Here is a 56,826-nt window from a genome sequence, read left to right on the forward strand (position 1 = left end):
TCCTGCTAACGATCCCGTGACGGTTTGCCGCGACAGAGTTCCACCGCTGCGTGTGGGCGGATTGGCTCCGATTCCAAGGTCCTTCCAAGGGCCCTTGCGGTGGGGAACAGTTGGCGCAATCATGCAACCGTCATGATCCGCGGTCGAGGGACGGTCTTCGCGGACGCGGTCATGCTGATGCGACAGGAGGCGGCCTATGAGTCTGTCGGAGGATACCGATCCGAGCGAACAGCGTGCGGCGGCGCGCCCCGCCGCTTCGAATGCGCAACTGAGCCGCGTGACGTTCAACCGGCTCGAGCTGCACCGTATTCTCAATCTCTACGGCCGGATGGTTGCCGAAGGCGAGTGGCGCGACTATGCCATCGACTTCCTCAGGGATCGCGCTGTGTTCTCGGTCTTTCGCCGCGCCTCGGAAGTGCCGATCTATCGTATCGAGAAGGATCCGCGCCTCGCGCGCAAGCAGGGCATGTACAGCGTGATCTCGGCGACGGGCTTGATCCTGCGCCGCGGCCACGAACTGGAGCGCGTGCTCCTGGTGATCGATCGCAAATTGGCGGTGGTGTAGCAGGGATCCAGTAGCCCGGATGAGCGTAGCGACATCCGGGTCTTTGCTTGCAGCGTTCCCGGGTATCGCTTCGCTCACCCGGGCTACGGGCCTTACTTCCCCGGCACGCTCTTGGCGCCCTCGCCGAGGCTCCGCTGCATCATTACCGTGTCCAGCCAGCGGCCGAATTTCAGCCCGACGCTGGGATGCGTGCCGATCATTTTGAAGCCGGCCCTGGTGTGCACGCCGATCGAGCCGGCATTGGTGGAATCCCCAATTACCGCGATCATCTGACGGAAGCCGCGTGCCTCGCATTCGACGATCAGCCGCTCCAGCAGGAGCGCCCCGATGCCGCGGCGGTGGAAGGATGGATCGAGATAGATCGAGTTCTCGACCGTGAAGCGGTAGGCCGGGCGGGGCCGGTAGGCACCGGCATAGGCGTAGCCGGCGACGCGCCCGTCGAGGATGGCGACGAAATAGGGGTAGCCGCCGTCGATCAGCGTGCGGTAGCGGCGCGTCATCTCGGCAAGGTCGGGCGGCTCCAGCTCGAACGTCGCGGTGCCCTCGCGGACAGCCTGCCGATAGATGGCCGTGATGGCGGGGAGGTCGGCCTCGGTGGTGGGCCTGATATCGGGTGCGGACATGCCGCAAGATTAGAGCCTTCCCGGGGCGGCTGGAAGAGGCAACCGTGCTTCCTCATACTCCGTCCTTGCGAGGAGCCCTTGCGACGAAGCAATCCAGAAATGCACCAGCGGAGGGACTCTGGATTGCTTCGCTGCGCTCGCAATGACGGTGGGTGTTGAGAGGCTCGCCCCAAACAAAAACCCCGGCCTCTCGGCCGGGGGTTGCTGTCGTCCACTCTGGGCTGGCGCTTAGTCGCGCTGGCCGAGGAGCTGCAGGAGCAGCGTGAACAAGTTGATGAAGTTCAGGTACAGCGACAGCGCGCCGGTGATGGCCGCACGCTCTGCGATGTCATCGCCGGCCGAAGCGTAACCGTAGATGTAGTCGTTCTTCAGCCGCTGGGTATCCCAGGCGGTGAGGCCCGCGAACACCAGCACGCCGACCACCGACACGACGAACTGCAGCACCGAGCTCGCCAGGAACAGGTTCACCAGGCTCGCGATGACGATGCCGATCAGGCCCATGAACAGGAACGAACCCATTCCGCTCATGTCACGCTTGGTGGTGTAACCGTAGAGGCTGAGCGCGCCGAAAGTCGCCGCGGTGATGAAGAACACCCGGACGATCGAGGTGTGCGTGAACACCAGGAAGATCGAGGACAGCGAGACGCCCATCAGTGCCGCGAACACCCAGAACAGGATCTGGGCGGTCGAAGGAGCGAGCCGGTTGATGCCTGCCGAGATCACGAACACCATGGCGAGCGGCGCGAGCATGAACAGCCACTTCAGGGGGCTGACGAACATCGCGTAGCCGAACGGCGTCAGGAACAGCTTGCCGACCCGCACGGCTTCCGGGGTCGGAACGTCCGTCACGGCGGCCATGTAGACGCCGAGGGCGGCAAGGCCGGTGATGGCCAGGCCGATGCTCATGTAGTTGTAGATGCGCAGCATGTAGGCGCGCAGGCCGGCATCGACCGTCGCGGCGTCAACACGCCCGGCGGCCCTGCCGAAAGGAGAAGCGTAATTGCGGTCTAGGTCCGACATGGTCGAATTCCCGTTGGTTGGTCCGGTCCGGCATGAGGGTCGCCATGCCGCCGGTTCGTCAAATTCTATCTCGGATACCGATGTCTGCCGACTAAATTTTGGCTAACAATCGGGGCTCCGAACCCATTCGATATGTGGGAAACTAACACATTCGCTGCAACCGTCCACGCGCGGCTGAATGTCGCCCTTACCTGCAATCCAGACGAGCGGACGTGGTTAATCGCTGGAATCGTGCGATTTCGCTCCCGTGCCGCCGCCCGCTACCATTTGTCACAAATTCCGCAACACCGTGGCGGGCTTTTTGTTCAACGCCAGCAGGGTGCCGGCGAGCCCGAGGCCGACCGTGACGACCAAGGCAGCCGCGACCACGCCGGCTGCGCTGCCGCCCTGCCAGACGAAAGTGAGGGTCATCAGCCGGGTCACGATCATCCAGGCCGCGACGCTGCCGGCGAAAACGCCGAAGACCGCGGTGGCAAGCCCGATCAGGAGGTATTCGAGCGCATAGGCGCCGAGCAGCCGCAGCCGGGTCGCGCCCAGGGTCTTGAGGATCACCGCATCGTAGACCCGGTGGCGATGGCCGGCGGCGAGCGCGCCGCCGAGCACCAGAATCGCCGAGATCAGGGTCACCGCGCTGGCGCCGCGGATCGCCAGCGCCAGGTTGGTCACGACCGAGCCGACCGTCTCCATCACCTCGCGCACGCGCACGCTCGTCACCATCGGATAGGCGTCAGCGACCTCCTTGATGATCTTGCCGTCGCCGGCCGCATCGCCGCCGGCTTCCGTCAGCGTCGCGATGTGGGTGTGCGGCGCGCCCTTGAATGCGTTCGGCGAGAACACGAGGACGAAATTGATGCCGAGGCCCTGCCAGTCGATGCTGCGCAGATTGCTGATCTTCGCGGGGATGTCGCGGCCGAGGATATTGACCACGACCTCGTCGCCGACCTTGAGGCCGAGTCCGTCCGCGATCTTCTTCTCCATCGAAACCAGCGGCGGGCCGGAATAATCGGCGCTCCACCACTCGCCCTCGACCACCTTGGAGCCCTTCGGCAGCTCGGCGGTATAGGTCAGGCCGCGGTCGCTCTGCAGCACCCACTCGGAATCGGTGCTGGGCTTGAGCTCCTCGGCGCGGACACCACGGGCTCCGACGATCCGTCCGCGCAGCATCGGCACGTCGTCGACTTTCGCGCCGGGGGCGATCTGGCGCAGGTATGTGTCGAACTGCTCGGCCTGCGTGCTCGGAATGTCGATGAAGAAGAACGATGGCGCGTGCTCGGGCAGCGCCGCCAGGAACTGCCGGCGCAGATTGCCGTCGATCTGGGTGATGGTGACGAGCACGGCGAGCCCGAGCCCGAGCGACAGCACGACCGAGGGCGTCAGCGCGCCCGGCCGGTGGATGTTGGCAATCGCAAGTCGCAGCATCGGCCATCGCGTGCGCGGCAGCCGCCGTGCGATCGTCATCAGCAGGGCGGCAATGCCGCGGAGCAGCGCGAACACGACCACGGAGGAGGCCACGAACACCGCGGCGATGCGCTTGTCGAAGGACAGCCCGATCACGACCGCGATGAGCAGCGCGATCACGACGGCCATGAAGACGAGATAGCTCCAGCGTGGCCGATGCCATTCGGAGCTGATGGTGTCGCGGAACAGCGCCGCCACCGGCACGTCGTGCACTCGCCCGAGCGGCCACAGGCCGAAGGCAAGCGCCGTGAGCAGCCCGTAGACGAACGACAGCGCGAGCTCGTCGGCATGCACCGCCGGCACCACCGGCAGGGGCAGCAGCTTGCCGAATAGGCCGACGATCGCGAACGGCATGGCGGCGCCTAGTGCGAGGCCGATCACTGAGCCGATCGCGGCGAGCAGGAGAACCTGGGCGAGATAGATGCCGAACACGTCGCGCCCGGTGGCGCCGACGGCCTTGAAGGCCGCGATCACCTCGAGCTTGTGGTCGATATGGGCCTTGACGGCATTGGCAACGCCGACGCCGCCGACCAGCAGCGCGGCGAGGCCGACCAGCGTCAGGAACTGCGTGAAGCGGTTGATGTTGCGCTCGAGCTGCGGCGAGGCATTGGAGCGGCTGCGGACCTCCCAGCCGGCCTGCGGCGCGGCGTTGCGGGCGTCCGCGATGAAGGCGTCGGTGGCGCGCTCGTTGTTGGCGATCTCCGGCAGCTTCACACGATAGACCCAGCGCACCAGGCTGCCGGGTTGGACGAGCCCTGTCGCGCGCAGGCCCGCTTCGCTGATCAGGAAGCGCGGGCCGAAGCCGATGCCGCCTGCGAGCTTGTCGGGCTCGGCTTCGACGGCGCTGCGGATCTGGAACGTCGCAGCCCCGACGGTGACGCGATCGCCGGTCTTGAGCGACAGCCGCGCCAGCAGTGTCGGATCGGCGGCCGCGCCGAACGCGCCGTCGCGCTCCGCGAGCAACTCGGACATCGGCAGCGGCGGCGCCAGCGTCAGCTGGCCCAGCATCGGATAGGTGTCGTCGACCGCCTTCATCTCGACCAAGGCCAGCTTGCCCTCGGCCGAGCGCGCCATGCCGCGCAGTGTGGCGGCGCTCGAGACGGTGCCGCGCGAACGCAGGAAGGCGACTTCCTCCGGCTTCGCCTCGCGCTGAAACAGGACGAACGACACGTCGCCGCCGAGCAGCGTACGGCCTTCGCGGGCGAGGCCGTCGCTCAGGCTCGCCGAGACCGAGCCGACGCCAGCGATGGCCATCACGCCGAGCGCGATGCAGGCAATGAAGACGTAGAAGCCGCGCAGGCCGCCGCGCAATTCGCGCAGCGCGTAACGCAGCGACAGCGCGACGCCGTTGGGCTTCGCAAACGGTGCGGCAGCAGCACTCATGCCGGCGCCGACTGCGTGTCGATGCGCCCCGAACGGAGGCGGATCACGCGATCGCAGCGCTGCGCGAGCGAAGAATCGTGCGTGACCAGCACCAGCGTCATGCCGCGCTCGGCATGCTTGCTGAACAGGAGGTCGACGATCTGTTGTCCCGTGGCTTCGTCGAGATTGCCGGTCGGCTCGTCGGCGACGAGGATCGCTGGATCGGGTGCCAGTGCGCGGGCCAGCGCCACGCGCTGCTGCTCGCCGCCGGAGAGTTGGGTCGGATAATGATGCAGACGGTCGCCGAGCCCGACCGATTGCAGCTCCTGCGCCGCGCGCTTTGCGGCGTCGGGATTGCCCGCAAGCTCGAGCGGCACCGCGACATTCTCCAGCGCGGTCATGGTCGGGATCAAATGGAAGGACTGGAAGACGATGCCGACCTGGCGGCCGCGGAAGCGGGCCAGTGCGTCCTCGTCGAGGGCATTGAAAGGCGTGCCGTTGACCACCACCTCTCCGCTATCAGGACGCTCCAGCCCCGCCATCACCATCAGCAGCGTGGATTTGCCCGAACCTGACGGGCCGATCAGGCCGATCGTCTCGCTCCGGCCCACGCGCAAGCTGATATCCTTGAGGATGTGAACGCGTGCCGCGCCCGTACCCAATGACAGATTGACGTTGGAGATGGCGATGGTGTCGGCCGAACTGTCGGCGAGCGAAGAGGAAGAGATGCGAGTGTCCATGGTCCGGTCATATGGCAACTCCGCCCGCGCGGTCGAGAGGCGTTACGGATTGTTCATGCACATAGCCGTGTTGATGTTCGCTTTGATGACCGTCGCAAATCCGGCATGGGCTGAGGCGGCGAAACCGATCAAGCTGGTGGTTCTCGGCGATTCCCTGAGCGCGGGTCTTGGCCTCCCGGCCCAGGAAGCGTTCCCCACAAAGCTTCAAAAAGCTTTACAAGACAAAGGCATAGAGGTCGGCATGACCAATGCCGGGGTATCCGGCGACACCTCCTCGGGGGGCCGTGACCGGCTCGACTGGTCGGTCCCTGACGGAACCGACGGTGTGATCATCGAGCTCGGCGCCAATGATGCGTTGCGCGGCATCGATCCCGATTTGACCCGCACCGCGCTGACCGAGATCGTCCAGCGCCTCAAGGCGCGCAAGATCGCGGTGATGCTGTGCGGCATGCTGGCGCCGCCGAATTACGGCGCGGATTATGCTGCGCGCTTCAATTCGATTTATCCGGATCTGGCGAAAAAATTCGGCGTGCCGCTCTATCCGTTTTTTCTCGATGGTGTCGCGGCCGATGCCAAGCTCAACCAGGCCGACGGCATTCATCCGACCGCGGCCGGCGTCGATATCATCGTCAAGAATATCTTGCCTACGGTTGAGGCATTCCTTGGCACCATCGCTGAGCAACGGCGTTGAAAACCAGGCAGCGCTAACCGTAATTCCCAGGGTTTTACCGGAGTAAGGCGCGCGATGCTTCGCAGGGTCACACAACTGCGATAGGAATTAGGGTACCGGTGATTCGTCGCCGGCTCTAAAATTTGGATATGATCTTGCCCTGGGATCATGCCCAAGCATCGGGAGTGCGAAACGATGCCGCGTTTGTTCACTGGTCTGGAAATTCCGGCCGAGATTGGCCAGTCGCTTTCCAATTTGCGGGGCGGCCTTCCCGGCGCCCGCTGGATCGATCCCGAAAATTACCATGTCACCCTGCGCTTCATCGGCAATATCGATGGCATGTCCGCCAACGAAATCGCCTCGATGCTGTTTCGCGTCGACCGTAAGCCGTTCGAGGTGAAGGTGCAGGGTTTGCAGAGTTTCGGCGGACGCAAGCCGCGCGCGGTGGTCGCCACCATCGTGCCGAGCAAGCCGCTGATGGAATTGCAGGCCGAGCTCGAGCGCCTGATGCAGCGGATCGGCCTCGACCCGGAAGGCCGCAAGTTCATCCCGCATGTCACGCTGGCCCGGCTGCACGACGCCACCGACCGTGACGTCGCCGATTATCTCTCGCTGCGTGGCTATTTTCCCAGCAAGGCATTCACGGCCGAACGTTTTGTTTTGTTCTCGTCCCGCGCCTCAACCGGCGGCGGCCCGTATGTGGTCGAGGACGCCTACGAGCTGTGTGAGTAGCGAAGCTCTCGTGCCCCGGACGCTGCGCAGCGCGAAGCGGTGCGCTGCAGAGCCGGGGCCCATTACGCGGCGATAGACGAACGGTCCTGTACGAAACAGTCGGTCCCGGCTCTGCGCAGCGTCACTGCGTGCCGCAGCGCGTCCGGGACACGGAATGCATGGCGCCCCGCCCCAATTCACGGCTTGCAATTTCCGCTCATCTCTGGCGGTAAAGAGCATGCTCTCGACCCCCAGTTCCTCATTCCGCGAGGCCTATCAGGCCCAGATCGCGTCCGGCGCGATCGAGCCCGACGCTGCGCAGGCTGAAATCGCCGACGCCTATGCCGCGCTCGACCAGCGGCTCGCCGATTACAAGCCGCCGCGCAAGCAGGGCCTGCTCAGCCGCCTGTTCAGCAGCGACAAGGACGAGGCGCCGCACGGGCTCTACGTCCATGGCGAGGTCGGCCGCGGCAAGACCATGCTGATGGATCTGTTCTTCCAGCACTCGACAGTCGAGCACAAGAGGCGCGCCCATTTCCACGAATTCATGGCCGAGGTGCACGAGCGCATCTACGATTATCGCCAGGGCATCGCGCGCGGCGAGATTGGCGACGGCGACGTCATCGCGCTGACCGCGCATGCGATTTTCGAGGAGAGCTGGCTGCTCTGTTTCGACGAATTCCACGTCACCGACATCGCGGACGCGATGATCTTGGGCCGCCTGTTCGCAAAGCTGCTGGAGCTCGGCACCGTGGTGGTCGCGACCTCCAACGTCGCGCCTGACGACCTCTACAAGGGCGGCCTGAACCGTTCGCTGTTTCTGCCCTTCATCAGGCAGATCACCGACCACATGGACGTGCTGCGGCTCGACGCGCGCACCGACTTCCGGCTGGAAAAACTTCAGGGCGTACCGATGTGGCTGACGCCGGCAGACACCGAGGCGGACGCCGCGCTCGACCGCGCCTGGTCGAAGATGTCAGGCGGCGCCAAATGCAAGTCGCGCGATATTTCGATCAAGGGCCGCATCCTGCACGTGCCGTGCTCGGCCCACGGCGTGGCGCGCTTCACGTTCGCCGATCTCTGCGACAAGCCGCTCGGGGCATCCGACTATCTCAGGCTGGCGCACGACTATCACACCATCCTGGTCGACCATATTCCAGTGATGGATTTCTCCCAGCGCAACGCCGCCAAGCGTTTCATTACGTTGATCGACACGCTGTATGACAATGCCGTGAAGCTGATGGCCTCCGCCGATGCCAACCCGATCTCGCTCTATCTTGCCAATGAGGGCAACGAGGCCAACGAGTTCAAGCGCACCGCGTCGCGCCTGATCGAAATGAGCTCGGAATCCTATCTGGCGCTGCCTCACGGCCGCAAGGATTCCACCGCCAGCGGCTCGACCAAGGGCTTGGTCGAGACTTAAGTCCTATTTGCCAGCGCTGTCATTCCGGACTCGGCGCTTCCCCAAGCCCCGGAATGACAAGGTTGCGCTTGAATACGCGGCAAGCCCGACAATTGGGCAACCCGTGACTTGAACGGGGGAGGCGAAAGGGATAACCACCCGTCTCAGTTTTCCCCTCCTTACGTGTCTAAAGGACAGGCTCACATGGCGCGCGACAAGATTGCTTTGATTGGCTCCGGTCAGATCGGCGGAACGCTGGCTCATCTCATCGGCCTGAAAGAGCTGGGCGACGTGGTGATGTTCGACATCGCCGAGGGCGTGCCGCAGGGCAAGGCGCTCGACATCGCGCAGTCCTCGCCGGTCGACGGCTTTGACGCGCACTACACCGGCGCGAACTCCTACGAGGCGCTCGACAACGCAAAGGTCTGCATCGTCACCGCCGGCGTGCCGCGCAAGCCCGGCATGAGCCGCGACGACCTCCTCTCCATCAACCTCAAGGTCATGGAACAGGTCGGCGCCGGCATCAAGAAGTACGCTCCCGACGCCTTCGTCATCTGCATCACCAACCCGCTCGACGCGATGGTCTGGGCCCTGCAGAAGGCCAGCGGCCTGCCGCACAAGAAGGTCGTCGGCATGGCCGGCGTGCTGGATTCGTCGCGCTTCCGCTACTTCCTGGCCGACGAGTTCAACGTTTCGGTCGAAGACGTCACCGCCTTCGTGCTGGGCGGCCATGGCGACACCATGGTGCCGCTGGTAAAATACTCCACCGTCGCCGGCATCCCGTTGCCCGATCTCGTCAAGATGGGCTGGACCTCGCAGGCGCGCCTCGACGAGATCGTCGACCGCACCCGCAACGGCGGCGCCGAGATCGTCAATCTGCTCAAGACCGGCTCGGCCTTCTATGCTCCGGCGGCTTCCGCGATCGCGATGGCCGAGAGCTATCTGCGTGACAAGAAGCGCGTGCTGGCCTCGGCCGCCTACCTGAACGGCGAATACGGCGTGAAGGACATGTATGTCGGCGTGCCCGTCGTGATCGGCTCCAAGGGCGTCGAGCGCGTCGTCGAGATCGAGCTCGTCGGCAAGGACCGCGAAGCCTTCGACAAGTCGGTCGGCGCAGTGCAGGGTCTGGTTGACGCCTGCAAGAAGATCGCGCCCGATCTTCTGGGCCGCTAAACCCAACATTCCCCGCCGAAGATCGAAAAACCGGTCTTCGGCGGTTTCACTTCCGGGCCCCCGCTGCAACTCTTGTAGAGGACGGGGCGGGCTCCGGATCGGCAGTCCAGAGATCGATGTCAGAGAATCCGGGTTGCAGTTCCTGTGGTATATGGTATGCCAGCCACAAGACTGAGGTGGGCCTACGAGGTCACCGCCCGCGGGTTCAGGGAGCGACTAAATGAATATCCATGAATATCAGGCCAAAGCGCTGCTGAACGAGTTCGGTGTCGCGATCTCGAAGGGCGTTCCGGTCCTGAAGGCAACCGATGCGGACGCGGCGGCAAAGGCACTCCCGGGCCCGGTCTGGGTCGTGAAGAGCCAGATCCACGCCGGCGGCCGCGGCAAGGGCAAGTTCAAGGAAGCGTCGGCCGGCGACAAGGGCGGCGTCCGCATCGCCAAGTCGGCCGCGGAAGTTTCCGAATTCGCCAAGCAGATGCTCGGCGCAACGCTCGTCACCATCCAGACCGGACCCGCCGGCAAGCAGGTCAACCGCCTCTACATCGAGGACGGCTCAGACATCGACAAGGAATTCTACCTCTCGATCCTGGTCGACCGCGAGACCTCCCGCGTCTCCTTCGTGGTGTCGACTGAGGGCGGCGTCAACATCGAGGACGTCGCGCACAACACGCCTGAGAAGATCGTGACCTTCTCGATCGATCCCGCGACCGGCATCATGGGCCATCACGGCCGCACCGTCGCGAACGCGCTGAAACTCTCCGGCGATCTCGCCAAGCAGGCCGAGAAGCTCACCGCGCAGCTCTACGCGGCCTTCGTCGCGAAGGACATGTCGATGCTGGAGATCAACCCGCTCGTCGTGACCAAGCAGGGCCAGCTCCGCGTGCTCGACGCCAAGGTGTCGTTCGACGACAACGCCCTGTTTCGTCACCCCGAGGTGCTCGCGCTGCGCGACGAGACCGAGGAAGACGCCAAGGAAATCGAGGCGTCCAAATACGACCTCAACTACGTCACCCTCGACGGCAATATCGGCTGCATGGTCAACGGCGCCGGTCTCGCGATGGCGACGATGGACATCATCAAGCTCTACGGCATGGCGCCGGCGAACTTCCTCGACGTCGGCGGCAGCGCCAGCAAGGAAAAGGTCGCGGCCGCCTTCAAGATCATCACCGCGGATCCCAACGTGAAGGGCATCCTGGTCAACATCTTCGGTGGCATCATGAAGTGCGACGTGATCGCCGAGGGCGTCACGGCCGCCGTGCGTGAAGTCGGCCTCAGCGTGCCGCTGGTGGTTCGCCTCGAAGGCACCAATGTCGAGCTGGGCAAAAAGATCATTCGTGAATCCGGCCTGAACGTGGTGCCGGCCGACAATCTCGACGACGCCGCGCAGAAGATCGTGAAGGCCGTCAAGGGAGGCTGAGGCCATGACTCAGGACCATCTCGCTGCATCATCCCCGCTGCCGGAGCACGCGCGTCTTGCCGCGTTCGCCGGTGAATGGAATGGCGAAGAGGTGGTCTTTCCGTCGCGCTGGACGGAGGGTGGAACGGCGACTTCTCGCGTCGTGGCCCACATGGATCTCAATGGCTTCTATCTGATCCAGGACTCGGTCCAGACCCGCGACGGCAAGCAGAGCTTCGCCACCCACGGCATCTTCACCTTCGACCGCGAAGACCGGACCTACAAATTGTTCTGGTACGACTCGCTCGGCTACACGCCGCCTTCGCCCGCCTCCGGCGGGTGGGTCGGCAAGACCCTGACGCTGGTGCGCGGCTCGCTCCGCGGCAATGCGCGCCACGTCTATGAAATCATCGACGACGATTCCTATTCGTTGAAGATCCAGTTCTCGCCGGACGCAGAAGGCTGGGCCGACGTGCTCACCGGCGTCTACCGCCGCATCCACTGACCTCTCACTCGTTAGTTTCGCGAAAGCAGACCTCATGTCCATCCTGATCGACAAGAACACCAAGGTCATCTGCCAGGGCTTTACCGGCAAGAACGGCACCTTCCATTCGGAGGCCGCGATTGCCTATGGCACCAAGATGGTCGGCGGCACCTCGCCCGGCAAAGGCGGCGCGACGCATCTGGGGCTGCCGGTGTTCGACACCGTGCGCGAGGCGCGTGAGAAGACCGGTGCCGATGCATCGGTGATCTATGTGCCGCCGCCGGGCGCGGCCGATGCGATCTGCGAAGCCATCGACGCCGAGATCCCGCTGATCGTCTGCATCACGGAAGGTATCCCGGTCATCGACATGGTCAGGGTGAAGCGTTCGCTGGCCGGCTCCAAGTCGCGCCTGATCGGGCCGAACTGCCCGGGCGTCATGACCGCCGGCGAGTGCAAGATCGGCATCATGCCAGCCAACATCTTCAAGACCGGCAGCGTCGGCATCGTCTCCCGCTCCGGCACGCTGACCTACGAAGCCGTGTTCCAGACCACCCAGGAAGGCCTCGGCCAGACCACCGCGGTCGGCATCGGCGGCGACCCGGTCAAGGGAACCGAGTTTATCGACGTGCTGGAAATGCTGCTCGGCGACCCCAAGACCGAGTCGATCATCATGATCGGCGAGATCGGCGGTTCCGCCGAGGAGGACGCCGCCCAGTTCCTCAAGGACGAGGCCAAGCGCGGCCGCAAGAAGCCGATGGTCGGTTTCATCGCCGGTGTCACGGCCCCTCCCGGCCGTCGCATGGGCCACGCCGGTGCGATCATTTCGGGCGGCAAGGGCGACGCCGGTTCCAAGACCGACGCGATGAAATCGGCTGGAATTACAGTGTCGCCATCTCCCGCGCGCCTCGGCCACACGCTTGCCGAAAAATTGAAATCTTGATTCACACCTTCGTAATTTTCCGGGCGAAGTTTCGCAGCAAATAGGGTAAATGGTGCCTGTCGCGCTGGTCCTCTGCCGGGGAGCCCAGCGCCAGCGCCGTTTGTTATGCGCGAACCGAAATCGCCAGGAACTCAAGTATGTCTCGCCAAGACGCGAACGCAGCCTTTGCCCTCTCCTCCTTTTTGCAGGGCACCAACGCCACCTACATCGACGAAATCTACGCCCGCTACGAGAAGGACCCGTCCTCGGTGGATGCCGAGTGGCAGGACTTCTTCAAGAGCCTCAACGACCAGCCGGGTGACATCAGCAAGAACGCCCAAGGCCCGTCCTGGGAGCGCGCCAACTGGCCGCTGACCCCGCAGGATGATCTGACCTCCGCGCTCGACGGCAATTGGGCGGAAGTCGAGAAGACGGTCGGAGCCAAGATCGCTGCCAAGGCGCAGGCCAAGGGTGGCGATAAGAGCGGCGGCCTCTCCTCCGCCGACCTTCTCCAGGCCACCCGCGACTCGGTCCGGGCCCTGATGCTGATCCGGTCCTACCGCATGCGCGGTCACTTCCACGCCAAGCTCGATCCGCTCGGCATCGAAGCCCAGCGCAATCGCGAAGAGCTCGACCCGCGGACCTACGGCTTCAGCGAAGCCGATTTCGACCGCAAGATCTTCCTCGACCATGTGCTCGGTCTCGAATACGCCAGCTTGCGCGAAATCACCGCGATCTGCGAGCGCACCTACTGCCAGACGCTCGGCGTCGAGTTCATGCACATCACCAACGCGGCGCAGAAGGCGTGGATCCAGGAGCGGATCGAGGGGCCGGACAAGGAAATCTCGTTCACCCGCGAAGGTCGCCGTGCCATCCTGATGAAGTTGGTCGAAGCCGAAGGTTTCGAGAAATTCTGCGACACCAAGTTCACCGGCACCAAGCGCTTCGGCCTGGACGGTGCTGAATCGCTGATCCCCGCGCTCGAGCAGATCATCAAGCGCGGCGGCAATCTCGGCGTGAAGGAGGTCGTGCTGGGCATGCCGCACCGCGGCCGCCTCAACGTCCTGACCCAGGTGATGGGCAAGCCGCATCGCGCGCTGTTCCACGAGTTCAAGGGCGGTTCGGCCAATCCTGATGCGGTCGAAGGCTCGGGCGACGTCAAATATCACCTCGGCGCGTCTTCGGATCGCGAGTTCGACGGCAACCGCATCCATCTGTCGCTGACCGCCAACCCCTCGCATCTGGAGATCGTCGATCCCGTGGTGCTCGGAAAAGTCCGCGCCAAGCAGGATCAGCACGGCGATCCGCCGGATATGCGCATCTCGGTGATGCCGCTGCTGATGCACGGTGACGCCGCGTTCGCCGGCCAGGGCGTGGTCGCGGAATGTTTCGGCCTGTCGGACCTGAAGGGCTACCGCACCGGCGGCTCCGTGCACTTCATCGTCAACAACCAGATCGGCTTCACCACCTATCCGCGTTATTCCCGTTCGTCGCCTTACCCGTCCGACGTGGCGAAGATGATCGACGCGCCGATCTTCCACGTCAACGGCGACGATCCGGAAGCCGTCGTGTTCGCGGCCAAGGTTGCGACCGAGTTCCGGCAGAAATTCCACAAGCCCGTCGTCATCGACATGTTCTGCTACCGCAGGCATGGCCATAACGAGGGCGACGAGCCGGCTTTCACCCAGCCGGTGATGTACAAGAAGATCGCGGCCCATCCGTCGACGCTCGAACTCTACGCCCGCCGCCTCATCAGCGAAGGCGTGTTGACCGAGGGCGAGGTCGAGAAGGCCAAGGCCGACTGGCGCGCGCGGCTCGATGCCGAACTCGAAGCCGGCTCCGGCTACAAGCCCAACAAGGCCGATTGGCTCGACGGCAAATGGGCCGGCTTCAAGATCGCCGATCAGGAAGAAGATGCGCGGCGTGGCGTCACCGGCGTCGACATCGCCGCCCTGAAGGACATCGGTCGCAAGATCACCAAGGTGCCGGACGGTTTCCGCGTCCACCGCACGATCCAGCGCTTCCTAGAAAACCGCGCCAAGGCGATCGACGGCGGCACGGGCATCGACTGGGCGACCGGCGAAGCGCTGGCGTTCTGCACGCTGCTCAACGAGAACCACCATGTCCGCCTGTCCGGACAGGATTCGGAGCGCGGCACTTTCTCGCAGCGCCACTCGGTCCTGATCGACCAGGAAGACGAGAGCCGCTACACGCCGTTCAACCATCTCGGTCACGAGCAGGGCCATTACGAGGTCATCAACTCGCTGCTGTCGGAAGAAGCCGTGCTCGGCTTCGAATACGGCTATTCGCTCGCCGAGCCGAACACGCTCACCCTGTGGGAAGCGCAGTTCGGCGACTTCGCCAACGGCGCGCAGGTCGTGTTCGACCAGTTCATCTCCTCGGGTGAGCGCAAATGGCTGCGCATGTCCGGCCTCGTCTGCCTCCTGCCGCACGGCTATGAAGGCCAGGGACCGGAGCACTCCTCGGCGCGTCTGGAGCGCTATCTGCAGATGTGCGCGGAAGACAACATGCAGGTGGTCTATCCGACCACGCCGGCGAACTACTTCCACGTGCTGCGCCGGCAGCTTCATCGCGAGATCCGCAAGCCGCTGATCGTGATGACGCCGAAGTCCCTGCTGCGTCACAAGCGGGCGGTGTCGCGTCTCGAGGAGCTCGCGAAGGGAACGACCTTCCACCGCATCCTCTATGACGACGCCCAGATGCTGCCGAGCGAAGCGATCAAGCTCGTTCCCGACGAGAAGATCCGCCGCATCGTGCTCTGCTCGGGCAAGGTCTATTACGACCTCTACGAGGAGCGCGAGAAGCGCGGCATGGACGACATCTATCTGATGCGCGTCGAGCAGCTCTATCCGGTGCCGCTCAAGGCGCTGGTGGCCGAACTGTCGCGCTTCAAGAAGGCCGAAGTGGTGTGGTGCCAGGAAGAGCCGCGCAACATGGGTGCCTGGCACTTCATCGAGCCCTATCTGGAGTGGGTGCTGAACCAGGTGAACGGTGCGAGCCGGCGTCCGCGTTATGTCGGCCGCGCCGCCTCCGCTGCGACCGCCACGGGTCTGATGTCGAAGCATCAGGCGCAGCTGAAGGCGTTCCTGGACGAAGCATTGAGCTGAGAAGTTTTTACACCTCGTCATGCCCCGCCTTGTGCGCAATTGCGCACCGGGGCGGGGGATCCAGTATTCCGCGCCGCCCGTCTCTATCACGACTGTCACGGCGTACTGGATCGCCCGCATCCGCGGGCGCTGACATCTGCACCTATGTCCGCATTGGCGATCTCCTTAAGGAAAAGACCATGACTGAAATTCGTGTGCCGACCCTCGGCGAATCCGTCACCGAGGCCACCATCGGCCGCTGGTTCAAGAAGGCCGGCGATCCCGTCGCCGTCGACGAGCCCTTGGTGGAGCTCGAGACCGACAAGGTCACCATCGAAGTCCCGGCGCCCTCAGCCGGCACGCTGAGCGAGATCATCGCCGCCGATGGTGCCACCGTCGCCGTCGGCGCGCTGCTCGGCCAGATTACCGAAGGCGCCGCCGGCGCTGCCAAGCCGGCAGCTGCGCCCGCGAAGCCCGCGGCTGCCGCTCCTGCGGCCGCTGCTGCTCCCGCCGCGGCGAAGGCGCCACCGGCCGATGCGCCGCTCGCTCCCTCCGTGCGAAAGCTCTCGGCCGAGACCGGCGTCGATGCCTCGACCGTTCCCGGCTCCGGCAAGGACGGGCGCGTCACCAAGGGCGACATGCTCGCCGCGATCGAGCGTGCGGCCTCGGCGCCGACCCCCGTCAACCAGCCGGCCGCAGCGGTTCAGGTCCGCGCACCGTCGCCGGCCGATGACGCCGCCCGCGAAGAGCGCGTCAAGATGACCCGGCTGCGCCAGACCATCGCGCGCCGCCTCAAGGACGTGCAGAACACCGCCGCGATGCTCACGACCTTCAACGAGGTCGACATGACCAACGTCATGGCGCTGCGTGCCCACTACAAGGATGCGTTCGAGAAGAAGCATGGCTCGAAGCTCGGCTTCATGGGCTTCTTCACCAAGGCCGTCGTCCAGGGGCTGAAGGACATCCCGGCCGTCAACGCCGAGATCGACGGCACCGATCTGATCTACAAGAACTACTATCACATCGGCGTCGCCGTCGGCACCGACAAGGGCCTCGTCGTGCCCGTGGTGCGCGACTGCGACAACAAGTCGATCGCCGACATCGAGAAGGGCATCGCCGATTTCGGCCGCCGCGCCCGCGACGGCCAGCTCAAGATCGACGAGATGCAGGGCGGCACCTTCACCATCACCAATGGCGGCATCTACGGCTCGCTGATGTCGACCCCGATCCTGAACGCGCCGCAGTCCGGCATCCTCGGCATGCACAAGATCCAGGAGCGGCCGATGGTCGTCGGCGGCAAGATCGAGGTCCGCCCGATGATGTATCTGGCGCTGTCCTACGATCACCGCGTCATCGACGGCAAGGAAGCCGTGACCTTCCTTGTCCGCGTCAAGGAGAGCCTGGAAGATCCGGCGCGCCTGGTGCTCGATCTCTGATCGCTGATGCTCTGCGAGCGCCGTCGCCTTTCGCGACGGCGCGTGTCGAACTATGGAGGCGCGCGTGACGGATAAAGTCGTTGTCATCACCGGCGGCAGCCGCGGCATCGGCCGTGCGACCGCAATTGCCGCCGCGGCACGCGGCTTCCGGATCGTTGTCGGCTATGCCAGCAACAAGACGGCCGCCGATGAGGTGGTCGCCGAGATCGCGGCCAGCAACGGCAAGGCCATCGCGGTGAAATGCGACGTCGCCGAGGAAAGCGACATCCTGGCGCTGTTCAAGGCCGCGGACGCGTTCGGCACGCTCGGCGCGCTCGTCAACAATGGCGGTATTGTCGGGACCAGCGGCGTGCGCGTCGACGAGATGTCGGCCGAGCGCATCCAGCGTGTGATGGCGGTCAACGTCACCGGCTCCATCCTCTGCGCGCGCGAAGCCGTGAAGCGGATGTCGACCAGGCATGGCGGCCAGGGCGGCGTCATCGTCAATCTGTCGTCGGTTGCGGCCAAGCTCGGCGCGCCGAACACCTATGTCGACTATGCCGCGTCCAAGGGCGCGATCGATTCCTTCACCATCGGCCTCGGCTATGAGGTTGCCGGCGAGGGCATTCGCGTCGCGGGCATCCGCCCCGGCCTGATCGACACCGAAATCCACGCTGCCGGCGGTGAGCCCGACCGCGCCCATCGCTTGGCCCATATGGTGCCGATGAAGCGCGTCGGTACGGCCGATGAAGTCGCCAATGCCATCGTCTGGCTGATGTCGGACGATGCCTCCTACGTTACCTCAGCCATTCTCGATGTGTCCGGCGGACGCTGACGCGCCGCGCGGACGCTGACACATCCTTCAACGCTAAACTTACGGGACTTTCTCTCATGGCTACCTACGATCTCGTCGTCATCGGCACCGGACCGGGCGGTTATGTCTGCGCGGTGCGTGCAGCGCAGCTCGGCATGAAAGTCGCCGTGGTGGAAAAGAACGCGACGCTCGGCGGCACCTGCCTCAATGTCGGCTGCATGCCGTCGAAGGCGCTGCTGCATGCCTCCGAAATGTTCGAGGAGGCCGGGCATTCCTTCGCCAAGATGGGCGTCAGCGTCTCCGCGCCGAAGCTCGATTTGCCTGCGATGATGAACTTCAAGCAGCAGGGCATCGACGGCAACGTCAAGGGCGTCGAGTTCCTGATGAAGAAGAACAAGATCGACGTGCTCAAGGGCGCCGGCAAGATTCTCGGCACCGGCAAGGTCGAGATCTCCGCCGACGGCAAGTCGCAGGTCGTCGAAACCAAGAGCATCGTGATCGCCACCGGCTCGGACATCGCGCGGCTCAAGGGCATCGAGATCGACGAGACCCGCATCGTGTCGTCGACCGGTGCGCTGTCGCTGGACAAGGTCCCCGGCAAGTTGCTGATCGTCGGCGCCGGCGTGATCGGCCTCGAGCTCGGCTCGGTCTGGCACCGTCTCGGCGCCGAAGTGGTCGTCGTCGAATTCCTCGACCGCATCCTGCCCGGCATGGACGGCGAGATCGCCAAGCAATTCCAGCGCATCCTGGAGAAGCAGGGCTTTGCCTTCAAGCTCAGTGCCAAGGTCACGGGCGTGGACACCTCCGGCAAGACGCTGAAGGCGACGATCGAGCCCGCCGCGGGGGGCGCTGCCGAGACGCTGGAGGCCGACGTCGTTCTCGTCTGTATCGGCCGTGTGCCGTACACGGAGGGGCTCGGCCTGAAGGAAGCCGGTGTTGCACTCGACAATCGCGGCCGCGTGCAGATCGACCCGCATTTCGCCACCAGCGTGAAGGGCGTCTATGCCATCGGCGACGTCGTCGCGGGCCCGATGCTCGCGCACAAGGCCGAGGATGAAGGCGTCGCGGTTGCCGAGATCATCGCCGGGCGGGCCGGCCACGTGAACTACGATGTTATCCCAGGCGTCGTGTATACCACGCCGGAAGTATCCTCCGTCGGCAAGACCGAGGAGGAGCTGAAGCAGGCGGGCGTGGCTTATACGGTCGGAAAGTTTCCCTTTACCGCCAACGGGCGCTCCAAGGTCAACCAGACCACCGACGGCTTTGTGAAGATTCTCGCAGATGCGAAGACCGATCGCGTCCTCGGCGTGCACATTATCGGCCGCGAAGCCGGCGAAATGATCCATGAGGCAGCCGTTCTCATGGAGTTTGGCGGCAGCGCGGAGGATCTCGCGCGCACGTGCCACGCGCACCCGACGCGCTCCGAGGCCATCAAGGAAGCCGCGCTTGCAGTCGGCAAGCGGGCCATCCATATGTAGGTCGCGCCCAGCGCCGAATCGGGCGGGAAACACATGCTACGCCGCCTGCTTCAACCGGTCTGGGTCCTGCTTGCGATCATCTTCCTGATCGAAGCCTGGCTGTGGGACCATCTCGAACCGATCGTCGCGCGGGTTGTCGCAATCGTCCCGCTTGCGCGGTTCAAGCAATGGCTGTCGGACCGCGTCGATGCGCTGTCGCCAGCGATGACGCTGATCGTGTTCGCTGTACCGATCGTCCCGCTGTTTCCGCTCAAGCTGGTTGGCCTGTGGCTGCTCACGCACGAATACTGGACCAGCGCGGTCTTCACCATCGTGTTCGCAAAGCTGCTCGGGGTCGGCGTCACCGCCTTCGTGTTCGACGTGACGCGCGACAAGCTGATGGAGATGGCGTGGTTCGAGCGGCTCTATGATCTGGTGCTGAAGCTGCGTGCCAAGGCCGCCGAGCTGGTCGATCCGGTCAAGCGACGCATCAAGGAGCTGATCGCCGGCAACGGCGAAGGCTGGTCCTCCCGCACGCTCCGCCTGATCCAGCGCTTTCGCAAGAGCGTGCACGAAGCGCGGTGAAGCCTCACCGCAGACTCGCTGTCATCGCCCGGCTTGACCGGGCGATCCAGTATTCCAGAGACGGCAATGGCTACGGAGAAGCCGCGGCGTACTGGATGCCCCGGTCAAGCCGGGGCATGACAGCGCGCATGTCGCTGCGCTCATGCGGGCTACGAGCCTCAATGCAGATGCAGCAGATGCGGCGACCATGCGCCGAGCATGGTCATCCCAAGTCCGGCAAGCGACAGCAGGCCCGCGATCCAGGCGAGCGGCAGCATGCCGGTGATGATGGTGGCTGAGGCCAGCACGATGCCGATCTGGAAGGCGGCGGACGCCAGCTCGAAGTGATGATATTTCGCAGTCGCCTCGTCGCGCTCATGCTCGGCGTGCTTGGCCTTTTCGGCCAGCTGCTCGGTGCCTTCGCCGGTCTCCGGCTCGGAGCGGTAGCGCTGCGCGGTCTTCTGCCAGTCCTCGATCTGCTTCTGCACGGCCACCTTGTTGGCCTCGTCGCTCGCCGCGCCGAGGATGAGCTTGCCCTGGTCGGCCATGGTCTGCACCACGGTGCGGCGGATGCTCTTGGCCTGGAAGAACGCCCAGAGGTTGGAGGCCTCGACGTTCTTGCTGATCGATTCGGTCTGGGCGCCCTTGCCGAGCGTCTCGGAGATCGCCAGGAACAGCGCCAGAACCGCGATCAGGAGCGCGATCTTCTTGTTCGAGCCGGACGCGTGTTCGGCGTGCTCGGCATGCTCCATGCTTTCATGTGCGCTCATAAATCCCTCCTGCCTGTTTACCAACGATTGACCGAACTGCGCGACGGGCGCAAGTGGCAAGCCGCGATGGCCGTTGCAATTAAGGGTTTCGCGTCGGGGCTGATCTAGTCCTGTCCCATGACCACAGCGGAATTCATCGCAGCCTGCGTCTGGCCTTCCATCCTCGCATCCGCGCTTGCGCTGCTGAAGGCCCGCAACACCGCGGCCTTTCCGTTCGTCGGCAAGATTGTCCTCGCGCTTGGCCTGACCTACATCGGCCTGTTGCGGTTTTATGACAAGAGCTCGATCATCGCAGTCAACGACGTCCATGTCGGCCTCGTTGTTCTGGGCCTGATTATCGTCGGCTCGCAGCTGCGACAACCTCCGCTGTACGGCTCATGGCGTGACCAGGCGAAGGCGTTCGCCTCGATGATCCTGATCGTGCTGCTCGGCAGCGGTCTTGCATGGTATGCCGGACGAATGCTGTTTCTCGATCACCTGACGTCCCGCCTTGTGATCGAAGGCCGTGTCGATCGTGCGTGGAGGTCAGGTAGCCGCCGCAAAGCGGACTATCTCGTTCGCATCGCGGGCCAACCGGTGAAGGTCACGGCGCCGCTGTACGAGCGGCTGGAGACGTTCAGGCCGATGGTCCGCGTCGAGGTCGGGCGCGGCTCGAACTACGTCTACGATATCGAGTATCTCGCCAACTGAGCCGCTATCGGCGCGGATGCGCGCTGGCATAGACTTCCAGCAGCCGCTCGGCATCGATGCCGGTATAGATCTGCGTGGTCGAGAGCGAGGCATGGCCGAGCAATTCCTGGATCGCGCGCAAATCGCCGCCGCGTGACAACAGGTGCGTGGCGAAGGAATGCCGGAGCGCGTGCGGCGTGGCGCTGTCGGGCAGGCCGAGCGCGCCGCGCAGCCGCTCCATCGCGAGCTGGATGATGCGCGGGCTCAAGGGCCCGCCGCGTGCGCCGACGAAGATCGGCCCCTCCGCCGGCAGCGGATACGGGCACATGGAAACGTATTCTTGCACCAGTGCGAGCACGTTCTGGAGCACCGGCACCATGCGGGTCTTGTTGCCTTTGCCCGTCACGATCAGCACGTCGCCTTCACCGGGACGCGGGACCTCGCGGCGCGTCAGCCCCAGCGCTTCGGAGATGCGCAGGCCTGAGCCGTAGAGGAGAGCCATCACGGCGGCGTCGCGCGCAAGAATCCAGGTCTCGCGGTCCTCGCCGGCGCGCTCGTCGGCGTCCGCAAGACGTTTGGCCGACGCCATCGGCAGCGGCTTGGGCAGGCTCTTTGCGACTTTCGGCGCGCGGATCGCCGAGAGCGCCCCGACCTTGCCCTTGCCTTCGCGCTCGAGAAAGCGGCCGAACGAGCGCAGGCCCGCGAGCGCGCGCATCAGGCTGCGGCCGGCAATATCGTCGGCGCGGCGCATCGCCATGAAGGCTCTGATATCGGTGGCCTCCAGCGCGGCGAAACGCTTTAGCGTCACTCGCTCGCCCCAATGGCCGCAGAGGAAAATCAGGCACTGCCGCAAATCGCGGGCATAGGCTTCCAGCGTCTTCGGCGACAGCCGCCGCTCCGCGCCGAGATGCGACAGCCAGCGCGTCATCTCCCGCGCGATGTCAGGATCGGCGCTGGCGAGCTCGATTTGTGGGGCGGCCGCTTTGCTCATGCGCTCTGGACGTGGTGATTCCACTCAGTATATCGCATCACACTCGTTTATCGTTCGCTAAGGCCGCCTCAGGGCGCTAGCCTTGAAGCCCCCGGGTTCCGATTCCCCCTCCATGGATCACACGTCGCGCAGCAACGCCGTCTCCGCCAACGCGACCCGCATGGTCGACGTGCTGGTGCCGGTCGCGCTCGACCAGACCTATTCCTACAAGGTGCCGCGCGGAATGGAGCTGAAGGCGGGCGATATTATTGGCGTGCCGCTCGGCCCGCGCGAGGTGCTCGCCGTGGTCTGGGCCGAAAACGCCAATCCTGATCCGCGCCTGCACAACCGCCTCAAGGAGGTCAGCGAAAAGCTCGACATCCCGCCGTTGAAGCCCGAGCTGCGTGCGGTCGTGGACTGGATCGCCAATTACACGTTGAGCCCGCGCGGCATGGTGCTGCGCATGTGCCTGCGGATGGGCGAAAACCTCGGCCCCGAGCGGGTGCGCGCCGGCGTGCGCCTGGTCGGCGATCCGCCAAAACGTCTGACGCCGGCGCGGCAGCGCCTGATCGAGGTGCTGTCGGACCGGCTGCTGCACGGCAAGTCCGAGGCGGCCAGAGAGGCCGGGGTTTCGGCCGGCGTGATCGACGGCCTCGTCGACGAAGGAACGCTCTCGGTCGAGCCGATGCCCCCGCCTCCGCCGCCGCCGGCCCCAGATCCGGATTTCAGCCGGCCGGATTTTTCGCCGCTTCAGCGCGCCGGGGTCGATGCCATGCGCGCACTCGCCGCCAACGGCAGCTTTCACGTCGCGCTGCTCGACGGTGTCACCGGCTCGGGCAAGACCGAGGTTTACTTCGAAGCCGTCGCCGAGGCGATCCGCCGCGGAAAACAGTCGCTCATCCTGATGCCGGAGATCGCGCTCACCGGCCAGTTCCTCGATCGCTTCGCGCAGCGCTTTGGCGTGCGCCCTCTGGAATGGCATTCCGAGCTGACGCCGCGCACCCGCGCGCGCAATTGGGCGGCGATCTCCGAGGGCAGCGCGCCGGTTGTGGTCGGCGCGCGCTCGGCGCTCTTTCTGCCCTACGCCAATCTCGGCCTCATCGTGGTCGATGAAGAGCACGACCAAGCCTACAAGCAGGACGAGGGCGTGCATTATCACGCCCGTGACATGGCGGTGGTGCGCGCGCATATCGCAAAGGTTCCGATCGTGCTGGCGTCGGCGACGCCGTCGGTCGAATCCGAGGTCAATGCGCGCAAGAACCGCTATCAGCGCATCGCTCTGCCGTCGCGCTTCGGCGGCCAGCACATGCCACATATCGAGGCCATTGACATGCGCCGCGAGCCGCCGGCGCGCGGCCGCTTCATCTCGCCGCGGCTGGCGTCCGAGATCAGGACCGCGATCGAGCGGCGCGAGCAGGCGCTACTGTTCCTCAATCGCCGCGGTTATGCGCCGTTGACGCTGTGCCGCGCCTGCGGCCATCGCTTCGCCTGCACCATCTGCGATGCCTGGCTGGTCGATCACCGCTTCCGCCAGCGCCTCGTCTGTCACCATTGCGGCTTCTCGATGCCGCGCCCGCAAACCTGTCCGCATTGCGCGGCGGAGGAATCGCTGGTCGCGGTCGGGCCCGGCGTCGAGCGCTTGCAGGAGGAGGCGGCGGCGCTGTTCCCGGAGGCCCGCACCATGGTGCTGTCGAGCGATCTCATCACCTCGATCGAGACGATGCGCTCCGAGCTGAACGACATCGCGGAGGGCCGCGTCGACGTCATCATCGGCACCCAGCTCGTCGCCAAGGGCCACAATTTTCCGCGGCTCAATCTGGTGGGCGTGGTCGATGCGGATCTCGGCCTGTCCAATGGCGATCCGCGCGCCTCCGAGCGCACCTGGCAGTTGCTCAACCAGGTGATCGGCCGCGCCGGGCGCGAGCAGGGCCGTGGCATCGGTTATCTCCAGACCCACCAGCCCGATCATCCCGTGATGAAGGCGCTGATCGCCTGCGACCGCGAAGCGTTCTACGATAGCGAGATCGATTTGCGCGAACGCACGCTCTATCCGCCGTTCGGGCGGCTCGCGAGCCTGATCATTTCCGCCGGCGACCGGCCGAGCGCCGAAGGCTTTGGCCGCCACCTCGTTGCGCTCGCGCCGCGCGACGAACGCGTTGTGGTGCTGGGCCCGGCGGAAGCCCCGCTCGCGGTCATCAAGGGCCGCTACCGCTTCCGCATCCTGGTGAAATCGGCGCGCGGCTTCGACCTGTCGGATTATCTGCGCAACTGGCTTGCCGCATGCCCGAAGCCGAAGGGCAATCAAAAGCTCGAAGTCGACGTCGATCCGCAGAGCTTTTTGTAAGGAGCTGCAAAACTCCCCGTCATTGCGAGCGCAGCGACTTGTCCGCCGAAGCTTTAGCGAAGGCGGAAGCAATCCAGAATCCCTCCACGGAGGCAGTCTGGATTGCTTCGTCTCTCCGCTCCTCGCAATAACGGCGGAAGAACAAACAAAAAGCCCGCCGTCCCCCAAGACGGCGAGCTTGTTTCAGGCGTCGCGCTTTAGGAGACGACTTCGGCAGTGACGCGGCCGACGCCGGCGCCGGTGAGGCCGATGGCACGGGCAGCGCCCGTGGAGAGGTCGAGGACACGGCCGCGGATGAACGGGCCACGGTCGTTGATGGTGACGATGACGCTCGAGCCGCCATGGGTGACACGCAGCTTGGTGCCGAACGGCAGTGAACGGTGCGCCGCGGTCATGGCGTTCTGGTTGAAGCGCTGGCCGGAGGCGGTCCTGCTGCCGGACTCGTTCCCGTAAAAGGAAGCCATGCCGGAGAAGGAACGTCCGGTGCCCTGCGACGGCGTCATCGATGCATTGGCGTTACGCCAATCGGAGGTCGTGTTGGCATCGGTCTGGGCGTGGTGGCGGTGATGATGGTGGGAATAGCGATGGTGATGGCGGGATTTGGCGGAAGCTTCGGTGGCAGTTCCCCCGATGAGAAGAGTTGCGGCAACAAAGGCGATCGCCTTACGCGGCCGGGTCACTGAGCCCAGCGTCTTCAAACAAAGCATATATTGGTCCCTAAGCTAGTATTGCCACATATGTGGCAAGTGGAGCCCCCGTAAGTTTGCGAGCGGGATCGCGTTTCGATTCCTAATGAGGCGTGAATTGGGCAGTAAATCCGTTCTGTGTCGCTGTGTAATATCTTGTTACCGGCAGGGATATTCGGCCGACATTCCGTAATATTGGAATTTAGCAGTTTGTTAACCTCTATATTACTCGCGAATACTGTAAAACGAAGTCATCGCTTTCCGCATTTAGAATTCAGAAAGTATTCGGCGAGTGGAGCCGGGAGGGCTGGAATCACGCCTCAGCGATCCGTGTTCATGGCGGCTATGCGCTCAGGGCAGGAACCAATCGCCGGCCTCGGCTCAGGGTTGGGCTTAAGCGCTGTGGCAATTCCGCGGCATGGCAAGGTCGTCGTCGCGTCGTCGTGGAGTGCGACGAACTGGCGACAGAACGTCATGCCTTTAATTTGGCGTCATGTTGCACGTGCGCGCCTGCTATGTTAGCAAAGCCGCGATTTTAACGAGCCCGGCACTTCCGTGCGGGGTCGAAAATCGAAGTCCCGCTTGAATTCCAAGGGCTTGGATCGCTAGGCGCCGCTTCGTGGCGACGGTTTTTCCCTTGCGAGTTTGACAGCAAAAAGAGCACGTCTGTGGCTGCAGAAGATACGTCCGTTTCCGGTGTGTCGGGCCGTTATGCAACGGCCTTGTTTGAACTGGCCCGCGACCAGAAAGTGGTCGACGAGGTCAAAGCCGATCTCGAAAAATTCGAGGGCATGCTGAACGAAAGCGCCGATCTGAAGCGCCTCGTCCGCAGCCCCGTGTTCGCGGCCGATGCCCAGTCCAGAGCCCTCTCGGCCGTGCTGGACAAGGCCGGCATCGCCGGCATCTCCGCCAATTTCCTGAAAGTGCTGACCGCCAACCGCCGCCTGTTCGCGGTGGCTGACGTCATCCGCGCCTATCGCGCCCTGGTCGCCAAGTTCAAGGGCGAGGCGACGGCCGACGTCACCGTGGCGGAGGCGCTCTCGGACAAGAATCTCGACGCCCTCAAGGTTGCCCTGAAGTCGGTGACCGGCAAGGACGTCGCGCTCAACGTGAAGGTCGATCCCTCGATCATCGGTGGCCTCGTGGTCAAGCTTGGCAGCCGAATGGTCGATAGCTCGCTTCGCACCAAACTCAATTCGATCAAGCACGCGATGAAAGAGGCAGGCTGATGGACATCCGCGCCGCGGAAATTTCCGCGATCCTCAAGGACCAGATCAAGAATTTCGGCCAGGAAGCTGAAGTCTCCGAAGTCGGACAGGTGCTGTCCGTCGGCGACGGTATCGCTCGCGTTTTCGGTCTGGATAACGTCCAGGCCGGTGAAATGGTCGAATTCGAGAACGGCACCCGCGGCATGGCGCTGAACCTCGAAACCGACAACGTCGGTATCGTTATTTTCGGCGCTGACCGCGAGATCAAGGAAGGTCAGACCGTCAAGCGCACCCGCGCCATCGTGGACGCGCCGGTCGGCAAGGGCCTGCTCGGCCGCGTCGTCGACGCGCTCGGCAACCCCATCGACGGCAAGGGCCCGATCCAGGCCGACAAGCGCATGCGCGTCGACGTCAAGGCGCCCGGCATCATTCCGCGCAAGTCGGTGAACGAGCCGATGGCGACCGGCCTCAAGGCGATCGATGCCCTGATCCCGATCGGCCGCGGCCAGCGCGAGCTGATCATCGGCGACCGTCAGACCGGCAAGACCGCGATCGCGCTCGACACCATCCTCAACCAGAAGCCGCTCAACGCGCAGCCGGACGAGAACATCAAGCTGTATTGCGTCTACGTCGCGATCGGCCAGAAGCGCTCGACGGTTGCCCAGTTCGTGAAGGTGCTGGAAGAGCAGGGCGCGCTCGAATATTCGATCATCGTCGCCGCCACCGCGTCGGATCCGGCACCGATGCAGTACATCGCGCCGTTCACCGGCTGCACCATGGGCGAGTACTTCCGCGACAACGGCATGCACGCCGTCATCATCTATGACGATTTGTCCAAGCAGGCCGTCGCCTACCGCCAGATGTCGCTCCTGCTGCGCCGCCCGCCGGGCCGCGAAGCCTATCCGGGCGACGTATTCTATCTGCATTCCCGCCTGCTCGAGCGCGCGGCGAAGCTGAACAAGGACCAGGGTTCGGGCTCGCTGACGGCGCTGCCGGTCATCGAAACCCAGGCCAACGACGTGTCGGCCTACATTCCGACCAACGTCATCTCGATCACCGACGGCCAGATCTTCCTGGAAACCGACCTGTTCTTCCAGGGCATTCGCCCCGCGGTGAACGTCGGTCTGTCGGTGTCGCGCGTCGGCTCCTCGGCACAGACGAAGGCCACCAAGAAGGTCGCCGGCAAGATCAAGGGCGAGCTCGCGCAGTACCGCGAAATGGCGGCGTTCGCGCAGTTCGGCTCCGACCTCGACGCCTCGACCCAGCGCCTGCTCAATCGCGGCTCGCGTCTGACCGAGCTCCTGAAGCAGCCGCAGTTCGCGCCGCTGAAGATGGAAGAGCAGGTCTGCGTGATCTGGGCCGGCACCAACGGCTATCTCGACCCGCTGCCGGTCAACAAGGTGCGCGCGTTCGAGGACGGTCTGTTGTCGCTGCTGCGCGGCAAGAACGTCGAGATCCTCAACGCGATCCGCGACAGCCGCGATCTCTCCGACGACACCGCCGCCAAGCTGAAGTCGGTGGTCGAAGGTTTCGCCAAGAGCTTCGCATAAGAGAACGGTCGCAAGGCCGGGCTTCTTGTCCCGGCCTTCCGTGCCTCACTGCATGAAAACGAAGACGTGGATGCCCGGGACACGCCCGGGCATGACGACTGGGATAGGCTAGCGGCTTGATCCAAGGGGTCGAACCGCCGGGGTGAACGAAGAATGGCGTCACTTAAAGACATGCGCGTCCGCATCGCCTCCACCAAGGCGACGCAGAAGATCACCAAGGCCATGCAGATGGTCGCGGCGTCCCGGTTGCGCCGCGCCCAGCAAGCGGCCGAGGCGGCGCGGCCCTATGCCGACAAGATGAGCGCGGTGATCTCCAACATCGCCAGCGCTGCCGCCGGTTCGCCCGGCGCCCCGGTGCTGCTGGCCGGCACCGGCAAGGATCAGGTTCACCTACTGCTGGTCTGCACCGGCGAGCGTGGTCTGTCCGGCGCGTTCAACTCCTCGATCGTGCGCCTCGCGCGCGAGCGCGCCCAGGCGCTGTTGGCGCAGGGCAAGGAAGTCAAATTCTTCTGCGTCGGCCGCAAGGGCTACGAGCAGCTCCGCCGCCTGTACGACAAGCAGATCGTCGAGCATCTCGACCTGCGCGGCGTTCGTCAGCTCGGCTTCGTCAACGCGGACGACATCGCCAAGAAGGTGCTGGCCCGCTTCGATAACGGCGAATTCGACGTCTGCACGCTGTTCTACGCGCAGTTCAAGTCGGTGATCGCCCAGGTCCCGACCGCGCAGCAGATCATTCCGCTGACCGTGGAAGAAAAGGCGGCGACCGCGCCGTCGACGTCCTACGACTATGAGCCGGAGGAAGACGAACTCCTCTCCGGCCTGTTGCCGCGGAACATCGCGGTGCAGATTTTCCGTGCGCTGCTGGAAAACAACGCCTCGTTCTATGGCGCGCAGATGAGCTCCATGGACAACGCCACCCGCAACGCCGGCGAAATGATCCGCAAGCAAACCCAGATCTACAACCGAACCCGTCAAGCCCAGATCACCAAGGAGCTGATCGAGATCATCTCCGGCGCCGAGGCGGTCTGACGCACGAACCAAACGACGGTCGTTCAAGTAAAGAATTTCGAAGGAGAGCTTCATGGCTACAGCAGCTACCCAGGTCGGTCGCGTCACCCAGGTCATGGGCGCCGTCGTCGACGTTCAGTTCGAAGGCCATCTGCCGGCCATTCTGAATTCGTTGGAAACCAGGAACGGCAACATCCGCCTCGTGCTGGAAGTTGCACAGCATCTCGGTGAGTCCACCGTGCGCACGATCGCGATGGACGTGACCGAAGGTCTGGTCCGCGGCCAGGAAGTGACCGACACCGGTCAGCCGATCTCGGTTCCGGTGGGTGCAGGCACGCTCGGGCGCATCATGAACGTGATCGGCGAGCCGATCGACGAAGCCGGTCCGATCCAGTCCGAAGGCATGCGCGCCATCCACCAGGAAGCGCCGAGCTACACCGACCAGTCGACCGAAGCTGAAATTCTCGTCACCGGCATCAAGGTCGTCGACTTGCTCGCGCCCTACGCCAAGGGCGGCAAGATCGGCCTGTTCGGCGGCGCCGGCGTCGGCAAGACCGTGCTGATTCAGGAGCTGATCAACAACGTCGCGAAGGCGCACGGTGGTTACTCCGTGTTCGCCGGCGTCGGCGAGCGTACCCGCGAGGGCAACGACCTCTATCACGAGTTCATCGAGTCCAAGGTCAACGCCGATCCGCATAATCCGGATCCGAGCGTCAAGTCGAAGTGCGCGCTGGTGTTCGGCCAGATGAACGAGCCGCCCGGCGCTCGCGCCCGCGTCGGCCTCACCGGTCTGACCGTCGCCGAGCACTTCCGCGACCAGGGCCAGGACGTGCTGTTCTTCGTCGACAACATCTTCCGCTTCACCCAAGCCGGCTCTGAAGTGTCGGCGCTGCTCGGTCGTATCCCGAGCGCCGTGGGTTACCAGCCGACGCTCGCCACCGACATGGGCGCGCTGCAGGAGCGCATCACCACCACGCAGAAGGGTTCGATCACCTCGGTGCAGGCCATTTACGTTCCGGCCGACGACTTGACCGACCCGGCGCCCGCGACCTCGTTCGCGCATTTGGACGCCACCACGGTGTTGAACCGCGCGATCTCGGAAAAGGGCATCTATCCGGCGGTGGACCCGCTCGACTCGACCTCGCGCATGCTCTCGCCGCTCGTCGTCGGCCAGGAGCACTACGACACCGCGCGTCAGGTCCAGCAGGTGCTGCAGCGCTACAAGTCGCTGCAGGACATCATCGCCATTCTCGGCATGGACGAGCTTTCGGAAGAGGACAAGCTGACGGTGGCCCGCGCCCGCAAGATTGAGCGCTTCCTGTCGCAGCCGTTCCACGTCGCCGAAATCTTCACCGGCTCGCCCGGCAAGTTCGTCGACCTCGCGGACACCATCAAGGGCTTCCGCGGCCTCTGCGAAGGCAAGTACGACCACCTGCCGGAAGCCGCCTTCTACATGGTCGGCACCATCGAAGAGGCGATCGAGAAGGGCAAGAAGCTGGCGGCCGAGGCGGCCTAAGCTGCGAAGGGCGAGCAGGGAGTAGCGAATAGTCGCGCCGCTCCCGCTCCATTCGCAATTCGCTACTCACCATTCGCAGGTTTCCAATGGCCACCTTCCACTTCGATCTCGTCTCGCCGGAAAAGCTCGCCTTCTCGGGCGAGGTCGACCAGGTCGATATCCCCGGCGTCGAAGGTGACTTCGGCGTGCTGGCGGGACACGCGCCGGTCGTGGCCGCGATCCGGCCCGGCATTCTCACCGTGACCACCGGCGGCAAGCACGAGAAGATCATCGTGCTCGGCGGTATCGCCGAAGTCTCCGAGAAGGGCCTGACCGTACTCGCCGACGTCGCGACCTCGCTGGCCGAGCTCGACCGCGCGCAGTTCGCCGCGACCATCTCGGAGATGGAAGAGGGCTTGAAGGAGCACGAAGGCAACGAGCTCGATCAAGCCATCGCCCGGCTCGACCACTTCAAGAGCATCCAGCAGCAGCTCAGCAGCACGGCGATGCACTAAGCCCCGGTGCACTGCGCCGGGGCCCGAACTGAAAATTCCTGAATAAGTTCAGCGCTCGTCACGGGAGTGGCGGGCGCTGAAACTTTGTTGCACGGCGCCGCCGATAGCGCCATTCTGCGCCCGCGAACTTTGTTCCGGGGGCCGACCGCAGATGAAACGCAAGATCGCAGCGATTTTCGCGGCCGATATTGCCGGTTACTCGCGACTGGTTGCGGAAGACGAAGAGGAGACGCTGCGGCGTCTCGCCGCCTATCGCGAGGTCGTCGATGATTTCATTGCCAGGGCGGGCGGACGCATCTTCAACACCGCGGGCGATGCCGTGCTTGCGGAATTTCCAAGCGCAGTCGATGCGGTGCGCTGCGCGATCGACATTCAGGAATCCCTGCGAACCCGCAACATGGCCTATCCGCCGAGCCGGCAGATGTCGTTCCGCATCGGTATCACCATCGGTGACGTGGTCGAGCGCGACGGTGATCTGCTCGGTGACGGCGTCAATATCGCCGCCCGGCTCGAGGGCCTCGCCGAGGTCGGGGGCATCTGCGTCTCCCGCGCCGTGCACGAGCAGGTCGCCAACAAGCTGTCGGTGCAGTTCGCCGATATCGGCGCGCAGGAGGTCAAGAACATCCCGACGCCGGTGCACGCCTACATGGTGGCGATGCGGCGCGGGGACGGTAGCTACGCGACGCCGCAGATCAAGAAGGTGACGAAGGCTGAGGCCGCGCCGAACTGGATGTGGCCGCTGGTGGTCGGTGTCGTCTCCGTCGTCGCCATCGGCGTCGGCGGCTTCCTCTATTTCACCAAGCTCGAGACGACCAGGGCGCCGGCGGTTGCAGTGACCGCGCCAAGCCCAGCATCAAGTCCGATGCCCAACGCGGCTGCGGCAGCAGCGCCAAGCCCGTCATCCACCATGGCGGCGAAAGCGCCGATGCCCATGCCGGCACCATCGGCTTCACCGATGGCCGGCAAGTTTCCTGCCGACAGCGTCCCCTTCATCAACGAGCGCATCCGCAACTACCTGGCCGGCGACTATTCCGCTGCCGGCGACTACAAGGCGTTCGCACTCAATGTCGGCGGGTTCACCGGCGCGTCGTTGAATCAGCCGAACGAGGAAGCCGCGCGCAACGCCGCACTCGATCAGTGCCAGAAGCGCGCCGATGCCGCGCAGTCGCCGCGGCGTTGCGAGCTCTATGCAGTCGGCAACAATGTGGTCTACACGCACGGCAAACCGCCGATGCCGCCGCAACCGTTCGTCCGGCATGATGCCATGACCGAGCGCGCCTTCGCCTCGAAAGACTTTCCGATGGTGCGCGATCCCGCCAAGGTCCGGCTCGAGAACATGTTCGTGCCCGCGGCAAAATCCCGCGCGGTCGCGCTCGGCCCCGGCGGCCAATATTTCATGGTGATGGGCGCATCGTCCACCGACGATGCCGCGCGGCGTTCACTGGAATCGTGCGGTGCGATCGCCGGCGTCGCCTGCCTGGTCGTTGCGGTCGACGAGAATTTCGTCGTGCCGATCCCGACCCTGCTCCGGATCACCGGCTTCTTCCATGCGGCGTCGAACGCCTCGATCATCGCAGATGCGCGCGACGAGGTCGTGCGCAAGCTCGCCGACGGCATGGGCTGGAACGCCGTCGCGGTCGGCACCGCGGGCCGGCCGGGCCTCGGCCTCAAGGCCGCGGACGAGCAGACCGCCGTCAATTCCGCGCTCGCCGACTGCGCCAAGCGCGACAGCGACTGCCACCTCATCGCAATCGGCCCGTTCACGGTGGGACCGATCAACTAGGCTCACGCAAATTTCCGGGCAAAGTTCTCTAATGATTTCAACCCCGTTCTACTGTGCATGGGGTTGTTTTTCGCGTTTTTAGTTCGCGAACGGCGCAAACTGCTGCGCCACTGCGCTGTAGACGTGGCGGCGGAACGGCACCACGACATCGGGGACGCGGTCGAGCCGCTCCCAGCGCCAGGCGTCGAACTCGGCGGGCTGCCCGTTGCGCGGCGTCAGCGGATCGATCTCGTCATCCTTGCCGGTGAAGCGTAACGCGAACCATTTCTGGCGCTGGCCGCGGAATTTCGCCAGTCGATGTGTCTGCGGCCCGTCATATGGCGGGAATTCGTAAGTCAACCAGTCGGTCTCGCCGAGATAGGATGCGCTCTTGACGCTGGTCTCTTCCCAGAGCTCGCGCAGCGCGGCATCGCGCAAATCCTCGCCCTCGTCGACGCCGCCCTGCGGCATCTGCCAGTCCAGACCCGGCAGGATGATCTCGGGTCCGTCGCCCTTGAAGCGGTGCCCGATCAGCACGCGGCCATCGGCATTGAACAGCGCGATTCCGACATTGGGACGGTAGGGTTTTTCAGTGCTCACGCGTGGATCTCTCGTCGTCATTTCAGGCTGTGCATTAGAGCGTTTTCGAGCGAAGTGGATACCGGTTCGCGTCAAGAAAACGCGTCAAAATAAAAAACTAGAGCCCCGTCCCGATTCTATCGGAACGGAACTGGCTCTAGCATCAACCTGGAATGGCGACTTGAACTAATCCTGCGCCAGCGCGGAAAATTCCTTCACCACGCGCTCGTAGACCGGGCGCTTGAACGGGACGATCAGCCCGGTCAGGTTCTTCATCGGCTCCCAGCGCCAGCTCACGAACTCGGCCTTGTGACCGCCGCCGGGCTTTTCGACGTTGATCTCGCTATCCTTGCCGGTGAAGCGGACCGCGAACCATTTCTGGCGCTGACCGCGGTAGCGGCCCTTCCAGGTGCGCCCGGCGACCGTGCGCGGAATGTCGTAAGTGAGCCAGTCCGGAACTTCGCCGAGCCGCTCAACCGAACGCACGCTGGTCTCCTCATAGAGCTCGCGCTTGGCGGCCTCCCAATTGTCCTCGCCGGGATCGACGCCGCCCTGCGGCATCTGCCAGACATGGGTGTCGTCGACATGCTCGATGCCGCCAGCGCGGCGGCCGATGAACACCAGTCCGTCCTTGTTGAGCAACATCACGCCGACGCAGGTCCGGTAGGGCAGATCCTCGTAACGCGCCATTCCGCCAGACCTCTCGCATGCTGTCGGTAAGGCTTAAGCAGGCCCCGCGGGCCTGTACCATACCAATCCGTTGATTTAGCTGGATTTTGATTTCAGCATCGCGGTTGTCAATGGCACCAAAAGGATACCTCGGTCGCCCAATGTCTTGGTCCAGGCGCCGATGCGCTCGATCGAGACCGGGAGGGCGGAGGCGGTGCCCACGGCCACGCCGCGCTCGCGCGCCGCCGCTTCGAGCTTGGTCAGGGCGCGGTCGATCTCGGCCGGGGTCGGCACCGCGTCAATCGCGATATCGCCCTTGCCGAACGGCATCGCCTGGCTGCCGGCCGCTTGCGGCGCGATGCTGCGCGGCGAGGAGCCGTCGTCGAAGAAGCCGAGCCCGCGCTTGGCCGCCTCGCGGATGATCGGCTGCATCGCCGGCTCCGTCGCGATGAAGCGGGCGCCCATGAAATTGGTGAGGCCGGCATAGCCCTGCATCCGGCTCAAATGCCAGTACAGGCGGTCCATGTTCTGGTCGGCACTCAGCGAGGTCAGCAGCGTCTGCGGTCCCGGATCGTTGTCGGGGAAGTCATAGGGCTCCATCGGGATCTGGAGGAAGATCTCGTGGCGCTGGGCGCGGGCGCGCTCGGCGAGTTTTCCTGGATCGGACCCATAGGGCGTGAAGGCCAGCGTCACCGCCGCTGGCAACCGCATGATGGCATCGGTGGTCTTGGCGGCGCCGACGCCGAGGCCGCCGATCAGGATCGCGACCACCGGCATCTTGGCGGCCTTGGCGCGGTCGGCATCCGCCGCATAGACGTTGAACGGCTTCAGATCCCCGGAAACCGCGGGGATCATGCCATAGCGCGATTTCTCAAGAAGTTTTGGGTCGATCCCGGCCATGACGGGCGGCGGTGCGGAGGCCGCCGCCGTCTCGCTTTTGCCGGCGGCATCGCCGCCGATCACCACGTCGTGGCGCATGCCGGTGGAACCGTCGATCATGGTGACGGTCTTCTGCTCGCCCGCCTGCTTCGGTGCGTCCTTGGTCTCTTGCTTGCTTTCCTGCTTGCTGTCCTGGCCATGGCCGGCCGCGGCCGGCTTGTCGTCGCCAGCCTTGTCTGCGGCATTGGGTTCGCGGATCGCGAGCCGTGTCATTGGCTCGCCGCCGAGCGGATCCTTGTTGAAGATGGCGAAGCCGGCAAAGGTGACCAGGAACAGTCCGAGCAGGACCGCGAGCAGCTGCATGGCCGTGAACGGCAGCCGCAGCCGACGTTTCCGGCGCGGCTTGTCCCGTCCGAGCGGGGCGCTCAGATCATCGGCCGTTTCAGTCATGCGCGATCCCGAATCACTCAGCAATGACGATACCACGCCGGGGTCAAGCGGCGGCAGGCCGGGATAGGCCGGGGGATATCAGGAGTTCCAAGCAAAAAGGGCGGCTCCGGGAGCCGCCCTTTTCGTCAGATCGCGATGCGCCGACCTAGTTCGCCGCTTTGGGCTTGTCGGTCGTGGCCTTGTCGCCGCCCGGCGTGGGCGCCGCGGACGCGCTGTTCTTGATGCCGTGGAGCAGATCGTCGGCGAGCTTGAGCGCCTTGTCGTCCTTGGCGTCCGGCGGAACGTAGGACTGCGAGCCGGTCTTCTCGTCGCCGTCGTTCTTGAGATGGCCGCGCAGCGAAGCTTCGCCCTTGGTGTCGGTACGCGACTTCAGCTCGTCCGGCACGTCCTGCAGCACTTCGATGTCGGGCACGATGCCCTTGGCCTGGATCGACTTGCCCGACGGCGTGTAATAGCGCGCCGTGGTCAGACGCAGCGCGCCGTTGCCGGAGCCGAGCGGAATGATGGTCTGCACCGAGCCCTTGCCGAACGAGCGTGTGCCGACGATGGTCGCACGCTTGTGGTCCTGCAGCGCGCCGGCGACGATCTCCGACGCCGAAGCCGAGCCGCCGTTGACCAGCACGATGACCGGCTTGCCCTTGGTGAGGTCGCCCGTATGCGCGGTACGGCGCTGGGTCTCCTCGGCATTGCGGCCGCGGGTCGAGACGATCTCGCCCTTCTCCAGGAAGGAGTCGGAGACGGTGACCGCTTCCTCGAGCAGGCCGCCCGGGTTGTTGCGGAGGTCGATGACGTAGCCCTTCAGCTTGTCGCCGATCTGATTCGAGAGGTTGGCGACCTCGCGCTTCAGGCCTTCGGTGGTTTGCTCGTTGAAGGTGGTGATGCGGATATAGGCGATGTCGTCGGCCTCGACGCGGGCGCGCACCGAACGGACGCGGATGTTGTCGCGCACCAGCGTGACGTCGATCGGATTGTCCTGGCCCTTGCGGATGATCTTCAGCTTGATCTTGGTGTTGACCGGGCCGCGCATCTTCTCGACCGCCTGGTTCAGGGTCAGGCCCTGCACCGCCTCGTCGTCGAGATTGGTGATGATGTCGTTGGCCATGACACCGGCGCGCGAGGCCGGGGTGTCGTCGATCGGCGAGACCACCTTGATCAGGCCGTCTTCCATCGTGACTTCGATGCCGAGGCCGCCGAACTCACCGCGGGTCTGCACCTGCATGTCGCGGAAGCTCTTGGCGTCCATGTAGCTCGAATGCGGATCGAGACCGGTAAGCATGCCGCTGATCGCGGATTCGATCAGCTTGGTGTCGTCGGGCTTCTCGACATAGTCCGAGCGCACGCGCTCGAACACGTCGCCGAACAAATTGAGCTGGCGATAGGTGTCCGCAGTGGCGGCTCGCGCGCTGGAGCCCATGAAGACCGCGCGCGGTTGCGTCACGAACAGCGTCAGCGCCGCACCGGTGGCCGCGCTGAGGAGGATAACTGAAGTCTTGCGCATCATCCGCGAACCTTCTCGCCTTCATTTGCGGCCCACCATGGGCCTGGATCGATTGGAGTGCCGTCTTTGCGGAACTCGACATAGAGCACAGGTTGACTCGCGTTCGTGGCGAGAATGGAGGCGACTTGAGAGGTCGACCCCATGGTCGCGACAGGCTCCCCCGTGAGCACGAATTGTCCGATGTTGACCGAAATGCGCTCCATCCCGGCGATCAGCACATGATACCCGCCCCCGGCATTGAGGATCAAGAGTTGTCCATAGCTGCGGAACGGGCCGGCATAGACCACCCAGCCATCACACGGCGTCGTGACCTGGGAGCCGGGCCGCGTCGCCAGCGAAATGCCCTTCTGGACCCCGCCGAGCCCGTCCGAACCGCCGAAATCCCTGATCTTGTTACCGTTAACCGGCAGAGGCAGGAGGCCCTTGGCCGCGGCGAAGGCCATCGCAGGGGTGGTGCGGGAACGATCCTTGAATGTGCCGGGGCCGGTCTTGGCGCTGGCGGCCGCGTTTGCAGCCGCCTTGGCCTCGGCCTGCTTGGCGGCCTCAGCTGCTTTCTCGGCCGCCTTGGCGGCGCTTTGCAGATCCTGCTCCATCTTGGCGATCAGCCCCTGGAGATCGCCGACCTGTCTTGAGAGCGCAACGGCGCGCGCGTTCTCGGCGTCGAGGTCCTTTTCGCGCGACGCCTGCTGACGCTGCCGTTCGTCGACCAGAGCCGCGAGCCGGGTCTGGTCGTTGCGCACCTTGTCGCGGTCGGAGGCAAGCTGGTCGCGCTCGGTCGCGATGGTCTTGCGCAAGGCCACGAGCTCGCCGAGCTCGCCCGCGATCTTCTCGGCACGGCCGCGCAACTCCGGCACCACGGCACCGAGCAGCATCGCCGTGCGCAGCGATTGCAGGGCATCCTCGGGCCGTACCAGAAGTGCCGGCGGCGTCCGCCTTCCGGCGCGCTGCAAGGCCGCCAGCACCTCGACGATGTCGGCGCGGCGTGAATCGAGCGAGCTGCGCATCGCCTGTTCGCGGCCGTTCAGCGATCGCAGCCGCGCTTCGGCCTCGTCGATCTTGGTCTCGACGGTGCGCACATTGGCGGCGGTGTCGATCAACTGTTGATTGAGCTGGGTGCGGTCCTGGCCGAGCGAGGTGATCTCGGCCTTGAGCTTGGCCTGCGCTTCCTCAGCGCTCTTCTTGCTGGCGCGCGCGGCTTCGAGCTCCTGCTCGCGCTGCTTGATCGCATCGGGCGCTACGGCCGCAGTCTGCGGTGCAGGCGTCTGAGCTTGCGCGAGGCTTGCGCCGGCAACGCCGGCGATCAGCAGCAGGTTGAAAATCGGCGCTCGCATCGCTTTAAGCAAAGGTGCTCGTTGTGGCGCGGATCACGCGCGGTGATAGGGGTGGCCCGCCAGAATGGTGGCGGCCCGATAAAGCTGTTCCAGAAGCATGACGCGGACCATTTGATGCGGCCAGGTCGCAGAGCCGAACGCGATCACGAGCTTGGCCTTACGGCGCAATTCGGGCGAAAGTCCGTCCGCCCCTCCGATCATGAAGATAGTATGACCGGCACCCTCGTCGCGCCAGCGCCCGAGATGCCGTGCGAATACGGTCGAATCCAGATTCTGGCCGCGCTCGTCCAGCGCCACCAGCACCGACTTTTCGGGAATATGGGCGGAGATCGCCGCGGCCTCTTCGGCCATCCGCGTCGCCGTATCGCGCGCGCGGCTTTCGGGCAATTCGTGGATGGCGAGCTCGCGGAATCCGAGCTTGCGGCCGGCCTCGTCGAACCGCTCGAAATAGCGCTCGGCAAGCTCCCGTTCGGGGCCCTGCTTCAGCCGGCCCACCGCAATGACGGCTATGCGCATGATATGTTCAGGGTCGCGTTTTCTTGACCGCGCGCGATCTGCGCGCGCACGACGCTAGCATGCGCGTCAGCCGATTCGAAATCGGCCAGCAGCCTCTCAGATCGCCTTCGCCGCCCCTGGGCCCTGCGTGTACAATCTCTCGAGACTGTAGAACTCGCGGACCTCGGGTCTGAACACGTGCACGATCACATCGCCGGAATCGATCAGCACCCAGTCGCAATTGGGCAAGCCCTCGACGTGGATGTTCTTGATGCCGTTTTCCTTGAGGCCTTTGGCGACGTTCTCCGCGATCGCGCCGACGTGCCGGTTCACCCGGCCGGTGGTGACGATCATGTAGTCGGAGTAGGCCGATTTGCCGCGAAGGTCGATGGTCACAGTCTCTTCCGCCTTCATGTCGTCGAGGCGGGAGAGGATCAGGCTCAGCGTCTTGTCGGCGTCGGGTTGCGCCTTCAAGGCCGCAGCTTTGGTCGATGTTTTACGCGTCGGCTTGGCAACCTTGGGTAAAACAGACTTCGGTGAAGCCGTCTTGGGTGAGGCTGTCTTGGACAATACAGATGTGGTCAGGGACCATTCCTTTCACTGTATCGCGAACGCCGAATCCGGCGCCCACTGGTTACACTACATCATGTGGGGTTAAGGGTTTCAATATGCCAGAGCGCCCGAAGACCGCATGGCGTTCGCACAATCTGACTCACTTCGTACCTTTCCAGCTTCCGTCCGGGTTCCGTAAGCCGGTCGACGAGAGATTCAGCTTCATTCCGGTCAGGAACACCCAGGCTGGCGCGGGCCGGTCCGCGAGCAAGGCGGCCTCATTCTCCGGCATCCGATAGCGCCTGAGCGCCTGGGCGGCGGGAGAGGCGAGGGCGCGAAAACTCTGCGGCGGACGGTCGATGACCGCGATCGGCACCTGGTCGGCGATGCGCCGCCAGTGCTGCCAACGATGGAATTGAGCGAGGTTGTCGGCGCCCATGATCCAGACAAAGCGCAAGCCCGAGAGGCGGCGGCGCAAGGTGTTGATCGTATCGATGGTATAGCGCGTGCGAATGACGGATTCGAGACAGCTCACCTCGATCCTGGGATCGTCGGCCATTTCGCGCGCCGCCTGCATGCGCGCGCCGAGCTCATGCAGCGCGCCGTTCTCCTTCAGCGGATTGCCTGGCGTCACCAGCCACCACACGCGATCGAGCTGGAGTCGTTTCAGCGCGAACTGGCTGATCGCGCGATGGGCCTGGTGCGGCGGGTTGAACGAGCCGCCGAGCAGGCCGATGCGCATGCCCGAGGTATGGGTCGGTATGGCCTGCGCGAAGAAACGTGGCGCGACGAAATTGTTGCTCAATGCCCCGCGCCCTGCGTCGTCTACGGCCGCGTCTGCCCGGTGCCGTGAACGCGATATTTGAAGCTCGTCAGCTGCTCGGCGCCAACCGGGCCGCGGGCGTGGAATCTGCCGGTGGCAATGCCGATCTCGGCACCGAAGCCGAACTCGCCGCCGTCGGCGAACTGCGTCGAGGCGTTGTGCAGCACGATCGCGGAATCGACCTCGCTCAGGAATTTTTTCGCAGCGGTCTCGTCGGCGCTCACGATCGCATCGGTATGGTGCGAACCGTGATTTTGGATATGCGCGATCGCGCCGTCGACGCCGTTCACCACCTTCGCTGCGATGATCGCATCGAGATATTCGGTGTCCCAATCGTCCGCGCTCGCGGGTTTGACGCGCGCATCGATCTTTTGCACGGCGTCGTCGCCACGCACTTCGCAGCCGGCCTCGATTAGCATCTCAACCAGCGGCTTGAGGTTTTTACCGGCTGCGGCGCGATCGACCAGCAGCGTCTCGGCGGCGCCGCAGACGCCGGTGCGGCGCATCTTGGCGTTGAGCACGATCGATTTCGCCATGGCGAGGTCGGCGCTGCCGTCGACGTAAATGTGGTTGACGCCTTCGAGATGCGCGAACACCGGCACGCGCGCTTCCTGCTCGACGCGCGCGACGAGGCTCTTGCCTCCGCGCGGCACGATCACGTCGATGGCGCCATTCAATCCCGACAGCATCTGGCCTACCGCCGCGCGGTCGCGCGTCGGCACCAGCGTGATGGCAGCCTCGGGAAGGCCCGCTTCGCGCAGGCCCTGCACCAGGCAGTCATGGATCGCGCGGCAGGAGCGGAAACTGTCGGAGCCGCCGCGGAGGATCACGGCATTGCCCGACTTCAGGCACAGCACACCGGCGTCCGCCGCAACGTTCGGCCGGCTCTCGAAGATCACGCCGACGACGCCGAGCGGCACGCGCACGCGCTCGATGGTCATGCCGTTCGGCCGTTGCCAGCTCTCGGTGACGATGCCGACGGGATCGGCAATGCCGCGCACGATGCCGATGCCCTCGGCCATGCCCTCCACCCGCGCCGGCGTCAGCGTCAGGCGGTCGATGAAGGACGAGGTGGCGTTGCCGGAGGCGCGGGCCTCGGTGACGTCCTCGGCATTGGCGGCGAGGATCGCGGCGGCATTGTTGCGGATCGCCCGCGCCATGGCCTCGAGCGCCCGGTTCTTCTGCTCCGGCGGCGCCAGCGCCAGCACGCGCGCGGCAGCGCGGGCACGGGTACCGAGATCGGTCATCAGCGCCTGAAGATCGGCATTGCCGTCGACGGCTTTGAGGGGGGCGGCCATGGGAGTTTCAACCTTCTGCTAAGGCAGTGTCCTAGCACGGAAATCCCGCTTTTGCGAAGGGTCGGCAGGGTATGGCAGGGCTTCACGTGCCGGACGGCAGCTCGATCAATGGCCCAGCTCCGGCGTCATGGCCGGGCTTGACCGGCCATCCACGCCTCGGCCGGCGCCTACTCGGATGCCCTAGCGGCTACCCGCCCACCACCAGATCATCCCGGTGGATCATCTCGGACCGCCCGCTGATGCCGAGGATGGCCATGACATCCGGGGAGGAGCGGCCCTTGATCCGCTCGGCATCGTCGGCGTCGTAGGCGATCAGGCCGCGGCCGACCTCGCTGGTGTCGGGGCCGCGCACGATCACGGCGTCGCCGCGGGCGAACTGGCCCTCGACCTTGATCACGCCGGCCGGCAGCAGGCTGGCGCCGGCGCGCAGGGCCGCGACCGCGCCGGCGTCGATCGTCAGCGTACCCTTCGGCTCAAGCGAGCCCGCGATCCAGCGTTTTCGCGAGGTGATGGGATTGGCCGGCGTCAGGAACCAGGTGCAGCGGCCGCCATCGGCGATCGCCTGCAACGGATGCTCGATCTTGCCCGAGGCGATCAGCATATGCGTGCCGCCGGTGGTCGCGATCTTGGCAGCTTCGACCTTGGTGCGCATGCCGCCGCGCGACAGCTCGGACTCGGCGTCGCCTGCCACAGCCTCGATCTCGGAGGAGATGCTGTCGACGACGGGAATGAGCCTGGCGTTCGGGTTGTTCTTCGGCGGGGCGTCGTAGAGCCCGTCGATGTCGGACAGCAGCACCAGCAGGTCGGCGCTGGCCATGGTGGCGACGCGCGCGGCGAGGCGGTCGTTGTCGCCGTAGCGGATCTCGTTGGTGGCGACCGTGTCGTTCTCGTTGATCACGGGGATCGCGCGCCACTCCAGCAGCTTGCCGATAGTGGAGCGCGCGTTGAGATAGCGGCGGCGCTCCTCGGTGTCCTGCAGCGTCACCAGGATCTGGCCGGCGCCGATGCCGTGGGCGCCAAGCACCTCCGACCAGATGCGGGCGAGCGCGATCTGACCGACGGCGGCGGCTGCCTGACTCTCCTCCAGCTTCAGCGGGCCGCGCGGCAATTTCAGGCGGCTGCGGCCGAGCGCGATCGAGCCGGAGGAGACGACGAGCACGTCACGCCCCTCGCGATGCAGCTTGGCCATGTCGTCGGCGAGCGCGGCAAGCCAGGACGCGCGCACCTCGCCCTTGTCGGAATCGACCAGCAGCGCGGAGCCGACCTTGACGACGATGCGGCGGAATTGACTGAGTTCGGGGCTGGCCATGTGTGCAAGTGCTGGCGCGTGTGACGGATTGCTCTGCATCGGACACGGCGGAGCGAGAGCGGCGCCGATGAGGCCCTGCTTTTGCAGCAGGACGATGGCCCGCGCAAGGCGCCGGCATGCTAAAGGATGAACGCCGGGTTGCCCCGGGCGGCCGTCCGGCTCTCATGCTGCCAACCATAACGGTGGAGGAAACCCATGGATCGCCGCAAATTCATGGTCCGGTGTCTGAGCCTGCCGCTGCTGGCGCAGGTGGGAGCGACGCGCGCACAGGCTGGGCTCACCAAGATCATCTTCCCGTTCGCGGCCGGCGCGGGCGGCGACACGCTGTGCCGGCTGATCGCGCAGGAGATGGCGCCGGCACTGCAGCGGACCATCGTGGTCGAGAACCGCACCGGCGGTGACGGCCTGATCGGCATCAAGGCGGTGAAGGGGGGAAGCCCCGACGGCAGCATGGTGCTGGTGACGACCGGACCCACGATGTACCTGCTGCCGATGGTCGAGACGATTCCGAGCTTCGATGCTGCAAAGGATTTCGTCCCGGTCTCGCTGCTGGCGCGCTTTGAATTTGCGCTGGTGATCAGCCCGGCGGTCGACGCTGTGGATTTCAAGTCGTTCGCGGCCTGGCTGAAGGCACATCCGGACAGGACCTCGTTCGGCGTACCCAGCAGCGGCACCATTCCGCATTTCATGGGCTCGAAGCTGGAGAAGGACCTCGGCATTCCCTTGAGCCGCGTGCCCTATCGCGGCAGCGCAGCTATCCTCAACGACCTCGTCGGCGGCCATGTTCCGTTCGGGATCACCACGCTGGCCGACGCGCTTGCGCAGCATCGCGCCAAGGGCGTGAAGATCATCGCGGTGAGCAGCGCGGAACGTTCGCCCTTTGCCTCAGAGGTGCCGACCTTGAAAGAGAGCGGCATCGATCTCGTCGCCGACGCCTGGTACGGCATGTGGCTTCCCGCCGGCAGCTCGCCGGAATTCGCAAGCAAGCTCGGCGCGGCCGCAAGCGCCGCGCTCGCCAAGCCCGAGGTGAAGGAGAAGCTCACCGCGATCGGTCTGATCCCGGTGGGCAGCAGCGCGGAAGGTCTGACCAAGGAGCTCGCCGCCAACACCGCGTTCTGGCAGCCGGTCGTGAAGGCGACGGGGTACAAGATCGAGAATTAGTTTCTGTTTGCGCTCCGCTCTCCGCCGTCATGGCCGGGCTTGTCCCGGCCATCCACGTGCACCGCCACCTAACGCAAGACGTGGATGCCCGGGTCAAGCCCGGGCATGACGAGCTGAGAGAGGCTCTTTCCGCTCACTCACAGCTTCGCGCGCTGCGCGATCCCGTCCTTGATCGACGCCAGCTCCGCTTCGTCCCAAACACCGATCAAAATCCCGCCCTTCACCTGGAGCTGGTTGTCGGCATAGGCGGCGATTTTCTCGCGCGGCGTCGTGATGTGGTCGTTGGGATGCAGCGCCCAGTCGAACAGCTCGGCCTGCAGTCGAGCGATGACGCCGGCGCACTCGGGATCGTCGCCGCGATCCAGAAACTCTTCCGGATCGGTTTCGAGGTCGTACAGCATCGGGAGGAAGCCTGAGGCGTGGATGTATTTCCAGCGGCCGTCGAACACCATGAACAGGCGACAGCGTTCGATCGGCTGATTCAGCTTCAGCCGCACGTCCTGCATGACATAGTCGTATTCGGAGAACGCCACCTTGCGCCAATCCGGCGGACTCTCGCCGCGCAGCAGCGGCAGCAGCGAGCGTCCCTCGAGGATATGGCCCGGCACCTTGCCGCCGAAATAGTCGACGAAGGTCGGCGCGAGATCGATGGCTTCGACCAGCGCATCGTTGCGCGTGCCACGCGTCGCATCCGCCTCCTTCGAGGGATCGATGATGATGAGCGGGATCTTCGCCGACTGCTCGTGGAACAGATCCTTCTCGCCCATCCAGTGATCGCCGAGATAGTCGCCGTGATCGGAGGTGAACACGATCATGGTGGTGTCCAGCAGGTCGCGCTCCTCCAGGAACTTCATCAGCACGCCCATCTGGGCGTCGATCTGGGTGATCAGGCCCATATAGGTCGGGATCACCTTCTCGCGGGCATCGTCGCGCGCCATGTTGCGGGAGTAGCGCATGTCCATATAGGCGCCGAACACCGGATGCGGGTTCTGCCGCTCGCGCTCGGAGCGGATCACCGGGATCATGTCCGATGTCGAATACATGCTGGCGTAGGGTTCGGGCGCGATGTAGGGCCAGTGCGGCTTGATGTAGGACAGATGCAGGCACCACGGCCTGCCGTCGGTCTCGGCCTCGCCGATGAAATCCATGGCGCGTCGCGTCATGTAGGGCGTCTCGGAATGCTCGTCCGGCACGCGCGCGGCCTTGTCGGCATGCACGAGCAGCCAGCCGTTCTGGAGCGAGCCGTCCTCGGCCGCGCCTGAATTGGCCCAATGCTCCCAGGGATTGGGCGCATCAAAGCCCTGCTGGCGCAGATATTCGTCGTATTTCGGACGCGGCCGCCCCGTGGGATGCAGGCCGTCGTCACGCTCATAGGGCTCAAACCCGCATTCGGCGACGTGCACGCCGATCATCGATTCCGGCGGGATGCCGAGCGCCTTCATGCCTTCGAGATCGGGCGCCATGTGGGTCTTGCCGACCAGCACGTAGCGCACGCCGAGCTTCTTGAGGTGATCGCCGAGGGTGGGCTCGCCGACCCGCAACGGCCAGCCGTTCCAGTGCGAGCCGTGCGAGCGCATGTAGCGCCCGGTGTAGAACGACATCCGCGAGGGGCCGCAGATCGGCGACTGCACATAGGCCTTGCTGAAGAGCACGCCGCGCTTCGCCATGGCGTCGATGTTCGGTGTCTTCAGCGTGGGATGGCCGGTGCAGCCGAGATAGTCATAGCGAAGCTGGTCGCACATGATCCAGAGAACGTTCTTCGCGCGCGCCATGCGTGATCCCTGCCGTTTCTTGATTGTGGGATGCTGCGCTATCGAGGGCGCGAAGACAAGCTATCAGCGATGCACGCGTCTGCGGCCGTACACTCCAGCGTCGTCCCGGCCTTCGCCGGGACGACGAAAAATCAAACCGACCACGGCTCCGCTTCGGCCGCGCTCTTCGCTTTCGCAGACACCGGGCTCTCGCCGATCACATCCGCAAGAGAGCGCAACGCTTCCTGCACGCCGTCACCGGTGACGGCGGAGAGCAGCAGCGGCGTCTTCTTGGCGGCGCGCTTCAGCCGCTCCTTCTGCTTCTTCAACTCGTCCGGCTCGATCGCGTCGATCTTGTTCAGCGCGACGATCTCGATCTTGTCGGTGAGCTGCCCGGCATAGGCGTCCAGCTCCGTTCGCACCGTCTTGTAGGCCTTGCCGGCGTGCTCGCAGGTCGCATCGATGAGATGCAGCAGCACGCGGCAGCGCTCGACATGGGCGAGGAAGCGGTCGCCGAGACCGACGCCTTCATGCGCGCCTTCGATCAGGCCGGGGATGTCCGCCAACACGAATTCGCGGCCGTCGGCATTCACGACGCCGAGCTGCGGATGCAGCGTGGTGAAGGGATAGTCGGCGATCTTCGGCTTGGCCGCGCTGACCTTGGCAAGGAAGGTCGATTTGCCGGCATTGGGCAGGCCGACGAGGCCGGCATCCGCGATCAGCTTCAACCGCAGCCAGATCCAGCGCTCCTCCCCGGGCTGGCCGGGATTGGCATTGCGCGGCGCGCGATTGGTCGAGGTCTTGAAATGCGCGTTGCCGAAGCCGCCATTGCCGCCCTCGGCCAGCACGAACTTTTCGCCGACAGTGGTGAAATCGTGGATCATGGTCTCGCGATCTTCATCGAAGATCTGCGTGCCGATGGGGACCTTCAGCACGATCGACTTGCCATTGGCGCCGTGGCGGTCCGAGCCCGAGCCGTTCTCGCCCTTCTGGGCCTTGAAGTGCTGCTGGTAGCGATAGTCGATCAGCGTGTTCAGCCCGTCGGCGACCTCGATGATGACATTGCCGCCGCGGCCACCATTGCCGCCGGAGGGGCCGCCGAATTCAATGAATTTTTCGCGGCGGAACGCCACGCAGCCGTTTCCGCCGTCGCCGGAGCGGATATAGACCTTTGCTTCGTCTAGGAATTTCATGGGCCATAGGTAGGCCAGCCGGTCCCGCGCGGCAACCCGGATGGACCCGCAAATCGGCCGAAACCCGGCGATTTGTGGCCTTGCTTAACCAGCTGGCCGGCGCCGGATCAGGAATTTCTGCGTGCCCTCCAGCACCAGCTCCTTGCGCTGGTTGAACACGGTGCTTTTGAGCGTCACCACGCCGGTCGAGCGTCCCGGCACCAGCTCGGTGACCTCGAGCGCGGGATAGATTGTGTCGTCGGCGAAGACAGGTTTGAGGAACCGGCTGGATTGCTCGAGGAAGCCGACCAGGGAGTCCTCGACCATGAACGGAAACAGGCCGGCGCCGGGCGCGGTGTGGATCAGCGTCTGGAAACCGTGGGCGAGCAGATGCGGCATGCCGCGGCTGCGGCAATACTCCACGTCGTAATGCACCGGATGCGTGTCGCCGCTCGCGGTCTGGAACGCCGCGAACACCGCCGTCGTCTGCGTGCGGCTCGGCAGCACGAAGCGCTCGCCGACCACGAAATCCTCAAACCAGCGTTGCGCGGGGATCATGTGATGCCGGGCCGGGTCGAAGTCGGTCATGGCTAAGCTCTTTCCTGGCTCTCTTGTGAGACACCTGTCGCTACCGCGACGCGGAGAGTGCGACAATCCGTTCAATTCGTCCAACGCGGGCTTGTCGTGACGGCCTGCGTCATTACAACGGCGCTCGATGCCCCTGTTCAAGAATCTATCGGCCTATGACGAACGCTCGGCGCGCCTTGCCGGGATTGCGCTCATGGTGCTGTCGATCTTCATGTTCTCGTTTGGCGATGCCATGGGCAAGTTCCTGGTCGGGACTTATTCGGTGGGGCAGCTGCTGTTCCTGCGCGCCTGCGCGGCGCTGCTGCTGCTGTCGCCGTTGGTCTGGCGGCAGCGTCACCAGTTCCTGCATCTGGAGCGGCCGGGTCTCCAGCTCTTTCGCGTCGTGCTGTCGACGCTGGAAGTGGCGGCCTTCTTCCTTGCGACGGTCTACCTGCCGCTCGCCGACGTCATCACCTATTATCTCGCCGGGCCCATTTTCGTCACCGCGATGTCGGCGATCTTTCTCGGCGAGAAGGTCGGCTGGCGGCGCTGGACGGCGATCCTGATCGGCTTCTGCGGCGTCCTGATCGCGCTGCGGCCCTCGGCACAGACGGTGAGCCTGCCGGCGCTGATCGCGCTTGGCGGCAGTCTTTCTTTCGCAACGCTGATGTTGATCACGCGCAGCCTGCGCAAGACGCCCGATATCGTGATGGCGTCGTCGCAATTCGTCGGCACGTTCTTGCTGGGCGCTGTGCTGTCGGCGTTCCACTGGGTGCCGCCGACATCGGGCAGCCTCGTGATCTTCGCGCTGGCGGGATGCGTCTCGGTCACGGCGCTGTTCTGCGTCAACCGCTCGCTCAAGCTCGCGCCGGCCAGCGTCGTCGTGCCCTATCAATATTCGATGATCGTCTGGGCGGTGATCTTCGGCTTCGTCGTGTTCGGCGACGTGCCCGAAATCGCCACCATCGTCGGCGCCGCCATCATCATCGCCGCCGGGTTCTATATTTATCTGCGTGAGCGCGATCTCGGACGCAGGGACGCGGATGTGAATCCGCCAGCGTGATTACAGCGGAATAAATTCGAGCGTCGTCCTGGCTTTCACCAGGACGACAGTTTGAGCCGCCTCCGCCCTACCTCACCCTTCGCGCGCTGCTCCAGCTCTTCAGCGACGCCCACACGCCGCGCGAGAGACGGAAGCAGTCGACGGGCGTGGACGAGCCCAGCGCCAGGAAGCGATGCAGCTGGACGCCGCTCCACTGGAAGCCGCACTTCTCCAGCACGTTGCGCGAGGCCGGGTTGGTGACGCGCGCGCCTGCATAGAGATGATCGTCCTCGAACTCCTCGAAGAAGAAGTCGATCGCGCCGCGTGCGGCCTCGGTGGCAAAGCCCCGGCCCCAATGCTCGACGCCGAGCCAATAGCCGAGCTCGGCGTTGTCGGGCGTCGAGCGGTCGATGCCGACCATGCCGATGGGGCCGCTGTCATGCTCGATCAGGAACACCGTCTCGCTGCCGGGCAGGGCGCTGGCGCGGATGAAGGCGATGGCGTCGTCCTGCGAATAGGGATGCGGGAGGCGCCTTGTGTTTTCGGCGACGCGACGGTCGTTGGCGAGGAGGGCGATGGTCCTGACATCGGCGAGGGTCGGCCGCCGCAAGGTCAGCCGCTCGGTGGCGACGACGCTGGGTCTCGCCTCCCGCAAGGTCACGCTCGAAAAATCCTGCAACATGTCCGGCTCCGTCGAAGTCACTAAAGTGAAAAGTGAGCACGCAAACGAAAGGGGAGGCCGGTTTCCCGCCTCCCCTGGAGCCTTCGATCTGTGATCTCAAGGACTCCGCCGGTTCGGTCTGGGACCCGGCGGACTCCAAATTTGATCCACCGTCTATTCAGCCGCCTCTGCGAGCGGGAGCACCGAGATGAAGGTGCGGCCGTTGGCTTTGGCCTGGAACGTTACGCGGCCCTCGATCTTGGCGAACAAGGTGTGGTCCGTGCCCATGCCGACATTAAGGCCGGGATGCCAGGTGGTGCCGCGCTGACGCGCAATGATGTTGCCGGGAATCACAACTTCCCCGCCGAACGCCTTGATACCGAGGCGCTTGCCCTTGGAATCGCGACCGTTGCGCGATGAACCGCCTGCTTTTTTGTGAGCCATGGCTCGTCTCCGAAATTCTACGTATTTCTAGATCAATTCCTTGACGGAATCATTTCACAATTTCTCACGCATCACTTCGTGACGGCGCGTGATCAAATTATGCGGCGGCCTCTTCGGTCGTGGTCTCTGGCTTGGCGACCTTCTCCCGCTTCGGACGCGGCCCCTTGGTGGGCTTGGCGCCGTCCGTCAGGATCTCCGAGATGCGCAGCACGGTGATCTCGTCGCGATAGCCGCGCTTGCGGCGCGAATTCTTGCGGCGGCGCTTCTTGAAAGCGATGACCTTGGGACCGCGCTTGTGGTCGAGCACCTCGACCGCAACGGACGCGCCGGCGACCGTGGGCAGACCCAGGATCGGCGTGTCGCCGCCGACCAGGAGAACTTCATTGAGCTGCACGATCGAGCCGACTTCGCCTTCGATCTTGCCTACTTCCAGGACATCATCCGGAACGACGCGGTACTGCCGGCCGCCGGTTTTGATGACTGCGAACATCGTTGTTTTCCTTCGTGTTCATTCCCGGCCTCGCGACATATTGTCGGGGCCGGCTTTTTGTCAGCCGTTATGGGTTTATGCGAGTTTTGTGCGGGCGGGAGTTATCCCTTTGAAAACCCACGTAAAAACAAGCGGCGCGAGAAACGCCCCGCGCCGGTTGCGGGATTTATAGCCGCTGATCCCCCGGAGTCAAGGAAAAGCCGGCGAAAACGGCCGGATTTGAAGCATTTGGGCCCGATCCGGCCCGCAGGCGAATTTCGGACCGCGCCGCAACCAACAGGTTCCCCCGCCGTTGTCCCGGCGAATTCAGTCACACGGGCAAGGGGCTTACCATGGCAACAGACGAGCTGGTCAAGACGACGACGGGCATCGCTCATCACGGCGCGGAGCGGCTGCCGTCGGTGGATATCGACAGCTTCAACATCGAGATGAAGGACGAGGATGGCTTCATCGGCGACCGCGCCAGCAAGGGCGCGTTCCGCGAGATCCTCGAGCGCTGGCGCAAGCCGCTGCGCAAGTCCGGCGAGGACCCGTTCGGCAAGGAGCCGTCGGACGAGATCAGCAAGAAGACGCTGGACGCCATCCTGGTCGGCGACGACACCGAGGCCTGGGCGGTGGTGCATAGCGCCATCGAGGACTTCGCCCAGGAGCTCGCTTACGTCACCCGCCGCTTCCTCAAGTCCAAGGCCTGGGCCAAGACCGAGCGCATCGTGGTCGGCGGCGGTTTTCGCGATTCCCGGCTCGGCGAGCTCGCGATCGCGCGCACCGAGATTATCCTCATCGCCGAGGGCTTCAAGATCGACATGCTGCCGATCCGCCATCATCCCGACGAGGCCGGCCTGATCGGCGCGCTGCATTTGGCGCCGTCGTGGATCTTCGAGGCCCATGACAGCATCCTCGCCGTCGATATCGGCGGCACCAACATCCGCTGCGGCCTGGTTGAGACCAGCTGGAAAAAGGCAAAAGACCTGTCGAAAGCCAAGGTCGTGAAGTCCGAGCTGTGGCGTCATGCCGACGACGAGCCGACGCGCGAAGGCGCGGTGAAGCGGCTGACGAAGATGCTGAAGGGGCTGATCACCGAGGCCGAGAAGGAAGGCTACAAGCTGGCGCCGTTCATCGGCATCGCCTGTCCCGGCGTGATCAACGCGGACGGCTCCATCGAGAAAGGCGCACAGAACCTGCCGGGCAATTGGGAGAGCAGCAAGTTCAACCTGCCGGCGAGCCTGCTCGAGGGCATTCCGCAGATCGGCGAGCACGACACCGCGATCCTGATGCACAATGACGGCGTGGTTCAGGGCCTCTCCGAGGTGCCGTTCATGCAGGACGTCGATCGCTGGGGCGTGCTCACCATCGGCACCGGCCTCGGCAATGCCCGCTTCACCAACCGCCGCAAGGACAACGGCAAGGACAAAGACAAAGACCGCGATTCTACGGAGAACGGGAAGAAAAAGGCCAAGTCCGACAAGGAGTAACCTTGACTGGTTAGGTTAAGGACCGGATTGCGTTGCGGTGCACCGCCCGCACGCTACGGTCGAAACCGTCGCCTCACCTGGCCGGCGAAGCCGCCCTTCCCAGCCAGTATTTCAATGAGCGGCACCGGGACCGCCAGTGTTTACCGCGTCTGGCGGTCCCACCCCGCCTTTTGCGGGTACCAGTGATTCGGCACCGACGTGCCGCATCGGGCTCGCGCCGGGTCAGTGGCGAACGGCTCAGGCCCATTCCCGCGCAAACCGCCGCCGAAATCCGCGATCGCCCCCGATCATCACCGTGACATCGTGGGTCCAGCCGGAAAACCGGCCCGATTTTCGCCCTCGCAAGCCTTGTCTGGCCCGCCATCCTCGCCTATTAACGCCCGAACCACAGGGGCCATGCTCCTTACTTGGCGCCTTCAGGAGAGGTGGCAGAGTGGTCGAATGCACCGCACTCGAAATGCGGCATAGGTGCAAGCCTATCGGGGGTTCGAATCCCTCCCTCTCCGCCAACATCATCCGCCACAATAAAACGGCTTTCCAGAAAGCTCGGCAGATCAGTCTGATCTTGCCGGCTCTCGCTCCGCCAGCACCGTCCGCGCCGTCGCCACGAACGCCTGCGCGGCCGGCGACAGCGTCCGACCCTGGCGCTGCAGCAGCGACACCGGGCGGGTGATGGCAGGGCGTATCAGCGGCTTTGCGATCAGAGTTGGAAATTGATCGGCCGGCAGCATCGTCGCAGGAAGGATAGCAAGGCCGAGGCCCTGCGCCGTCATGGCGAGCGCGGTGTTGATCAGCGTCACTTCATAGGTCGGGTTGAGGTGCTTGCCCTGGCTCCCCAGCGCCTGATCGATCTGCATGCGTATCCGCGTCTCGCGCCGCATCGCGATCGTCGGCATCTGATCCAATTCGTCCCATGTCAGTGAGCGCCGTGCCGCGAAGTCGGGGGTGCGCCGGCCGATGGCGCTCAGGCGGCCGCGGGTCAGCGTCTCGATCGTCAGCTCCGCGAATTCTCCCTCGACGCTGCCGATCGCGAACTCCGCATCCGTCGCGATCAGACGTGGAACGAGATCGTCGGCGGCGACGTCGCGCATGTCGATTTCGATGTCGGGATAGCCTGCCCGGAATTTTGCCAGCACCGAGGGCAGCAGTGCCGATGCGGTACCGGCTGAGGCGAGAAACGCGACTCGGCCGGCGCGCGCCTGCGCGAGGTCACGCATGCGCCGCGACAGGCCCAGCGCATCGCCCAGCATCCGTTCGGCGGCATGAACTGCCTCGTCAGCGGCCCGCGTCGGCTGCACCGAACGAGTGGAGCGATCGAACAGTTTGACGCCGAGCTGCGCTTCGAGCTGTTGGATCAACAGGCTCGCCGCCGATTGCGTGATCCCCAGCTCGCGCGCAGCCCGCGTGATGCTGCGCGTACGGTACACGCCGGTGAAGGCCTGCAATTGCCGTAAGGTGACGTTCATAGGCAAAGCTCATGAATTGATGAGTTCTTTCCGGCTTATCATAAGCGAGCATGCAATAAAATGCATGCCGTGGTCGGTGAAGCGGCGATCGCCAAGGGATTGGAAACGAACATGAGGACACAGGTGCTGGTGGTGGGCGCCGGGCCCGTCGGATTGACCGCGGCGATGGATCTGGCTTCCCGTGGGATCGACGTCGTGGTCGCGGAGATCCGCCATGCCGGCGATCCGCCCAGCGTCAAATGCAATCACGTCTCGGCGCGTTCGATGGAGATCTTCCGCCGGCTCGGCGTCGCCGCAAAGCTGCGCGACGCAGGCCTGCCCGCAGATTTCCCGAACGACTGCTCCTACCGGACCACGGCGACCGGCATCGAGCTGTGCCGCATCGACATTCCCTCGCGCGCACGCCGCTACAGCGCCACCGGCGGCCCCGACACCTGGTGGCCGACGCCGGAGCCGCCGCACCGGATCAACCAAGTCTATCTCGAGCCGATCCTGTTCAGCCATGCCGCCGCTCAGTCGCGCATCACCATTCTGGCGCGCACGGAAATCACGGACATCGAGCAGAATGACGACCATGTGGTCGCATTGGCGCGCGACCTCGACAGCGGAAGCTCGCTCCGCATCGAGGCTTCCTTTGTGATCGGTTGCGATGGCAGCCGTTCCCTGGTTCGCAGATCGATCGGCGCCAACCTGTCCGGCACGCCGGTGATCCAGCGCGTGCAATCGACCTTCATCGAAGCGCCGCAGCTCAAGGAGCTGATGGGCGCGCACAAGCCGGCCTGGATGGTGCTCTCGCTCAACCCGCGACGCTCAGGCACGACGGTGGCGATCGACGGTCAGGACCGCTGGCTGATCCATAATCACCTGAAGCCAGACGAGCCCGAATTTGATTCGGTCGATCGGGACTGGGCGATCCGCGCCATTCTCGGCGTCGACGAGCGCTTCGAATACCGCGTCCTCAGCAAGGAGGACTGGGTCGGCCGCCGGCTTGTCGCCGATCGCTTCCGCGACCGCAGAGTCTTCATCTGCGGCGACGCCGCGCATCTGTGGATGCCGTATGCGGGCTACGGCATGAATGCGGGGATTGCGGACGCCGTCGACCTGTGCTGGCAGGTGGCGGCGCATCTGAACGGGTGGGCGCCGGCTTCGATCCTGGATGCCTACGAGGCGGAGCGTCAGCCCATCACCGAACAGGTGTCGCGCTTTGCCATGGACCATGCGATGAAGATGATGGCGCAGCGTGGTGGAGTCTCCGCGGAGATCGAGGACGACACGCCGCGCGGCCACGCCGCGCGCGCAGCGCTGGCCAGGGCGGCCTACGATCTCAACGTGCAGCAATATTGCTGTGCCGGATTGAACTTCGGCTACTATTACGATGCCTCGCCGATCATCGCCTATGACGGCGAGACGCCGCCCGCTTACGCGATGGGCAGCTTCACCCCCTCCACCGTGCCGGGCGCTCGCGCGCCGCACCTGTTTCTGCGGGACGGGCGATCGCTCTACGATGCCTTCGGCGTCGGCTACACTTTGCTGCGGTTCGATCCGGCGATCGATGTAGCGCCATTGAAGTCTGCCGCAGAGCAGCGCGGCATTCCGCTCGCGCTGCTCGACATTGCGCCGGACGAAGCGAACGGCGCGTATGCCGAGAAGCTGGTGCTGGCGCGGCCCGATCAGCACATCGCCTGGCGCGGGCAGGCCGCGCCAGCGGACCCACAAGGCTTGCTGACGCGCATCACCGGCGCTTCGGCGTAAGGCGATTTGAAGCGGACGGTCTCGCGGCGAAGTCCGCCGGCAGGTGATTTACAAAGTCGTGGTTCACAAAACAAAAAAAGACTCGCACCAGGAGGGAAACGTGTTTCACGTTGCAAGCCGCCGCATTTTGGCCGTGCTGACGGCCGCGAGTTTCGCCGTGCTGCCGCTGGAGGCGGTCCGAGCGGTCTATCCCGAGCAATTGATCAAGATCATCGTGACCTTTCCGCCCGGCGGCAGCGCCGATACCGTCATCCGCGCGCTCGAACCGCTGGTCACTGCCGAGCTCAAACAGGGTCTCGTGATCGAGAACCGCGCGGGTGCTGGAGGCAACATCGGCATGGCCGCGGTCGCGCAGGGCAAGCCTGACGGCTATACGCTCGGCATTGCGCCGGCAGGCAGCCTGACGGTCAATCCGCATCTCAATTCGTCGATGCCGTTCGATCCGAAGGATCTTGCGCCGATCACCCTGCTCGCGAAAATTCCCTTCGTGCTGGTTGCGTCAGCGAACGTGCCGGCGCATACGGTCGCGGAATCGATCGCGCTCGCCAAGGCCAAGCCGGGCGCGTTGTCGATCGGGCATGGCGGCAATTCGACCGCCATGCACTTGACCGCGGCACTGTTCACGCAGAAGACCGGGATCGCCATGGAGCTGGTCCCCTATCGCGGGACCGCGCCGGCGACGGTCGATGTTCTCGCAGGCCATGTCCCCTTCGCGGTACTGGATATCCCCGCATCGAGGCAACTGATCCTCGAAGGTAAGCTCAACGCCATCGGTGTGTCGTCTGCGCAGCGTCTGTCGTCCTTGCCTGATGTGCCGACACTCGCCGAGAGCGGTATTGCGGGTTTCGAATCCGTTGGCTGGTTCGGGCTGGTTGCTCCGGCCGGCACGCCAGCCGATATCGTCGGCCGGTTGAACGAAGCCTTCGGAAAGGCCCTGAAGGATCCATCGGTGGTCGAGAAGATCCGGACGCTTGGCGCAGAGCCTGCACCGACCTCGCCGGAGGAGTTCAGCCGCTTCATCCAAAGCGAAAGCTCGAAATGGGGCAAGCTGATCAGTGAAGCGGGCATCAAGGCGAATTAAGTGTCCCACGCAGCCCTGCTGCTCGTCGGCAATCATCCCCGGCTCGCCTTCAGCGCCCGCCGCATCACGATCGCGGTCTAGAAACACGATTCCGCCCCGGCGTAAGTCATTGATCTTGCAGCTCCGGCTACTGTGCATGGGGTTGTTTTCGCGCTTTTTGTTGTTGGGCCTTGGGAGGCTTACAGGTAATCGTCGCGACACCGGCTGGCCTCGCCAGTTCGGATCACCACCGACAAGGCGAGATGGGCATGCACTCTTCCGGCAGCGGCTTGGGCAACGGGCTTCTTGGCGTCATCATCTTCAGCGCATCGCTGCCGGCGACCCGCGTGGCGGTCGGCGGGTTTTCCGCGCTGTTCCTGACCTCGGCGCGCGCGGTCATCGCGGCGCTGATCGGTGTGGCCGTGCTCGGCCTGCTCCGTCAGGCGCGGCCGCAGCGCAAGGATCTCGTCTCGCTCGCGATCGTCGCCATCGGCGTCGTGGTCGGCTTTCCCTTGCTGACGGCGCTTGCGCTCCAGCACATCACCTCGGCGCATTCGATCGTCTTCATCGGGCTCTTGCCGCTGTCGACCGCGATCTTCGGCGTGCTGCGCGGCGGCGAGCGGCCGCAGCCGATGTTCTGGCTCTTTGCAATTCTGGGCAGCGCCACTGTCGCCGGCTTTGCGCTGTCCAACGACGGCACCGCATCGCTCACCGGCGATCTCCTGATGGTCGCGGCGATCGTGCTGTGCGGGCTCGGCTATGCCGAAGGCGCCGCGCTGTCGCGCCGGCTCGGCGGCTGGCAGGTGATCTCCTGGGCGCTGCTGCTGTCGCTGCCGCTGATGGTGCCGGTCGCGATTCTAACCTGGCCGTCGACATGGAGCGGCGTCGGTGTGCCCGCCTGGATCGGGCTCGCCTACGTCTCGGTCTTCAGCATGTTCGTCGGTTTCATCTTCTGGTACCGCGGGCTTGCGATCGGCGGCATCGCCCGCGTCGGCCAGTTGCAGCAGCTCCAGCCGTTCTTCGGCCTTGCGCTTGCAGGCCTGCTCCT

Annotated in this window: 51 protein-coding genes and 1 tRNA gene (1 of these 52 only partly in view); 28 read left to right on the top strand and 24 right to left on the bottom strand. The window is 64.7% G+C overall.

The features are described 5' to 3' along the window. Nucleotides 1–196: 196 nt before the first annotated feature. Nucleotides 197–565, top strand: a complete 369-nt coding sequence (locus tag IVB07_RS00830) for a DUF2794 domain-containing protein (protein ID WP_018459822.1) — start codon at nt 197–199, stop codon at nt 563–565. Nucleotides 566–657: 92 nt separating this feature from the next. Here the strand turns inward: IVB07_RS00830 and IVB07_RS00835 are convergent, their stop codons facing one another. The 4 genes from IVB07_RS00835 to IVB07_RS00850 form a co-directional block, all read right to left on the bottom strand. Next, entirely contained in the window at nt 658–1,188 is a 531-nt protein-coding gene (locus IVB07_RS00835; RefSeq protein WP_018459823.1) for a GNAT family N-acetyltransferase, read from the bottom strand. A 228-nt stretch (nt 1,189–1,416) separates the two neighbouring features. Continuing rightward, complete coding sequence (locus IVB07_RS00840; protein WP_247360630.1) at nt 1,417–2,208, bottom strand: Bax inhibitor-1/YccA family protein; 792 nt, start codon at nt 2,206–2,208, stop codon at nt 1,417–1,419. A 270-nt stretch (nt 2,209–2,478) separates the two neighbouring features. Continuing rightward, nucleotides 2,479–5,049, bottom strand: coding sequence for an FtsX-like permease family protein (locus IVB07_RS00845; RefSeq protein ID WP_018459824.1), 2,571 nt, complete (start codon nt 5,047–5,049; stop codon nt 2,479–2,481). Next, entirely contained in the window at nt 5,046–5,768 is a 723-nt protein-coding gene (locus tag IVB07_RS00850; protein WP_018459825.1) for an ABC transporter ATP-binding protein, read from the bottom strand. Before IVB07_RS00850 ends, IVB07_RS00845 begins: the two co-directional genes overlap by 4 nt. Nucleotides 5,769–5,823: 55 nt before the next feature. Between IVB07_RS00850 and IVB07_RS00855 the strand changes: the two genes are divergently transcribed. From IVB07_RS00855 to IVB07_RS00910, 12 genes are all read left to right on the top strand, one after another. After that, nucleotides 5,824–6,459, top strand: a complete 636-nt coding sequence (locus IVB07_RS00855) for an arylesterase (protein WP_026233885.1) — start codon at nt 5,824–5,826, stop codon at nt 6,457–6,459. Between the two features lie 174 nt (nt 6,460–6,633). Then, nucleotides 6,634–7,170, top strand: coding sequence for an RNA 2',3'-cyclic phosphodiesterase (thpR, locus tag IVB07_RS00860; RefSeq protein WP_007598862.1), 537 nt, complete (start codon nt 6,634–6,636; stop codon nt 7,168–7,170). Between the two features lie 217 nt (nt 7,171–7,387). Beyond that, a complete protein-coding gene (gene zapE / locus IVB07_RS00865) occupies nt 7,388–8,572 on the top strand; it encodes a cell division protein ZapE (RefSeq protein ID WP_085348694.1) in 1,185 nt (394 codons plus the stop codon). 183 nt (nt 8,573–8,755) lie between these two features. After that, entirely contained in the window at nt 8,756–9,724 is a 969-nt protein-coding gene (gene mdh / locus IVB07_RS00870; RefSeq protein ID WP_007598869.1) for a malate dehydrogenase, read from the top strand. A 220-nt stretch (nt 9,725–9,944) separates the two neighbouring features. Further along, entirely contained in the window at nt 9,945–11,141 is a 1,197-nt protein-coding gene (sucC, locus tag IVB07_RS00875; RefSeq protein WP_018459829.1) for an ADP-forming succinate--CoA ligase subunit beta, read from the top strand. Nucleotides 11,142–11,145: 4 nt separating this feature from the next. Next, a complete protein-coding gene (locus IVB07_RS00880; protein ID WP_007604324.1) occupies nt 11,146–11,625 on the top strand; it encodes a DUF1579 family protein in 480 nt (159 codons plus the stop codon). A gap of 34 nt (nt 11,626–11,659) precedes the next feature. Next, on the top strand, nt 11,660–12,544 hold the full coding sequence (gene sucD / locus IVB07_RS00885; protein ID WP_018459831.1) for a succinate--CoA ligase subunit alpha: 885 nt from the start codon (nt 11,660–11,662) through the stop codon (nt 12,542–12,544). A 137-nt stretch (nt 12,545–12,681) separates the two neighbouring features. Continuing rightward, entirely contained in the window at nt 12,682–15,651 is a 2,970-nt protein-coding gene (locus IVB07_RS00890; RefSeq protein WP_018459832.1) for a 2-oxoglutarate dehydrogenase E1 component, read from the top strand. 179 nt (nt 15,652–15,830) lie between these two features. After that, nucleotides 15,831–17,066, top strand: coding sequence for a 2-oxoglutarate dehydrogenase complex dihydrolipoyllysine-residue succinyltransferase (gene odhB / locus IVB07_RS00895; RefSeq protein WP_026233886.1), 1,236 nt, complete (start codon nt 15,831–15,833; stop codon nt 17,064–17,066). Between the two features lie 64 nt (nt 17,067–17,130). Further along, on the top strand, nt 17,131–17,880 hold the full coding sequence (locus IVB07_RS00900) for an SDR family oxidoreductase (protein WP_026233887.1): 750 nt from the start codon (nt 17,131–17,133) through the stop codon (nt 17,878–17,880). 56 nt (nt 17,881–17,936) lie between these two features. After that, a complete protein-coding gene (gene lpdA / locus IVB07_RS00905; RefSeq protein ID WP_247767441.1) occupies nt 17,937–19,337 on the top strand; it encodes a dihydrolipoyl dehydrogenase in 1,401 nt (466 codons plus the stop codon). Between the two features lie 33 nt (nt 19,338–19,370). After that, on the top strand, nt 19,371–19,901 hold the full coding sequence (locus IVB07_RS00910) for a hypothetical protein (RefSeq protein ID WP_018459836.1): 531 nt from the start codon (nt 19,371–19,373) through the stop codon (nt 19,899–19,901). A 158-nt stretch (nt 19,902–20,059) separates the two neighbouring features. Here IVB07_RS00910 and IVB07_RS00915 read toward each other — a convergent pair whose 3' ends face one another. Next, complete coding sequence (locus IVB07_RS00915; RefSeq protein ID WP_026233888.1) at nt 20,060–20,650, bottom strand: DUF4337 domain-containing protein; 591 nt, start codon at nt 20,648–20,650, stop codon at nt 20,060–20,062. Nucleotides 20,651–20,767: 117 nt separating this feature from the next. Here IVB07_RS00915 and IVB07_RS00920 point away from each other — a divergent pair, with 117 nt between their 5' ends. After that, nucleotides 20,768–21,340: a hypothetical protein gene (locus IVB07_RS00920; protein WP_018459838.1), complete on the top strand. Its 573-nt coding sequence runs from the start codon at nt 20,768–20,770 to the stop codon at nt 21,338–21,340. 4 nt (nt 21,341–21,344) lie between these two features. Here IVB07_RS00920 and IVB07_RS00925 read toward each other — a convergent pair whose 3' ends face one another. Beyond that, entirely contained in the window at nt 21,345–22,310 is a 966-nt protein-coding gene (locus tag IVB07_RS00925; protein WP_018459839.1) for a tyrosine recombinase XerC, read from the bottom strand. A 112-nt stretch (nt 22,311–22,422) separates the two neighbouring features. On the opposite strand from IVB07_RS00925, the gene IVB07_RS00930 reads away from it, so the two are divergent. Beyond that, nucleotides 22,423–24,633 carry a primosomal protein N' gene (locus IVB07_RS00930; protein ID WP_018459840.1) on the top strand — a complete coding sequence of 737 codons (2,211 nt, stop codon included), beginning with the start codon at nt 22,423–22,425 and terminating at the stop codon, nt 24,631–24,633. Nucleotides 24,634–24,830: 197 nt separating this feature from the next. Here IVB07_RS00930 and IVB07_RS00935 read toward each other — a convergent pair whose 3' ends face one another. After that, complete coding sequence (locus tag IVB07_RS00935; RefSeq protein WP_026233889.1) at nt 24,831–25,340, bottom strand: septal ring lytic transglycosylase RlpA family protein; 510 nt, start codon at nt 25,338–25,340, stop codon at nt 24,831–24,833. 647 nt (nt 25,341–25,987) lie between these two features. Between IVB07_RS00935 and IVB07_RS00940 the strand changes: the two genes are divergently transcribed. The 6 genes from IVB07_RS00940 (at nt 25,988) to IVB07_RS00965 (ending at nt 32,878) form a co-directional block, all read left to right on the top strand. Continuing rightward, a complete protein-coding gene (locus tag IVB07_RS00940) occupies nt 25,988–26,548 on the top strand; it encodes a F0F1 ATP synthase subunit delta (RefSeq protein ID WP_026233890.1) in 561 nt (186 codons plus the stop codon). After that, nucleotides 26,548–28,077 carry a F0F1 ATP synthase subunit alpha gene (gene atpA, locus IVB07_RS00945; protein WP_018459843.1) on the top strand — a complete coding sequence of 510 codons (1,530 nt, stop codon included), beginning with the start codon at nt 26,548–26,550 and terminating at the stop codon, nt 28,075–28,077. The genes IVB07_RS00940 and atpA overlap by 1 nt, the downstream gene beginning before the upstream one ends. Nucleotides 28,078–28,230: 153 nt before the next feature. Then, the gene (locus IVB07_RS00950; protein ID WP_026233891.1) at nt 28,231–29,106 is read left to right on the top strand and encodes a F0F1 ATP synthase subunit gamma; all 876 of its coding nucleotides are present in this window, start codon (nt 28,231–28,233) and stop codon (nt 29,104–29,106) included. Between the two features lie 52 nt (nt 29,107–29,158). Continuing rightward, nucleotides 29,159–30,601 (top strand): F0F1 ATP synthase subunit beta, encoded by a 1,443-nt coding sequence (gene atpD / locus IVB07_RS00955; protein WP_007598896.1) that lies wholly within the window; start codon nt 29,159–29,161, stop codon nt 30,599–30,601. An 86-nt stretch (nt 30,602–30,687) separates the two neighbouring features. Then, on the top strand, nt 30,688–31,095 hold the full coding sequence (locus tag IVB07_RS00960) for a F0F1 ATP synthase subunit epsilon (protein ID WP_018459845.1): 408 nt from the start codon (nt 30,688–30,690) through the stop codon (nt 31,093–31,095). A 151-nt stretch (nt 31,096–31,246) separates the two neighbouring features. Continuing rightward, nucleotides 31,247–32,878: an adenylate/guanylate cyclase domain-containing protein gene (locus tag IVB07_RS00965; protein ID WP_018459846.1), complete on the top strand. Its 1,632-nt coding sequence runs from the start codon at nt 31,247–31,249 to the stop codon at nt 32,876–32,878. A 78-nt stretch (nt 32,879–32,956) separates the two neighbouring features. Here the strand turns inward: IVB07_RS00965 and IVB07_RS00970 are convergent, their stop codons facing one another. The 10 genes from IVB07_RS00970 to proB form a co-directional block, all read right to left on the bottom strand. Next, complete coding sequence (locus tag IVB07_RS00970) at nt 32,957–33,457, bottom strand: RNA pyrophosphohydrolase (protein ID WP_018459847.1); 501 nt, start codon at nt 33,455–33,457, stop codon at nt 32,957–32,959. A gap of 165 nt (nt 33,458–33,622) precedes the next feature. Next, nucleotides 33,623–34,126, bottom strand: coding sequence for an RNA pyrophosphohydrolase (locus IVB07_RS00975; RefSeq protein WP_018459848.1), 504 nt, complete (start codon nt 34,124–34,126; stop codon nt 33,623–33,625). 75 nt (nt 34,127–34,201) lie between these two features. Next, nucleotides 34,202–35,434 carry a divergent polysaccharide deacetylase family protein gene (locus IVB07_RS00980; protein WP_018459849.1) on the bottom strand — a complete coding sequence of 411 codons (1,233 nt, stop codon included), beginning with the start codon at nt 35,432–35,434 and terminating at the stop codon, nt 34,202–34,204. 145 nt (nt 35,435–35,579) lie between these two features. Next, complete coding sequence (locus IVB07_RS00985) at nt 35,580–36,935, bottom strand: S41 family peptidase (protein WP_018459850.1); 1,356 nt, start codon at nt 36,933–36,935, stop codon at nt 35,580–35,582. Continuing rightward, nucleotides 36,932–38,263 (bottom strand): peptidoglycan DD-metalloendopeptidase family protein, encoded by a 1,332-nt coding sequence (locus tag IVB07_RS00990; RefSeq protein WP_018459851.1) that lies wholly within the window; start codon nt 38,261–38,263, stop codon nt 36,932–36,934. The genes IVB07_RS00985 and IVB07_RS00990 overlap by 4 nt, the downstream gene beginning before the upstream one ends. Before the next feature lie 33 nt (nt 38,264–38,296). Next, nucleotides 38,297–38,779, bottom strand: coding sequence for a 23S rRNA (pseudouridine(1915)-N(3))-methyltransferase RlmH (rlmH, locus tag IVB07_RS00995; protein WP_018459852.1), 483 nt, complete (start codon nt 38,777–38,779; stop codon nt 38,297–38,299). 96 nt (nt 38,780–38,875) lie between these two features. Beyond that, nucleotides 38,876–39,232 (bottom strand): ribosome silencing factor, encoded by a 357-nt coding sequence (gene rsfS / locus IVB07_RS01000; protein ID WP_007598906.1) that lies wholly within the window; start codon nt 39,230–39,232, stop codon nt 38,876–38,878. Nucleotides 39,233–39,470: 238 nt separating this feature from the next. Then, nucleotides 39,471–40,115 (bottom strand): nicotinate-nucleotide adenylyltransferase, encoded by a 645-nt coding sequence (locus IVB07_RS01005; protein ID WP_026233892.1) that lies wholly within the window; start codon nt 40,113–40,115, stop codon nt 39,471–39,473. Nucleotides 40,116–40,135: 20 nt separating this feature from the next. Continuing rightward, nucleotides 40,136–41,431 (bottom strand): glutamate-5-semialdehyde dehydrogenase, encoded by a 1,296-nt coding sequence (locus IVB07_RS01010; RefSeq protein ID WP_018459855.1) that lies wholly within the window; start codon nt 41,429–41,431, stop codon nt 40,136–40,138. 187 nt (nt 41,432–41,618) lie between these two features. Beyond that, nucleotides 41,619–42,740: a glutamate 5-kinase gene (proB, locus tag IVB07_RS01015; RefSeq protein ID WP_018459856.1), complete on the bottom strand. Its 1,122-nt coding sequence runs from the start codon at nt 42,738–42,740 to the stop codon at nt 41,619–41,621. Between the two features lie 195 nt (nt 42,741–42,935). Between proB and IVB07_RS01020 the strand changes: the two genes are divergently transcribed. Continuing rightward, nucleotides 42,936–43,901: a Bug family tripartite tricarboxylate transporter substrate binding protein gene (locus IVB07_RS01020; RefSeq protein ID WP_018459857.1), complete on the top strand. Its 966-nt coding sequence runs from the start codon at nt 42,936–42,938 to the stop codon at nt 43,899–43,901. Nucleotides 43,902–44,038: 137 nt separating this feature from the next. On the opposite strand, the gene IVB07_RS01025 is transcribed toward IVB07_RS01020, so the two are convergent. The 3 genes from IVB07_RS01025 to IVB07_RS01035 form a co-directional block, all read right to left on the bottom strand. Continuing rightward, on the bottom strand, nt 44,039–45,673 hold the full coding sequence (locus IVB07_RS01025; RefSeq protein ID WP_018459858.1) for an alkaline phosphatase family protein: 1,635 nt from the start codon (nt 45,671–45,673) through the stop codon (nt 44,039–44,041). 131 nt (nt 45,674–45,804) lie between these two features. Further along, nucleotides 45,805–46,845, bottom strand: a complete 1,041-nt coding sequence (gene obgE / locus IVB07_RS01030; protein ID WP_018459859.1) for a GTPase ObgE — start codon at nt 46,843–46,845, stop codon at nt 45,805–45,807. Between the two features lie 84 nt (nt 46,846–46,929). After that, nucleotides 46,930–47,412 (bottom strand): MaoC family dehydratase, encoded by a 483-nt coding sequence (locus IVB07_RS01035; RefSeq protein WP_247767442.1) that lies wholly within the window; start codon nt 47,410–47,412, stop codon nt 46,930–46,932. Between the two features lie 127 nt (nt 47,413–47,539). On the opposite strand from IVB07_RS01035, the gene IVB07_RS01040 reads away from it, so the two are divergent. Continuing rightward, complete coding sequence (locus IVB07_RS01040; RefSeq protein ID WP_018459861.1) at nt 47,540–48,454, top strand: DMT family transporter; 915 nt, start codon at nt 47,540–47,542, stop codon at nt 48,452–48,454. A 67-nt stretch (nt 48,455–48,521) separates the two neighbouring features. Here the strand turns inward: IVB07_RS01040 and IVB07_RS01045 are convergent, their stop codons facing one another. The 3 genes from IVB07_RS01045 to rplU all read right to left on the bottom strand — a co-directional run bounded on the left by IVB07_RS01045 (nt 48,522) and on the right by rplU (nt 50,028). After that, the gene (locus IVB07_RS01045) at nt 48,522–49,115 is read right to left on the bottom strand and encodes a GNAT family N-acetyltransferase (protein ID WP_018459862.1); all 594 of its coding nucleotides are present in this window, start codon (nt 49,113–49,115) and stop codon (nt 48,522–48,524) included. Between the two features lie 153 nt (nt 49,116–49,268). Further along, the gene (rpmA, locus tag IVB07_RS01050; protein ID WP_018459863.1) at nt 49,269–49,538 is read right to left on the bottom strand and encodes a 50S ribosomal protein L27; all 270 of its coding nucleotides are present in this window, start codon (nt 49,536–49,538) and stop codon (nt 49,269–49,271) included. Between the two features lie 97 nt (nt 49,539–49,635). Next, nucleotides 49,636–50,028 (bottom strand): 50S ribosomal protein L21, encoded by a 393-nt coding sequence (gene rplU / locus IVB07_RS01055; protein ID WP_007604396.1) that lies wholly within the window; start codon nt 50,026–50,028, stop codon nt 49,636–49,638. A gap of 332 nt (nt 50,029–50,360) precedes the next feature. On the opposite strand from rplU, the gene IVB07_RS01060 reads away from it, so the two are divergent. Both IVB07_RS01060 and IVB07_RS01065 read left to right on the top strand, forming a co-directional pair. Continuing rightward, the gene (locus tag IVB07_RS01060; RefSeq protein ID WP_018459864.1) at nt 50,361–51,500 is read left to right on the top strand and encodes an ROK family protein; all 1,140 of its coding nucleotides are present in this window, start codon (nt 50,361–50,363) and stop codon (nt 51,498–51,500) included. Nucleotides 51,501–51,919: 419 nt separating this feature from the next. Continuing rightward, nucleotides 51,920–52,009: transfer RNA gene (locus IVB07_RS01065), tRNA-Ser, on the top strand. Nucleotides 52,010–52,054: 45 nt separating this feature from the next. On the opposite strand, the gene IVB07_RS01070 is transcribed toward IVB07_RS01065, so the two are convergent. Beyond that, nucleotides 52,055–52,966: a LysR family transcriptional regulator gene (locus IVB07_RS01070; protein ID WP_018459865.1), complete on the bottom strand. Its 912-nt coding sequence runs from the start codon at nt 52,964–52,966 to the stop codon at nt 52,055–52,057. Nucleotides 52,967–53,077: 111 nt separating this feature from the next. Here IVB07_RS01070 and IVB07_RS01075 point away from each other — a divergent pair, with 111 nt between their 5' ends. The 3 genes from IVB07_RS01075 to IVB07_RS01085 all read left to right on the top strand — a co-directional run. Beyond that, entirely contained in the window at nt 53,078–54,718 is a 1,641-nt protein-coding gene (locus tag IVB07_RS01075) for an FAD-dependent oxidoreductase (RefSeq protein ID WP_162496289.1), read from the top strand. Nucleotides 54,719–54,818: 100 nt separating this feature from the next. Then, on the top strand, nt 54,819–55,799 hold the full coding sequence (locus IVB07_RS01080; RefSeq protein ID WP_247295759.1) for a tripartite tricarboxylate transporter substrate binding protein: 981 nt from the start codon (nt 54,819–54,821) through the stop codon (nt 55,797–55,799). A gap of 248 nt (nt 55,800–56,047) precedes the next feature. Continuing rightward, nucleotides 56,048–56,826: the 5' portion of a DMT family transporter gene (locus tag IVB07_RS01085; RefSeq protein WP_026233895.1), read on the top strand. 82 nt of this gene lie beyond the right edge of the window; the window shows 779 of its 861 coding nt (coding positions 1–779); its start codon is at nt 56,048–56,050; its stop codon lies beyond the right edge, outside the window.

Source organism: Bradyrhizobium sp. 172, assembly GCF_023101065.1.
Classification (GTDB): Bacteria; Pseudomonadota; Alphaproteobacteria; order Rhizobiales; family Xanthobacteraceae; genus Bradyrhizobium; species Bradyrhizobium canariense_D.

Bases quoted from the DNA above. Each gene is read 5' to 3' on its own strand.
- IVB07_RS00840 (WP_247360630.1), bottom strand. From the start codon at position 2,208: ATGTCGGACCTAGACCGCAATTACGCTTCTCCTTTCGGCAGGGCCGCC.
- atpA (WP_018459843.1), top strand. From the start codon at position 26,548: ATGGACATCCGCGCCGCGGAAATTTCCGCGATCCTCAAGGACCAGATC.
- sucD (WP_018459831.1), top strand. From the start codon at position 11,660: ATGTCCATCCTGATCGACAAGAACACCAAGGTCATCTGCCAGGGCTTT.
- IVB07_RS01010 (WP_018459855.1), bottom strand. From the start codon at position 41,431: ATGGCCGCCCCCCTCAAAGCCGTCGACGGCAATGCCGATCTTCAGGCG.
- IVB07_RS00910 (WP_018459836.1), top strand. From the start codon at position 19,371: ATGCTACGCCGCCTGCTTCAACCGGTCTGGGTCCTGCTTGCGATCATC.
- rplU (WP_007604396.1), bottom strand. From the start codon at position 50,028: ATGTTCGCAGTCATCAAAACCGGCGGCCGGCAGTACCGCGTCGTTCCG.
- proB (WP_018459856.1), bottom strand. From the start codon at position 42,740: ATGGCCAGCCCCGAACTCAGTCAATTCCGCCGCATCGTCGTCAAGGTC.
- IVB07_RS00950 (WP_026233891.1), top strand. From the start codon at position 28,231: ATGGCGTCACTTAAAGACATGCGCGTCCGCATCGCCTCCACCAAGGCG.
- atpD (WP_007598896.1), top strand. From the start codon at position 29,159: ATGGCTACAGCAGCTACCCAGGTCGGTCGCGTCACCCAGGTCATGGGC.
- IVB07_RS00925 (WP_018459839.1), bottom strand. From the start codon at position 22,310: ATGAGCAAAGCGGCCGCCCCACAAATCGAGCTCGCCAGCGCCGATCCT.
- IVB07_RS01025 (WP_018459858.1), bottom strand. From the start codon at position 45,673: ATGGCGCGCGCGAAGAACGTTCTCTGGATCATGTGCGACCAGCTTCGC.
- IVB07_RS01060 (WP_018459864.1), top strand. From the start codon at position 50,361: ATGGCAACAGACGAGCTGGTCAAGACGACGACGGGCATCGCTCATCAC.
- IVB07_RS00890 (WP_018459832.1), top strand. From the start codon at position 12,682: ATGTCTCGCCAAGACGCGAACGCAGCCTTTGCCCTCTCCTCCTTTTTG.
- IVB07_RS00985 (WP_018459850.1), bottom strand. From the start codon at position 36,935: ATGATGCGCAAGACTTCAGTTATCCTCCTCAGCGCGGCCACCGGTGCG.
- IVB07_RS00880 (WP_007604324.1), top strand. From the start codon at position 11,146: ATGACTCAGGACCATCTCGCTGCATCATCCCCGCTGCCGGAGCACGCG.
- thpR (WP_007598862.1), top strand. From the start codon at position 6,634: ATGCCGCGTTTGTTCACTGGTCTGGAAATTCCGGCCGAGATTGGCCAG.
- IVB07_RS00850 (WP_018459825.1), bottom strand. From the start codon at position 5,768: ATGGACACTCGCATCTCTTCCTCTTCGCTCGCCGACAGTTCGGCCGAC.
- IVB07_RS00960 (WP_018459845.1), top strand. From the start codon at position 30,688: ATGGCCACCTTCCACTTCGATCTCGTCTCGCCGGAAAAGCTCGCCTTC.
- zapE (WP_085348694.1), top strand. From the start codon at position 7,388: ATGCTCTCGACCCCCAGTTCCTCATTCCGCGAGGCCTATCAGGCCCAG.
- IVB07_RS00855 (WP_026233885.1), top strand. From the start codon at position 5,824: ATGCACATAGCCGTGTTGATGTTCGCTTTGATGACCGTCGCAAATCCG.
- IVB07_RS00845 (WP_018459824.1), bottom strand. From the start codon at position 5,049: ATGAGTGCTGCTGCCGCACCGTTTGCGAAGCCCAACGGCGTCGCGCTG.
- IVB07_RS00965 (WP_018459846.1), top strand. From the start codon at position 31,247: ATGAAACGCAAGATCGCAGCGATTTTCGCGGCCGATATTGCCGGTTAC.
- lpdA (WP_247767441.1), top strand. From the start codon at position 17,937: ATGGCTACCTACGATCTCGTCGTCATCGGCACCGGACCGGGCGGTTAT.
- IVB07_RS01070 (WP_018459865.1), bottom strand. From the start codon at position 52,966: ATGAACGTCACCTTACGGCAATTGCAGGCCTTCACCGGCGTGTACCGT.
- IVB07_RS01045 (WP_018459862.1), bottom strand. From the start codon at position 49,115: ATGTTGCAGGATTTTTCGAGCGTGACCTTGCGGGAGGCGAGACCCAGC.
- IVB07_RS00835 (WP_018459823.1), bottom strand. From the start codon at position 1,188: ATGTCCGCACCCGATATCAGGCCCACCACCGAGGCCGACCTCCCCGCC.
- IVB07_RS00975 (WP_018459848.1), bottom strand. From the start codon at position 34,126: ATGGCGCGTTACGAGGATCTGCCCTACCGGACCTGCGTCGGCGTGATG.
- mdh (WP_007598869.1), top strand. From the start codon at position 8,756: ATGGCGCGCGACAAGATTGCTTTGATTGGCTCCGGTCAGATCGGCGGA.
- obgE (WP_018459859.1), bottom strand. From the start codon at position 46,845: ATGAAATTCCTAGACGAAGCAAAGGTCTATATCCGCTCCGGCGACGGC.
- rlmH (WP_018459852.1), bottom strand. From the start codon at position 38,779: ATGCGCATAGCCGTCATTGCGGTGGGCCGGCTGAAGCAGGGCCCCGAA.
- rpmA (WP_018459863.1), bottom strand. From the start codon at position 49,538: ATGGCTCACAAAAAAGCAGGCGGTTCATCGCGCAACGGTCGCGATTCC.
- IVB07_RS01075 (WP_162496289.1), top strand. From the start codon at position 53,078: ATGAGGACACAGGTGCTGGTGGTGGGCGCCGGGCCCGTCGGATTGACC.
- IVB07_RS01040 (WP_018459861.1), top strand. From the start codon at position 47,540: ATGCCCCTGTTCAAGAATCTATCGGCCTATGACGAACGCTCGGCGCGC.
- IVB07_RS00990 (WP_018459851.1), bottom strand. From the start codon at position 38,263: ATGCGAGCGCCGATTTTCAACCTGCTGCTGATCGCCGGCGTTGCCGGC.
- IVB07_RS00915 (WP_026233888.1), bottom strand. From the start codon at position 20,650: ATGAGCGCACATGAAAGCATGGAGCATGCCGAGCACGCCGAACACGCG.
- IVB07_RS01020 (WP_018459857.1), top strand. From the start codon at position 42,936: ATGGATCGCCGCAAATTCATGGTCCGGTGTCTGAGCCTGCCGCTGCTG.
- IVB07_RS00935 (WP_026233889.1), bottom strand. From the start codon at position 25,340: ATGCTTTGTTTGAAGACGCTGGGCTCAGTGACCCGGCCGCGTAAGGCG.
- IVB07_RS01035 (WP_247767442.1), bottom strand. From the start codon at position 47,412: ATGACCGACTTCGACCCGGCCCGGCATCACATGATCCCCGCGCAACGC.
- IVB07_RS00980 (WP_018459849.1), bottom strand. From the start codon at position 35,434: ATGACTGAAACGGCCGATGATCTGAGCGCCCCGCTCGGACGGGACAAG.
- odhB (WP_026233886.1), top strand. From the start codon at position 15,831: ATGACTGAAATTCGTGTGCCGACCCTCGGCGAATCCGTCACCGAGGCC.
- IVB07_RS00930 (WP_018459840.1), top strand. From the start codon at position 22,423: ATGGATCACACGTCGCGCAGCAACGCCGTCTCCGCCAACGCGACCCGC.
- IVB07_RS00830 (WP_018459822.1), top strand. From the start codon at position 197: ATGAGTCTGTCGGAGGATACCGATCCGAGCGAACAGCGTGCGGCGGCG.
- IVB07_RS00920 (WP_018459838.1), top strand. From the start codon at position 20,768: ATGACCACAGCGGAATTCATCGCAGCCTGCGTCTGGCCTTCCATCCTC.
- sucC (WP_018459829.1), top strand. From the start codon at position 9,945: ATGAATATCCATGAATATCAGGCCAAAGCGCTGCTGAACGAGTTCGGT.